The sequence below is a fragment of the Bradyrhizobium sp. 930_D9_N1_4 genome, assembly GCF_052076015.1.
In the GTDB taxonomy this organism is placed as follows: Bacteria; Pseudomonadota; Alphaproteobacteria; order Rhizobiales; family Xanthobacteraceae; genus Bradyrhizobium.
In genome coordinates, this window is record NZ_CP197236.1 from 4,656,957 (window position 1) to 4,712,013 (window position 55,057).

Consider the following 55,057-nt stretch of genomic DNA (forward strand, 5'->3'; position numbering starts at 1 on the left):
GACCAGCGTCTCGCCTGAGGCCGGCGACATCAGCAGCGCCAGCGCCAATCCAAACACAATCCTCATGAGAGCCCCCGCCCGGAATCGCGTCCAACACAACGATGCGCGGCATGAGATGTCGTCGCGCCATACAAAAAAGCGGCGCCCAGGGGCGCCGCTTTCTGAAATCTCGAGAACCGGTCGGCTTACGCCGCCTCGGCTTCCTTCTCCTGCACCGGGCCGGAATCCTGGCCCTTGGCGTCGACATCGCGATCGACGAACTCGATCACCGCCATCGCGGCGTTGTCGCCGTAACGGAAGCCCGCCTTGATGATCCGGGTATAGCCGCCCTGACGGTCCTTGTAGCGGGGCGCCAGGACGTCGAACAGCTTCCTGACCTGGTCCTTGTCGCGCATCTCGGAGATCGCCTGGCGGCGCATGGCCAGCCCGCCCTTCTTGCCGAGGGTAATGAGCTTCTCGACGATCGGACGGAGCTCCTTGGCCTTGGGCAGCGTGGTGACGATCTGCTCGTGCTTGATCAGCGCGGCGCACATGTTGGCGAACATCGCGCGGCGATGCTCGGCGGTGCGGTTGAGCTTACGATGAACCTTGCCGTGACGCATTGATCTATTCCTTGATTTATCTTCGTCGCGACGGTTCGTCGGACATGTTGCTCAGGTGGGCTTCCTGCGTTCGCCCGCCAAAGCGCGATGAATTCGCGCTTCGGCCTGTCGTCGTTCGGATCAGTAATGATCCTCGAAGCGCTTGGCGAGCTCGTCGATGTTCTCCGGCGGCCAGCCCGGCACTTCCATGCCGAGATGCAGACCCATCTGGGCCAGCACTTCCTTGATCTCGTTCAGCGACTTGCGGCCGAAGTTCGGAGTGCGGAGCATTTCCGCTTCGCTCTTCTGCACGAGGTCGCCGATGTAGACGATGTTGTCGTTCTTCAAGCAGTTGGCCGACCGCACCGACAGCTCGAGTTCGTCCACCTTCTTGAGGAAAGCCGGGTTGAAGGCGAGGTCCGGGATGATCTCCTGGGCGACTTCCTTGCGCGGCTCTTCGAAGTTGACGAACACGTTGAGCTGGTCCTGGAGGATGCGCGCGGCGTAGGCCACGGAATCATCCGGCGTCAGCGCGCCGTTGGTCTCGATCGTCATGGTCAGCTTGTCGTAGTCGAGGATCTGGCCCTCGCGGGTGTTCTCGACCTTGTAGGAGACCTTGCGGACCGGGGAGTACAGGCTGTCGACCGGAATCAGGCCGATCGGCGCGTCCTCGGGACGGTTGCGCTCGGCGGGCACGTAGCCCTTGCCGGTGGCGACCGTGAACTCCATGCGGATCTCGGCGCCCTCGTCGAGGGTGCAGATCTGGAGGTCCGGATTGAGCACCACCACGTCGCCCACGGTCTGGATGTCGCCGGCGGTGACGGTACCCGGGCCCTGCTTCTTCACGACCATGCGCTTGGGGCCTTCGCCCTGCATCTTGATCGCGATGTCCTTGATGTTGAGGACGATGTCGGTGACGTCCTCACGGACGCCGGCGATCGAGGAGAACTCGTGCAGCACGCCGTCGATGTGCACCGACTGCACCGCCGCGCCCTGGAGCGAGGACAGCAGGATGCGGCGCAGCGCGTTGCCGAGCGTCTGGCCGAAGCCGCGCTCGAGCGGCTCGGCGACGACGGTCGCAAAACGAGTCGAATCGCTACCAGCAATCACCTGGAGCTTGTTCGGCCGGATCAGTTCTTGCCAATTTTTCTGGATCGTCACTGTTTCACCCATACGGGCCAGTCGATTTTGCTGGTTCAAAATACTGGCGTTGGAGAACGCCGCAGATCGGTCTGCGGCTTTACAATTCCAAAAGTCATTGCGGGCGCCGATGCGCCCGCAACTCGATATCAAACGCGACGACGCTTGCGGGGACGGCAACCGTTGTGCGGGATCGTGGTCACGTCGCGGATCGAGGTGACGGTGAAGCCTGCGGCCTGGAGCGCGCGGAGCGCCGACTCACGGCCCGAACCGGGACCGGCGACTTCGACTTCCAGCGTGCGCATGCCGTGTTCCTGCGCCTTCTTCGACACGTCTTCGGCGGCAACCTGCGCGGCATACGGGGTCGACTTGCGCGAGCCCTTGAAGCCCATCGTGCCGGCGGAAGACCAGGCAATCGTGTTGCCCTGCGCGTCGGTGATGGTGATGGTCGTGTTGTTGAACGACGAGTTCACGTGCGCGACGCCGGAGGCGATGTTCTTGCGCTCACGACGACGAACGCGGGTGGCTTCCTTGCCCATAGATGACCTTTCCTGGAGATCTCAAACGCCGCCGTAATGCCAGCGGCTACACCTTGATGGAAACGAATAGCGAGTAGCGAACGGCGAACAGGGACACTCCCCTACCCGCCATTCGCCATTCCCGATTCGTCAGTTTTACTTCTTCTTGCCGGCGATGGCCTTGGCCGGGCCCTTGCGCGTACGCGCATTGGTGTGGGTACGCTGGCCGCGCACCGGCAGACCGCGACGATGACGCAGGCCGCGATAGCAGCCGAGGTCCATCAGACGCTTGATGTTGATACCGACCTCACGACGCAGGTCGCCCTCGACGAGATAGTCGCGGTCGATCACTTCGCGGATCTGGAGCACTTCGGCGTCGCTGAGCTGATTGACGCGACGATCCTCGGCGATCTTCACCTTCTCGATGATCTCGCCGGCGATCTTCTCGCCGATGCCATGGATATACTGAAGCGCGATGAGCACGCGCTTGTTGGTGGGGATGTTCACGCCGGCAATACGGGCCACGGCCTTCTCTCCTGTTGCCAATCCTCGTCAGGACCGGGCTTTGAGTGCTTATGTTCTCGGGCAGGTGTTCACAAACGCGAACACGACGCCCACCCCCGGTCTTCCTGGGGCCCGGCATCGTCTGAAACTATCCGACTTGGATGCGGGGCTTATTAGGGGATTCCAGGGGCTTTCGTCAACCGCTGCTAGCGTTTGGCTCGCTTTTTCGTGACCTTTTTTGCGGCCTTTTTGGTACCCTTTTTGACAGCCTTCTTGGCGGTCTTTTTAGCCGCCTTCTTGGACGTCTTCCTGGTGGCCGTCTTGGCACCCTTCACGGCCTTCTTGGCCGCCTTTTTGGCGGTTTTGGCCGATTTGGGAGCCTTTTTAGCCACTTTCGCCGGCTTTTTGGCCGATTTCTTCGCCGCCTTGGTCTTTTTAGCCGGCGCCGCCTTGGCCGCACTCTTGGCGGAAGCGGAAGCCTTGCCATGCGTCTTGGGCTCGACCGCCCCCAGCGCCAGGAGCTGGCGGTGGATGGCGCGGGTGACCTCGTCGATGGCCATCATGCCGTCGATGGTCGAGAGCTTGCGACGCTCGGAATAGTAGTGAATCAGCGGTTCCGTCTGGCTGCGATAGCTGGCCAAGCGCTTGGTCAGGACCTCCGGGGTGTCATCGACCCGGACCTCCTCGCCGCGCTCCCGCATCTGGGCGACGCGGGTTTCGACGCGACTCAAAAGCGCGCTCTCGTTGACGCGGAGCTCGATCACGGCGTCGAGCTTGAGGTGCTTGTGCTTGAGCAGCTCATCCAGCGCCTCGGCCTGCGGCACGGTGCGCGGGAAGCCATCGAGGATGAAACCGTTCCTGGCGTCCGGCTGGTCGATGCGGTCGGAGATGATTCCCACCACGACCTCGTCGGGCACGAGGCCGCCGCTGGCCATGATCTCCTTGGCCTTCAGCCCGACCGGCGTTCCCGCCGCGACGGCTGCGCGCAACATCTCACCGGTCGAGAGCTGGACGATGCCATAGCGCTGCACCAGCAGCTGCGCCTGGGTCCCCTTGCCCGACCCCGGCGGTCCCAGAAGTATAATTCTCATCGGCGTACGCCCCCCGGATTGGTGAGCGATAGGCCGCGCACCTGTGTTTTGATATCAAGAGCGGAGCAGACCACAACCAGCGTCGCACCACCATTGATGACCATACTATAAGGCAGACCGTTTCCGTAAAGCTCGAAGACCTCCGGAATCAACTGCACCACCGTCAGGTAGACGGCTCCGACGATGGTCGTCAATGACACGACGCGATCGAGATAGTCGGCCGTCGCCTCGCCCGGAGCAACGTCGCGAATTGTGCCACCGCGCTGCGCCAGGGACCTGGCCGAAGCTTCGGGGTCGACGACATAGGCGGTGTAGACAAAGGCGAGCACGAACACGGCCACCGACATGAGCATCATGTGCACCGGCTGGCCCAGCTGAAAATGCCGGTATGCCGCCGCGACCAGGGGATGATCGCCACCGAGGATAAAGCCGGCAAAGGCGAGCGGCAGAAAAAAGATCCACGGCGCCACGGTGACCGGAATCAGGAAGCCGGCGCTGTTGAGCTTGATCGGCAGCACGGCAGAGCGCGCCGGCAATTGCCGCGCGCCGGCATCGAGCGCGCCGAACTCGACGCGAATGTTTCGCCGCGCGCCCTCGACAAGCACCATCACGGCAACGGCCGCGATCCAGAACACGACATGGCCCAGCACGAGATTGCTCGATATCCCTCCTTGCTGCAGGAGCTCCATGATGCCGGCGATGTCTCGCGGAATGGAGACGAGAAAGCCGACGCTCAAGATCAGCGCCAGACCGTTGCCGATACCATGATGGGTGATCTGCTCGCTGAGCCAGATCAGGACGAATACGCCGCCGACGATCGAGGCCGTGGCCGCGAAAACCGGCCATGCGTCCGGATCAGGAACCAGCGCAGGAATTGTCTGGATCGCCGAGGCGTAGCCGTAGGCCTGGAAGGTGGAAAACACGAGCGTCAGGAGCAGCGTGTAGCGCGCAATGCTGCGCCGGCCATTTTCGCCTGATTTCTCGCGCGAGTTCAGACGCTGCCATACCAGCGAGAGGAGCCGAATGACGATCGCAGCGCTCAGATAGGGAAGGATACCGAGCGCGAAGATCGAAAGGCGGACCATCTCGTGGGCCGGGAACGACAGGCTCGGCGGCCCCATCCCGACAAACGGGATCTGCGTGCCGAGCCTGAAAAGGAGCAGCGCGCCAATCGTGAAACCGATCCGGCGCGCGAGCTCCCCGCTCATCTTATCTACGACGGCCGCGCAGCTTCGACTTCCGGATCAGGCCTTCGTACTGATGCGCCAGCAGATAGCCCTGCACCTGCGCCACCGTGTCCATGGTGACGCTGACGACGATCAGCAGCGAGGTGCCGCCGAAATAGAACGGTACCGAGGCATAGGAGATCAGGATTTCCGGGATCAAGCAGACGATCGCGAGATAAATCGCACCGAGCACGGTGACGCGCGACAGCACGTAGTCGATATATTCCGCGGTGCGCTCACCCGGGCGGATGCCCGGAATGAAGCCGCCATGCTTCTTCAGATTGTCCGCGGTCTCGGTCGGGTTGAACACGATCGCGGTGTAGAAGAACGCGAAGAACACGATCAGCGCGAGATACATGATCAGGAACAGCGGACGGCCGTGGCCGAGCTGGGTCGTGATCCACTGGAACCATTCCGGCCCGCTGCCCGCGTTGAAGTTCGCGACCGTGGTCGGCAGCAGCAGCAGCGACGACGCGAAGATCGGCGGGATCACGCCGGAGGTGTTGAGCTTGAGCGGCAGATGCGAGGACTGGCCCTCGAACATCTTGTTGCCGACCTGGCGCTTCGGATACTGGATCAGGAGCCGGCGCTGGGCGCGCTCCATGAACACGATGAAGGCGATCACGGCGACCGCCATGATGATGACGACCAGGATCAGGCCGGTCGACATCGCGCCCTGACGGCCGAGCTCGAGCATGTTGGCGAGTGCCGCGGGCAGCTCGGCGACGATGCCGGAGAGGATGATCAGCGAAATACCGTTGCCGATGCCGCGCGAGGTGATCTGTTCGCCCAGCCACATCAGGAACATGGTGCCGCCGGTCAGCGTGATCGCGGTGGACAGGCGGAAGAACAGGCCGGGGTCGCTGACGACGTTGCCGGCGCCCTCGAGGCCCACTGCGATGCCGTAGGACTGGAACGCGGCCAGGATCACCGTGAGATAGCGGGTGTACTGGTTCAGCAGCTTGCGGCCGGACTCACCTTCCTTCTTCAGCGCCTCGAGCTGCGGCGAGACGGTGGTGAGGAGCTGGATGATGATCGATGCCGAGATGTACGGCATGATGTTCAGCGCGAAGATCGCCATGCGGTGGATGCCGCCGCCGGCGAACATGTTGAACATGCCGAGGATGCCGCCCGCCTGGGAGCGGAACACCTGCTCCCAGATGTTGGGATCGATGCCCGGCAGCGGGATGTAGGTCCCGAGCCGATAAACGAGCAGCGCACCCAGGGTGAACCAGATGCGCTTCTTCAGTTCGTCGGCCTTGGCAAACGCGCCGAAATTGAGATTGGCTGCCAGTTGTTCCGCTGCAGAGGCCATCTTGGACTTTCTCCCGCCGCCTATTGCGCCGTCATGCCCGCGGCCGGGCTACTTTAGCGGACGCCGGACATTATCTGGGGCTACGGCTTCGATAAGTCCATTGTCCCACATACGTAAAGGCCCGCGAGCCGCGGGCCAATGACGCAGTTGTTACGCCGCCTCGCCTTCTTCCTTGGCAGGGGCGAGAATCTTCACCGAACCGCCGGCCTTCTCGACCGCGGCGATCGCGGTCTTGGTGGCGCCGTGCACTTCGATGTTGAGCTTGGACTTGAGCTCGCCGCGGCCGAGCAGCCGCAGACCGCCCTTGGCGCGGCGCAGCACGCCGCCCTTCACCAGGGCTTCCACATTCACGACGCTGCCGGCGTCAATCTTCTTGGCATCGATCGCGTCCTGGAGCCGGTCGAGATTGATCTCGGCGAGCTCGACGCGGAAGATGTTGGTGAAGCCACGCTTCGGCAGACGGCGATGCAGAGGCATCTGGCCGCCTTCGAAACCCTTGATGCGCACGCCCGAACGCGCGGTCTGGCCCTTGCCACCGCGGCCGGCCTGCTTGCCCTTGCCCGAACCGATGCCACGGCCGACGCGCATACGCTTCTTGCGCGAGCCGGCGTTGTCGGCGATATCGCTGAGCTTCATCGCCCTGCTCCTTGTTTCTTGCGCATGATCTTCGCCGAAAACGGATGTCCGCTGTTCGGGATCCTGCGCTTTTGCTTACTTCTCGTCGACGATGCGAACGAGATGGTGAACTTTCAAGATCATGCCGCGGACTGCCGGGGTGTCCTGCAGTTCGCTGGTACGACCGATCTTGTTGAGCTTGAGCCCAATCAGCGTCGAGCGCTGCGAATGATGGCGGCGGATCGCGCTGCCGATCTGCTCAAGCTTGATCGTCTTGCTGGCCTTGGCCATGGGAGTCTACTCCAAAGCTTCCGTTACTCGGCAACCGCTTCGGCATCGCCACCGATACGGCGCGACTGCAGAGTGGACACCTTGATGTTGCGGCGGGCTGCGACCGAACGCGGCGAATCCTGATGCTTCAGCGCGTCGAAGGTTGCGCGAACCATGTTGTAGGGGTTCGACGAGCCGATCGACTTGGCGACCACGTCCTGGACGCCGAGCGTCTCGAACACGGCGCGCATCGGGCCGCCGGCGATGATGCCGGTACCGGCCGGAGCTGCACGCAGATAGACACGGCCCGCGCCATGACGGCCGGCGATGTCGTGATGCAGCGTACGGCCCTCGCGCAGCGACACGCGGGTCAGATTGCGCTTGGCGGATTCGGTTGCCTTGCGGATCGCCTCGGGAACTTCGCGCGCCTTGCCGTGACCGAAACCGGCGCGGCCCTTCTGGTCGCCGATCACGACCAGCGCTGCGAAACCGAAGCGCTTGCCGCCCTTGACGACCTTCGCCACGCGGTTGATGTGGACCAGCTTGTCGACGAACTCGCTATCGCGCTCCTCGCGCTGCTGACGGTCACGTCCGCCGCCGCGTTGATCGCGTCCACCACGTTGTTCGCGTTCTGCCATTTTTCCAATCCTTCAGAGGCTTGCGCCTCAATCCTCAAATTCTGTTAGAAGCTCAGCCCGCTCTCACGCGCTGCGTCGGCAAGAGCCTTGACGCGCCCGTGGTAGAGGTAGCTGCCGCGATCGAACACGACTTCCTTGACGCCCTTCTCGGCGGCGCGCTCGGCCAGCAGCTTGCCGACCGCCTTCGCCGCATCGATGTCGGCGCCGGTCTTGCCGCCGTCGCGCATCGACTTCTCGAGCGACGAGGCAGAGGCCAGCGTCTCGCCCTTCAGGTCGTCGATGACCTGGGCGTAGATGTGCTTCGACGAGCGGAACACGGACAGGCGCGGACGGCCACCACCGGAGCGGCGCAGCTTCAGCCGCACACTCCGCTTGCGCCGGGCATTCGTAACCTTGGCTTTCGACATGACCGGCTCCGTTACTTCTTCTTGCCTTCCTTGCGGAAGATGAATTCGCCCACATACTTCACGCCCTTGCCCTTGTAGGGCTCCGGCGGACGATAGGAGCGAATCTCGGCGGCGACCTGGCCGACACGCTGGATGTCGCTGCCGGTCACCGTGATCTCGGTCGGCTTCGGCACGGTGATCGTGATCCCTTCCGGGATCGTGTAGACCACGTCGTGGCTGTAGCCGAGCGCGAGCTGCAGGTTCTTGCCCTGCATCGCGGCGCGGTAACCGACGCCGGTGATTTCGAGCTTCTTCTCGAAGCCCTTGGTGACGCCTTCGACCAGATTCGCGACCTGGGCGCGAGCGGTACCGTACAGGGCCCGCGCGCGATTGGTCTCGAGCCGCGGGTTCACCTTGACCTGGCCGTTCTCGAGCTTCACCTCGACGTCGTTATGGACGACGAACTGAAGCTGGCCCTTGGGCCCCTTCATCTTGACGGTCTGCCCATCGACGGTTGCGGTCACACCCGACGGAACCGCCACAGGCCTTTTGCCAACACGTGACATGGATCAAAAATCCTTCTCAGAACACGGTGAAGAGGACTTCGCCGCCCACATTCGCGTCGCGCGCGCTGTGGTCAGCCATGATCCCCTTCGGCGTCGACAACACCGAAATGCCGAGCCCGTTGTTGACCCGCGGCAGAGCCTTCACCGAGGCGTAGACACGACGCCCGGGCTTGGAGACTCGTTCGATCTCGCGGATGACGGGCTCGCCGTCGAAATACTTCAGCTCGATCTCGATCTCGCTGCGGCCCGAGGCGTGCTCGAGCGTGGCGTAACCGCGGATGTAGCCCTCGGTCTTCAGGACCTCGAGCACGTTCTCGCGCATCTTCGAACCAGGCGTGGAGACCTTGCTCTTGGAGCGCATCTGCGCGTTGCGGATACGGGTGATCAGATCGCTGATTGGATCGTGCGTAGACATCTAAACGACCCTCCTTACCAGCTGGACTTCACGAGGCCCGGGACCATGCCCTTGGAGCCAAGGTCGCGCATCGCGATGCGGGACAGTTTGGTCAAACGATAGTTCGAGCGCGAACGGCCCGACAGCTCGCAACGCAGACGGATGCGGGTGGTCGACGAATTGCGCGGCATTTCCGCAAGCTTCAGGGTCGCGGCAAACCGCTCCTCCATCGGCAGCGTCTTGTCGGCGATGATCGCCTTCAACCGCGCGCGCTTCGGGCCGGCGTTCTTCGCCATCCGCTTGCGCCGGTTGTTCTTCTCGACTGAACTCTTCTTTGCCATGCTTGGCTCCTGGGTATCCGCGTTTGAGAGGCTTTAGGTCAGCGTCTCACTGCCGGAACGGGAAATTGAAAGCGGTCAACAAGGCCCTCGCCTCGTCGTCGGTCTTGGCCGTGGTGCAGACGGTGATGTCCATACCGCGGGCTTCCGTGACCTTGTCGAAGTCGATCTCGGGGAAAATGATGTGTTCCTTGATGCCGAGCGAGTAGTTGCCGCGGCCGTCAAAGCTCTTAGGGTTCAGGCCGCGGAAGTCGCGGACGCGCGGCAGCGCAACCGTCACCAGGCGATCGATGAACTCGTACATGCGGGCCTTGCGCAGCGTGACCTTGCAGCCAATCGGCTGGTTCTCACGCAGCTTGAAGGTCGCGATCGCGATACGCGAATAGGTCACGATCGCCTTCTGGCCGGCGATCTGGGTCAACTCAGCAGCGGCGTTCTCAGCCTTCTTGCGGTCGTTGACGCTGTCACCAACGCCCATGTTCAGCACGATCTTGTCCAGGCGCGGAACCTGCATCACGTTCTCATAACCGAACTTCTCGGTCATTTCCGTGCGGATCTTCGCGTCGTATTCCGCGCGCAGGCGCGGCGTGTAAGCGGCCTCAGCCATCGATCTCAGCTCCCGAGCTCTTGGCGATGCGGACCTTCTTGCCGTCCGCCAGAATCTTGAATCCGACGCGGGTCGGCTTTCCGTCCTTGCCGACAAACGCGATGTTGGACAGTTGGATCGGCGACTCCTTCGAGATGATGCCGCCCTCCTGGGCCTGCGTCTGCTTCTGGTGACGCTTGACCATGTTGATGCCGCGCACCAGCGCGGTGCCGGCGTCGGGGCGAACCTCGAACACTTCGCCGGTGCGGCCCTTGTCGCGGCCGGTCAGCACGATGACCTTGTCGCCCTTGCGGATCTTGGCGGCCATTACAGCACCTCCGGCGCGAGCGAGATGATCTTCATGTGGTTCTTGCCACGCAGCTCGCGCGGCACGGGCCCGAAGATACGGGTACCGATCGGCTCGGACTGGTTGTTGATCAGAACGGCGGCGTTGCGGTCGAAACGGATGACCGAACCGTCGGCGCGGCGGATGTCCTTGCGGACGCGCACCACGACGGCCTTCATCACGTCGCCCTTCTTCACCTTGCCACGCGGAATCGCTTCCTTGATCGAGACGACGATGATGTCGCCGATCGTGGCGTAGCGGCGCTTGGAGCCCCCGAGCACCTTGATACACATGACACGGCGTGCGCCAGAATTATCGGCCACGTCGAGGTTGGTCTGCATCTGAATCATTGATGCACCTCGTCCTCTTCTCTCTTGCGCCAGCCCAGCCGGCGCTCAACATTTCCCTGAAGTCAGTCGGCTAAAGCCAACAGATCAGGCGCTTTTCTTGTGTTCGCCCCGGATCACGACCCAGCGCTTCAACTTCGAAATCGGCTTCGATTCCTCGATCCACACCATGTCGCCCGGCTTGAACTCGTTGCTCTCGTCGTGCGCGTGGTAGTTCTTCGAACGGCGGATCGTCTTCTTGTAGATCGGGTGTGTGAAGCGGCGATCAACGCGCACCACGATGGTCTTGGCTTGCTTGTCGCTGACGACCACGCCCTGCAAAGTACGTTTCGGCATCTTCGTAAGCCTCTTACTTCTTCTTCGCGCGCTTTTGCGCGGCGACGGTCTTGATCCGGGCGATGTCTCGGCGGGCCTCGCGCAGGCGCGAGGTGTTCTCGAGCTGCCCGGTGGCGCGCTGGAAGCGCAGGTTGAAGCGCTCCTTCTTCAGGTTCAGGATGGCGTCATCCTGCTGATCGGGGCTCAATGCGCGGATGTCTTCGATCTTCATCTGTGCCATGGCCATTACTCCGCAATGCGCTCGACGAAGCGCGTCTTGATCGGCAGCTTGGCGGCCGCCAGGGTCAGCGCTTCACGCGCCGTCTGGGTGTTGACGCCGTCGATCTCGAACAGCACCCGGCCCGGCTTGACGCGCGCGACCCACAATTCCGGCGCGCCCTTGCCGGAGCCCATTCGGACTTCGGCCGGCTTCTTCGACACCGGAACGTCGGGGAACACGCGGATCCAGACGCGGCCGGCACGCTTCATGTGGCGGGTCAGCGCGCGGCGAGCGGCTTCGATCTGGCGCGCGGTGACGCGCTCAGGCTCGGTCGCCTTCAGGCCGAACTGGCCGAAGGCCAACGTCGCACCCGAAGACGCAACGCCGTGGATACGGCCCTTATGCGCCTTCCGGAACTTCGTTTTCTTAGGTTGCATCATGGCTTCAAGCCCTCAAATTCTCTGTGCTGGCGTCAGGCCGCAGCGTTGTCACGGCGCCCACGGCCACCGCGATCACCACCACCGCCGCTGGTCTCGCCTTCGGCCATTCTCTTGTCCTGGGCCATCGGATCGTGCTCGAGGATCTCGCCCTTGAAGATCCAGACCTTGACGCCGCAGGTGCCGAAGGTCGTGAACGCGGTCGCAACGCCGTAGTCGATGTCCGCGCGCAGCGTGTGCAGCGGCACGCGACCTTCGCGATACCACTCCATGCGCGCGATTTCCGCACCGCCCAGACGACCCGAGCAGTTGATGCGGATGCCTTCCGCGCCGAGACGCATCGCCGACTGAACGGCGCGCTTCATGGCACGGCGGAATGCGACGCGGCGCTCGAGCTGCTGCGCGATCGACTCGGCCACCAGCGTCGCATCGAGCTCCGGCTTGCGGATTTCGACGATGTTGATGACGACGTCGGACGAAGTGATGTCCGCGACCTTCTTGCGCAGCTTGTCGATGTCGGCGCCCTTCTTGCCGATCACCACGCCCGGACGAGCCGAGTGGATGGTGACGCGGCACTTCTTGTGCGGACGCTCGATCACGATGCGGGCGACGGCCGCCTGCTTGAGCTCCTTGTGCAGGATCTCGCGGATCTTGACGTCCTCGTGCAACAGCTTGCCGTATTCCTGCTTGCCGGCGAACCAGCGGGAATCCCAAGTCCGGTTGATGCCAAGACGCAGACCGATCGGATTGATCTTTTGACCCATCGTGTGCTCCTGCGTCCCTTAAGCCGCTGCTTCGGCTTCGACCTGACGAACGATGATCGTCAGCTGCGAAAATGGTTTGTAGACACGGCCCGAGCGACCACGGCCGCGAGCGGCAAAGCGCTTCATCACGAGGCCGTTGCCGACGAAGGCCTGCGCCACGACGAGATCGTCGACGTCGAGGTCGTGGTTGTTCTCGGCGTTGGCGATAGCCGATTCCAGGCACTTCTTCACGTCAACCGCGATCCGCTTGCGCGAAAACTGCAGGTCGGCGAGCGCAGAGGCCGCCTTCCGGCCGCGAATGAGCTGGGCGACCAGGTTGAGCTTCTGCGGGCTCACCCGAAGCATCCGGGCGACCGCCTTGGCCTCGTTCTCGGCGAGGCTCCGTTCGCGCTTAGGTTTGCTCATCGTTTAATCCTCAGCCCTTCTTGGCTTTCTTGTCGCCGGAGTGGCCATGGAAGGTGCGGGTCGGCGAGAACTCGCCGAACTTGTGACCGACCATTTCCTCGTTGACGGCCACCGGCACGTGCTTCTGACCGTTGTAGACGCCGAAGGTCAGGCCGACGAACTGCGGCAGGATCGTCGAGCGACGGCTCCAGATCTTGATGACGTCGTGACGGCCGGACGAGCGGGCAGCATCTGCCTTCTTGAGCAGAGAACCCTCGACGAACGGGCCTTTCCAGACTGAACGAACCATGTCCGGCGTTCCTTACTTCTTCCGCTTGTGGCGGCTTAGGAGAATGAATTTGTTGGTCGACTTGTTGGTGCGGGTCTTCTTGCCCTTGGTCGGCTTGCCCCACGGGGTGACCGGGTGGCGACCGCCCGAGGTACGACCTTCACCACCGCCGTGCGGATGGTCGATCGGGTTCATCGAAACACCGCGGTTGTGCGGCTTGCGGCCCAGCCAGCGGTTGCGGCCGGCCTTGCCGATCGAGGTGTTCATGTGATCCGGGTTCGACACCGCGCCGATCGTGCCGCGGCAACGGCCGTGCACGAGGCGCTGCTCGCCCGAGTTCAGGCGAACAATCACGTAGTCCTGGTCGCGACCGACGAGCTGGGCGTAGGTGCCGGCGGAACGGGCGAGCTGGCCGCCCTTCCCGATCTTGAGCTCGATGTTGTGGATGATCGTGCCCACCGGCATGTTGCCGAGCGGCATGACATTGCCCGGCTTCACGTCGACATAGCTGCCGGCGATGATGGTGTCACCCACGGCCAGGCGCTGCGGCGCCAGGATGTAGGCCTGCTCGCCATCCTGATACTTGACCAGCGCGATGAACGCGGTGCGGTTCGGATCGTATTCCAGCCGCTCGACGGTCGCGGGAACGTCGACCTTCTCACGCTTGAAGTCGACGGTGCGCAGCGTCCGCTTGTGACCGCCGCCGCGGAAGCGCACGGTGATGCGACCGGTGTTGTTACGGCCGCCCGCAGAGTGCTTGCCTTCGGTGAGCGCCTTGACCGGCTTGCCCTTGTAGAGAGCCGAACGATCGACCATGACCAGCTGGCGCTGGCCCGGCGTCGTGGGATTGAATTTCTTCAGTGCCATCGTCGTACGACCTTACAGACCGGTGGTCACGTCGATCCGGTGACCCTCTTCGAGGGTCACGATCGCGCGCTTGCTGTTCGACTGCGAACCGAGATTGCCGCGGAAGACCTTGGTCTTACCCTTGCGGACCAGCGTGTTGACGCTCTTGACCTTGACGTCGAACAGCTTCTCGATCGCTTCCTTGATCTGCGGCTTGGTGGCTTTCGCGGCCACCTTGAACAGGACCTTGTTGTGCTCCGAGGCGATCGTGGCCTTTTCAGTCACGACCGGCGACAGGATCACGTCATAGTGGCGAGGCTCGATGTTCTTCGTCATTTGAAGCGCGCCTCCAGCGCATCGATGGCGGCCTTGGTCAGAACGAGCTTCTGACGGCGCAGGATGTCATAGACGTTGATGCCCTGGATCGGCAGCACGTCCATGTTCGGGATGTTGCGGGCCGCAGCGGCAAAGCCGTTGTTGAGCTCGGCACCGTCGATGATCAGCGCGTTGGTGAGCCCCAGACCCGAGAAATGACCGAGCAGCGCCTTGGTCTTTGCGGCTTCCAGCGCGGCCTTGTCGATCACGATCAGGTTGCCGTCCTTGGCCTTGGCCGAGAGCGCATGCTTGAGAGCGAGCGCACGGACCTTCTTCGGCAGGCCGGTTTCGTGCGAACGCACCACCGGACCGAAGGCACGACCGCCGCCACGGAACTGCGGCACGCGGGCCGAGCCGTGACGAGCACCGCCGGTGCCCTTCTGCTTGTACATCTTCTTGCCGGTGCGCCAGATCTCGGCGCGGCCCTTGGCCTTGTGGGTGCCGGCCTGACGCTTGTTGAGCTGCCACTGCACGCAACGTGCAATGATGTCCTGGCGCGGCTCGAGGCCGAAAATGGTGTCGGACAGCTGGACGGAGCCGGCTTCCTTACCTTCGAGGGTGGTGACCTTCAATTCCATCTCACGCCTCCTGCGCAGCCGGAGCAGCGTCCGCTTCGCCAGCAACCTTGAACTTGCCGGGCTTCGGAGCTTCCTTCGGCAGCGGCTTCTTGACGGCGTCGCGCACGCGAATCCAGCCGCCCTTGGAGCCGGGAACGGCACCTTCGACGAGGATCAGGCCGCGCTCGACATCGAGCTGAACGACGCGGAGGTTGAGCGTGGTGATGCGGTCGACACCCATGTGACCGGGCATCTTCTTGTTCTTCCAGGTCTTGCCGGGGTCCTGACGACCACCGGTCGAACCGATCGAACGGTGCGAGACCGACACGCCGTGGGTGGCGCGCAGACCGCCGAAGTTCCAGCGCTTCATACCGCCGGCAAAGCCCTTGCCGACCGAGGTGCCGGTGACGTCGACGAACTGGCCGACGACGAAGTGGTCGGCGAGAATCTCGGCGCCGACGGGGATCATGGCGTCCGCGGAGACGCGGAATTCCTCGACCTGCCGCTTCGGCTCGACCTTGGCGACCGCGAACTGGCCGCGTTCAGCCTTCGGCATGTAAACGGTCTTGCGGCTGCCAGAACCAAGCTGGAGCGCGACGTAACCGTTCTTCTCTTCAGTGCGGTGGCCCAAGACCTGGCAATTGCCGAGCTTCAGCACGGTCACGGGGATATGTTCGCCGGCCTCCGTAAAGACCCGCGTCATCCCGACCTTTTGTGCGATCACTCCGGAGCGCATCGGCGTGCTTCCTGTTCTTTCTGTCCGCTAGGTGCGAACGTGATCCAAAAATCTTAGAGCTTGATCTCGACGTCGACACCGGCGGCCAGGTCGAGCTTCATCAAAGCATCGACGGTCTGCGGGGTCGGATCGACGATGTCGAGCAGGCGCTTGTGAGTGCGCATCTCGAACTGCTCGCGGCTCTTCTTGTCCACGTGCGGCGAACGGTTGACGGTGAACTTCTCGATGCGGGTGGGCAGCGGAATGGGTCCGCGAACCTGCGCGCCGGTGCGCTTCGCCGTGTTCACGATCTCGCGGGTCGACGTATCGAGGATACGATGGTCGAACGCCTTGAGACGGATACGAATATTTTGGCCGTTCATTGCCGTGGTCTCTCTTCGTTGGGTGGCGAATAGCGAATAGCGAATGTCACCATCCGCTACTCGCCGATCCCTATTCGTAATTACTCGATGATCGAGGCGACGACGCCGGCGCCGACGGTACGGCCACCTTCGCGGATCGCGAAGCGGAGCTTTTCTTCCATCGCGATCGGCACGATCAGGTGCACTTCCATCGCGATGTTGTCGCCCGGCATCACCATCTCGGTGCCTTCCGGCAGATGCACGACACCGGTCACGTCGGTGGTGCGGAAGTAGAACTGCGGACGGTAGTTGGTGAAGAACGGGGTGTGGCGGCCGCCCTCTTCCTTGGTGAGGATGTAAGCCTCAGCCTTGAACTTGGTGTGCGGCTTGACCGAACCCGGCTTGCACAGCACCTGGCCGCGCTCGACGTCTTCACGCTTGGTGCCGCGGAGCAGCGCACCGATGTTGTCGCCTGCCTGGCCCTGATCGAGCAGCTTGCGGAACATTTCGACGCCGGTGACGGTCGTCTTCTGGGTGGCACGGAGACCGACGATCTCGATTTCCTCGCCGACCTTGACGATGCCGCGCTCGACACGGCCGGTCACGACGGTGCCGCGGCCGGAGATCGAGAACACGTCTTCAACCGGCATCAGGAACGGCAGGTCAACCGGACGCTCCGGCTGCGGAATGTACTCGTCGACGTTCTTCATCAGCTCGAGGATGGCTTCGTGGCCGAGCTTCTTGTCGGAATCTTCGAGGGCGGCGAGCGCCGAACCCTTGATGATCGGAATCTTGTCGCCCGGGAAGTCGTACTTCGAGAGCAGCTCGCGGACTTCGAGCTCGACGAGCTCAAGCAGCTCCGGATCGTCGACCATGTCGCACTTGTTGAGGAACACGACGAGCGCAGGCACGCCGACCTGGCGGGCGAGCAGGATGTGCTCGCGGGTCTGCGGCATCGGGCCGTCGGCAGCCGACACAACCAGGATCGCGCCGTCCATCTGGGCAGCGCCGGTGATCATGTTCTTGACGTAGTCGGCGTGGCCCGGGCAGTCGACGTGGGCGTAGTGGCGGTTCTTGGTCTCATACTCGACGTGCGCGGTCGAGATGGTGATGCCGCGCGCCTTCTCTTCCGGCGCCTTGTCGATCTGGTCGTACGCGGTGAACGTCGCACCGCCGGCTTCGGCGAGAACCTTGGTGATCGCCGCGGTCAGCGACGTCTTGCCATGGTCGACGTGACCGATGGTGCCGATGTTGCAGTGCGGCTTGTTACGTTCAAACTTTGCTTTGGCCATTTGACTCTCCGTTCAACCGTCAGTTCTCGACCGACGACAATCAGGCAAACTTCTTCTGGACTTCTGCCGACACATTGGCCGGCGCTTCTGCGTAGTGGTCGAACTGCATGGTGAAGGTTGCGCGACCCTGGCTCATCGAGCGCAGGTTATTCACGTAACCGAACATGTTCATGAGCGGCACCATCGCGTTGATGACGTTGGCGTTGCCGCGCATGTCCTGACCCTGGATCTGACCGCGCCGGGAATTCAGATCGCCGATAACCGAACCGGTATAGTCTTCCGGGGTCACCACTTCGACCTTCATGATCGGCTCGAGCAGGACGGACTTGCCCTTCTGCAGCGCTTCGCGGAATGCAGCACGCGAAGCGATTTCGAAGGCGAGCGCCGACGAGTCGACGTCGTGATACTTGCCGTCGACCAGCGAGACCTTGACGTCGACGACGGGGAAGCCCGCGACGACGCCGGCGCCCATGACGCTGTTGAGGCCCTTTTCCACGCCGGGGATGTATTCCTTCGGAACCGCACCACCGACGATCTTGGACTCGAACTCGTAGCCCTTGCCGGGCTCGTTCGGCTCGACCACGATCGACACTTCCGCGAACTGACCGGTACCGCCGGTCTGCTTCTTGTGGGTGTACTTGACCTCGGCCTTCTTGGTGACGCGCTCACGGAACGCAACCTGGGGCGCGCCGATGTTGGCGTCGACCTTGTAGGTGCGGCGGAGAATGTCGACCTTGATGTCGAGATGGAGTTCGCCCATGCCCTTGAGGATGGTCTGGCCGGACTCCTGGTCGGTCGACACGCGGAAGGACGGATCCTCCGCAGCGAGCTTCGCCAGCGCCACGCCCAGCTTTTCCTGGTCGGCCTTGGACTTCGGCTCGATCGCGATCTCGATGACCGGCTCGGGGAATTCCATCTTCTCCAGGATCACCTGCTTGTCGGGATCGCACAGCGTGTCGCCGGTTCGCGCTTCCTTCAGGCCGGCCAGCGCGACGATGTCGCCGGCATAGGCTTCCTTGATGTCTTCGCGGTTGTTCGCATGCATCAACAGCATGCGCCCGATGCGCTCTTTCTTCTCGCGCGTCGAGTTCACCACGCCGGTGCCGCTCTGGAGAACGCCCGAGTAGATGCGGCAGAAGGTGATGGTGCCGACGAACGGATCGTCCATGATCTTGAACGCGAGCAGAGCCAGCGGCTCCTTGTCGTCCGCCTTGCGTACGATCTCGTTGCCTTCATCGTCGGTGCCCTTGATCGCGGGCACGTCGACCGGCGACGGCAGATAGTCGACGACGGCGTCGAGCAGCGGCTGCACGCCCTTGTTCTTGAAGGCCGAGCCGCACAGCACGGGATAGAACGCGCCGGTCAGCACCGCCTTGCGGATCAGCCGCTTCAGCGTCTCTTCGTCCGGCTCGTTGCCGTCGAGGAAGGCGGCCAATGCGTCGTCGTCGAGCTCGACGGCCGCTTCCACCATCTTCTCGCGGTATTCCTTGGCCTGCTCGACCATATCTTCCGGGATGTCGACATAGTCGAACTTCGCGCCGAGCGATTCATCGTTCCAGATGATGCCCTGCATCTTCACGAGGTCGACGAGACCCTTGAAGTTGTTCTCGGCACCGATCGGAAGCTGGATCGCGATCGGCTTGGCGCCGAGGCGGTCGACGATGTCGGCCAGGCACTTGAAGAAGTCGGCACCGGTCTTGTCCATCTTGTTGGCGAAGACGATGCGCGGAACCTTGTACTTGTCGCCCTGGCGCCAGACGGTCTCGGTCTGGGGCTCGACGCCCTGGTTCGAGTCGAGCACGCAGACGGCGCCGTCGAGCACGCGCAGCGAACGCTCGACTTCGATGGTGAAGTCGACGTGGCCGGGGGTGTCGATGATGTTCAGGCGCTTGCCGGCCCAGAACGCGGTGGTGGCAGCCGAGGTGATCGTGATGCCACGCTCCTGCTCCTGCTCCATCCAGTCCATCGTCGCGGCACCTTCGTGCACTTCGCCGATCTTGTGGCTCTTGCCGGTGTAATAGAGGATGCGCTCGGTGGTCGTGGTCTTGCCGGCATCGATATGCGCCATGATACCGAAATTGCGGTAGTTCTCTATGGCATGAACGCGAGGCATGGGCTGTTCCTTAGATTCCGTGTGTCGCCGTTACCAGCGATAGTGCGAGAAGGCGCGGTTGGCTTCGGCCATCCGGTGCACATCTTCACGCTTCTTGACGGCGTTGCCGCGGTTGTTCGAGGCGTCCAGCAACTCGGCCGAGAGGCGCTCGGTCATCGTCTTCTCGTTGCGCTCGCGCGCAGCCGAGATCAGCCAGCGGATGCCCAGCGCCTGACGGCGCACCGAGCGAACTTCGACCGGAACCTGGTAGGTCGCACCACCGACGCGGCGGGAGCGCACTTCGATCGTCGGCATGACGTTCTCGAGCGCCTGCTCGAACACGCCGAGCGGGTTCTGCTTGGTCTTGGATTCGATGATGCCGAATGCACCGTAGACGATGCCTTCCGCGACCGACTTCTTGCCGGCGTACATCACCGAGTTCATGAACTTGGTGACGATGATGTTCCCGAACTTCGGATCGGGAAGAACTTCGCGCTTTTCCGCTGAGTGGCGACGAGACATGGAGCTGGTTCCCGCTTACTTCGGACGCTTCGCGCCGTACTTCGAACGACGCTGCTTACGGTTCTTGACGCCCTGGGTATCCAGAACGCCGCGGAGGATGTGGTAGCGCACGCCGGGCAAATCCTTGACGCGGCCGCCGCGGATCATGACCACCGAGTGCTCCTGAAGGTTATGGCCTTCACCCGGGATGTAGCCGATCACCTCGAAGCCGTTGGTCAGGCGCACCTTGGCAACCTTACGAAGCGCCGAGTTCGGCTTCTTCGGGGTCGTGGTGTAGACGCGGGTGCAAACACCACGCTTCTGCGGCGACTGCTGCAGCGCCGGCACCTTCTTGCGCGACTTCTGCACTTCACGCGGTTGAGCGATCAGCTGGTTGATCGTCGGCATCCTGGCCTTACCCTTTGTTCTGTCGCGAGCCCTTCCGGGTCCGCTGTCTTGCCGCGGACCGTTGCCGGAACCGCAATTCTTTCGAGCTACCCGCTCGACGGAGCGCCTCGCACGGAACAATCCGCACAAAGCGAAATTGCGCCAACCACTCCATCACTGAGCGGAAAGCGTTTCGACGCCACAGAGGACCGCAGTATTGAGGCCGATCAGCATAAAGCCGCGGCCCGCGCACTGAGGTCATGCATCCGAATTCGATCTCAAGAGAACAAGCTCAAGAGAACTAGAATCGCACTGGCATTGCCTAGCTATGATCGACAGCGTTTGAGCGGCATTCGTCGAGGTTGGTGCCCGCTTTAAACGACCCTTTGGAGATCAAACTCTTGGGGATCAGCGAGTGGCCCGTTCCGACGTTGGCGATGCTCACCGCCTGTCGTGTAAGTGAGGCGCTTTCTATAAGTGAGAATCGATCAAGTCAAGGCGAAACGACAGTCGGAAAACGCTTCTGGCGCCTGTCAAAATCGTCGTTTGCCCGCACTTGCTGCGCGTCCTGCATATGGCCACGAGACGCCTGTTCCGCCAGTAGGCAAACTATTTATAGCCGGGTAAAATATACTTTTATAACCCCTGCTAAGGCTTTTTTTCCTGTTGATGCGTCAAACTGCCGCCTTCGGCAGAGATTTGCGTCATGCGGTATACCGACATTGCCATTATCGGCGGAGGACTCTCGGGCTCGACCGCCGCCGCAATGCTCGGCCGTGCCGGCATTTCGGCGGTGCTGATCGACCCGCATGAGAGCTATCCGGCGGACTTTCGGGTCGAAAAACTCAGCGGCCACGTGCAGGTCGAGCGATTCCTGAGGACGGGAATCGGAGAATCGGTGCTGCGCCGCGCGACCTTTGCCGGCGAGAACTGGATCGCGCGCTTCGGCCACCTCCTCGACAAGGCACCAAGCCGGCAGTTCAACATCCTCTACGATTCGCTCGTTAACGCTGTCCGGGACGAAATCCCTGAAACCGTCGCGCGCATCTGCGCCAAGGCGATTTCGGTCGAGACCAGCCCGGACCGACAAAAGGTCACGCTCTCCAATGACGAGACGATCTCGGCCCGCCTGGTGGTGCTCGCCAACGGACTGAACGTCGGCCTGCGCCACCAGCTCGGCATCGCCCGGCGAATCGTCAGCGCCTGCCATTCGATCTCGGTCGGGTTCGACGTGGTGCCGGCGGGGCGGACTTCGTTCGATTTCCCGGCGCTGACCTATTTCTCGGAACGGCCGAGCGACCGGATCCCCTACATCACGCTGTTTCCGGTCGGCACGCGGATGCGCGCCAACCTGTTCGTCTATCGCGGCTTCGACGATCCATGGTTGCGCGAGCTGCGCCGCGCGCCGGCCGAGACGCTGAACGCCGCCCTGCCCCGGCTCAAGCGCATCACCGGCGCCTTCGACATTCCCGGCGAACTGAAGATTCGCCCGGTCGATCTCTATGTGAATGACGCAAGCGGCCAGCCCGGCCTGGTGCTGGTGGGCGATGCGTTTGCGACCTCCTGCCCTGCCGCCGGCACCGGCTGCGACAAGGTCTTCACCGACGTCGAGCGGCTCTGCAACCTCTACATCCCGCAATGGCTCGCTTCCGACGGGATGGATACGGGCAAGATCGCCGCGTTCTATGCCGATCCGGTCAAGCGGGACTGCGACGAATGGTCGGCAGCGAAGGCGTTCGACTTCCGCTCGGTCTCGATCAGCACGAGCCCCTACTGGACGGCACAGCGCTGGGCTCGCTTCGTCGCCTGGTCGGTTCAGGGGCTATTGCGGCCGCTTGGAGGGGCCGTCCATCTGGAGCCGAACTTCCTCGGTCACTCCTCCTCGTCTTCGTCCTCATCGTCCTCGTCGAGGTCGTCATCGTCGCTGTCGTCGTCAGCCTGAGCCACCGCACCGTGCGGCTGGTGGGTCTGATCGTTCCAGAGATTGCGGTAGGTGCCGTTCTTCGCCAGCAGCTGGGCATGCGAACCGCGCTCGATCGCCCTGCCCCCCGAAATCACGATGATTTCGTCCATCTCGACCACTGAGCTCAGACGATGGGTCGACCAGATCATGGTGCGGCCCTTGGCGACCTTGAGCAGCGTGCGGTTGATTGCGGCCTCCGTGGTCTGGTCGAGCGCCGAAGTCGCCTCGTCGAGCAGCAGCACGGACGGATTGCGGATGACAGCGCGTGCGATCGCGATGCGCTGGCGCTGGCCGCCCGACAAGGTATCGCCGCGCTCGCCGACCGGCGTGTCGTAGCGCTGCGGCAGGCTCATGATGTAGCGATGGATCTCGGCCTTTTTGGCGGCCTCCTCGACCTCCTCGTCGGTCGCGCCTTCCTTGCCGAGCCGGATGTTTTCGCGGATCGACATGTTGAACAGCATGTTCTCCTGGAACACGACCGCCATGCTCCGGCGCAGCGAATCCAGCGTCACCTTGCGCACGTCGACGCCGTCGATGGTGACGCGGCCATCGTCGGGCACGTAGAGCCGCAGGATCAGATTGAGCAGCGTGCTCTTGCCGGAGCCCGAGGGGCCGACGATGGCGATGCGCTTGCCGACATTGAGCTTGAGGCTGAGATTGTCCAGTACCGGCGTCTGGCTGCCTTCGTACTGGAAGGTGACGTGATCGAAGGTGATGTCGTTGGTGATGCGCGGAAGGTCGGGTGCGCCGGGACGATCAGCGCTGCGCGTCGGCTCGTCCAGCAGCTCCTGCATGTGACGGATCGCGGCGGCCGAGGAAATCGACACCGGAACGAAGTGCATCACATGGGCGATGTTGTAGGAGACCTCCCAGAACGCACTCTCGAAGGTGACGAAGGTGCCGATCGTGATCTGGCCCTTGGTCGCGAGATACGCGCCGATCGCGAGCACGACGAGGTGCAGCATCAGCACCGAGATGGTGACGGTCCGCTCCACCATGGTCGACAGGAACGTGGCCGAGGCGATCTTGTTGCGGGTCTCGTCGTTGCGGAACTTGAAAAAGCCGAACATCTTGCGCTGCAGGCTGAACGCCTTGATCACGGCCTGCGCCGCCACGTTCTCCTGCACCATTCCGAGCAGCGCGCTCTCGTTCTGCTTCTGCTCGTAATTGGCCTGCACCGCTTTCGGGGTCAGGATGCGCGGACCGATCAGCGTGATGGGGAACACGAGCAGCGCGACCGCCGCGAGCTGCCAGTTCAGGAACACCATCAGGATGATGCCGGCGATCAATTCGAGGAACGGCAGCGCCGCGCTGTTGGCGAAAGTTTTGACCGAGCCCTCGAAGGCAGCCTGGTCGACGGAGAAGCGCGACAGGATCTCACCACGCTTGGTGCGGCCGAAATAAGCCGCCGGCAGGTCCTGGACATGATCGAACAGGCGCTTGCGGACATCGGAGATAACGCAGGCCGCCAGCCGCGCGTCCCAGCGTTCGTACCAGACCGCGACGATCGAGGTGAAGATGCCGGCGACCGCGAGCACGCCGAGGATCTTGTACAGCGCCTGGAAATCCTCCTCGCCGAGCGCGTCGTCGATCAGGTATTTCAGGCTGAGCGGCATGATGACGTTGAACAGCGTCTCGACGAAGACGCCGAACGCCACGAATGACAGCATCCGCTTGTAGTTGACGAGGAAGGGTTTGACGAAACCCAGGATGGTCGCGAGCGCGCCCGCGGCCTCGCGCGCGGTAAAGACGACGAGGTCCTCGTCCTCATCGTCGTCGTCATCGAGCTCCAGCTCGTCATCCTCCTCGTCTTCGTCGTCCTCGTCGGCTTCGAGGTCCGGTTTGGCGGGGGCGAGCTTGTCGTCGAGCTCGGCCGCCTCTTCCGCGGCGAGCTTCTGTTTGTCGGGCGGAAGGGGCTTGGACGCCATGAAACCAACGGATGCTGACGGCCGGTATGACCGCAGAGAAAGCAGGGAATAGCGGCAACCGCTATCGCACCGATTCTATGCGATCAGAATGAATTCGGCAAAACAATTGGCTGTGCCGGCTCGCCCTGCGGCTAGTCCTCGTCCTCGTCCTCGACCTTGTCGAAGAACGAATAACGCAGGCTGTCGGCGTCCGCGTACCACTGGCCCGGGCCCTTGTTGGCGGCGAGCGTCGCCTCCCAGAGCGCATCGGTGCAGTCCTTGCGGTGCATCGACAGGTCGAAGCCGTTGCCGAAGAACAGCTCGGACCATTCCCACCAGGTGCCGAGCTTCCTGACCCCGCGCAACAGGTCGTAGCGGTCGATCACCGCTGAAGCCATGTCCGAGGTGATCGAGCCGAACACGAGGCCGGTCTTGACCACGCGGTTGAGCTCGCGGATGGCGCGGACCACCTGCTTCGGGGCAATGTGGCAGAGGCTGGTCTCGAACACGAAATCGAAGGCGCCGTCCTTGAACGGCATGTCGGTGATCGAACCGAGCTTGTTGTATTTCCTCAGCGCCTTCGGCGTTTTCGCGTGGATGGCGCGATTGTTCTCGATGCCCCAGGCATCGATGCCGCGATCGCGCAGCGCGCCGACCAGCTCGCCGCTGGCCGAGCCCGCGACCAGCAGCTTGGCACCCTTGGCCCTGCCCCAGACGATACCGATCAGCTTTGTCAGATAGTCGGGATCGGTGAAGTGCCGCCATGCCTCGCTATAGGGACCGAGGCCGCGATAATCCTCGAAATAGTCGCGGTCGATCTTGTCCGAGACCGGCTGCCCCTCCTCCTGCGCGCGCTCGCGGCGCAGGCGCATCATCTCGGTGAGGATGATATCGGTCGCGGCATCCGAAGAATCGAGCAGGCCGTTCAGCGTGGAGTCGAACAGATAGTCGCCGACCACCACGATGCCGGGATGCTCCTTCGGCTCGGGGCGATGGTTGGTCATGACGTCGCGCACCGGCAGGCCGCCCGGAATTGCGTTCACCGACGACAGCCAGCGATGGGTCTTGCCTTCCACGAAATGCGCACGGGCGTCGCCGAGCGAAGCCGGCAGCGATTTCAGCGCGGCGTCGAACAGTTCCTGGTCCGACAGATTGGCGAAGGCCAGCGCGTCGGAGCCCGGGATAAGCCAGTTCAGGACGCCGTGCTTGCCGACATCGTGGCGCGCGCCTTCGTTGTAGACGCAGCAGCCGCCGAAGGCCTCCGACATGAACCAGGCGCCGGGAATCTTTTCGCCCCAGAACGGGGAATCGAACAGGATCGAGACGCGCAGATAATGCGCGGGACGGTCGAAATACGAGACGTGCTTGACCATCGATTTGCGCAGCTGCTCGCCTTCCCAGCCGACGGTCGAGAGCCAGGAATGCGGCAGGCACATCAGCACGAGATCGAAGTCGCGCGTCTCCGGCCCCTTGCCGTTCATCATCTTGAGCTGATAGCGGCCGGTCGGCGCCTTGCCGACGGTGAGCACACGATGATTGAGCTGGATGTCGGCATTCACCTCCGACTGGAGGCACTCGATCAGCTGCTCGTTGCCGTTCTGGATGGAGTAGAGGCCGATATAGCCGTCGACATCCATCAGATAGTTCTTGAGCGCGTTGAGGCCATTGGTGTTGTGGCTCTCGGTCGCGAGGTCCGAGCGTGCCATGACCTTGAAGAAGCGCTTGGCGGTCTCGTCCTCGACCTCCTCGTCGAGCACCTGCTCGGCGGTCTTGTAGGCCCAGGGGTTCTCGTTGTCGTGGGCGCCGACGCCTTCGTAATATTCGATCGGCGACATCGCCTCGGCACAGCGTTTGCGGAACGCCTCGATCGCGGCTGCGGTCCTGGCGCCGTATTTGCGGCGCATGCCGGCGACGTCGTTGAGCAGCTCGCCGCCGAACTGCACCTGCTCGGCGTCCATCGGAATCGTCTGCAGGCCGAAATGCTGGATCAGCTCGCGCAGCGGATCGGGACCCGTCATCGAGTAATCGTAGATCTCGGCAACACCGGCCTCGTACATGGCGGGCGCGGAATCGAATTTGCGCGTGACGATCTTGCCGCCGAGCCGGTCGGACGCCTCGTAGATGGTGATGCGGCAGAGGTCGCCGAGTTTCTTCTTCAGATACCAGGCGCTCATCAGCCCGCCGGGGCCGCCGCCTACGATTGCGAGATCAAGCATGAGAGTTCCGTGGTCTCCGGCCCTGCCCCCGTCACGGGATCCACCGGTCTAAGCTCCCCTAGCAGAAGCGCTTTTACGGCTGAAGGGAAGATGAACAAAGGTTGATCCCGCACCGCAACAGGGAAACAAAGCAGCAAAAAGGCCGGCTTGCGCCGGCCTTTTCATTGTCCTCGGTATTCCTACGGATGAACGATCATTCCGCAGGCGGCAGCGCAGGAAGCTCCGCTTCCGGCGCGGGCGACACGACGGCCGCCTGCTTCTCGCGCTCGTCCAGGATCATCTTGTCGCGCTTCATCGCGACTTCGCGGATCTTGGCCATGGAGGCACCGGTGCCCGCCGGGATCAGCCGGCCGACGATGACGTTCTCCTTGAGGCCTTCGAGCGGATCGACCTTGCCGTTGACCGCCGCTTCCGTGAGGACGCGGGTGGTCTCCTGGAACGAGGCCGCCGAGAAGAAGGAGCGGGTCTGGAGGCTCGCCTTGGTGATGCCGAGCAGAACCGGCGTACCCGTGGCGATCTTCTTGCCCTCTTCCTTGGTCTTCTCGTTGATCGCGTCGAACTCGATCTTGTCGATCTGCTCGCCGGAGATCATGTCCGTGTCGCCCTGGTCGGTGACTTCCACCTTCTGGAGCATCTGACGGACAATCACCTCGATGTGCTTGTCGTTGATGAGCACGCCCTGGAGCCGGTAGACCTCCTGGATTTCGTTGACCAGATAGGCCGCGAGCTCCTCGATGCCCTTGACCGCAAGGATGTCATGCGGCGCCGGGTTGCCTTCCACGATGAAGTCGCCCTTTTCGACGACGTCGCCGTCCTGAAGGTGGATGTGCTTGCCCTTCGGGATCAGGTACTCGCGCGCCTCGTCGGTCTTGTCCATCGGCTCGATCGAGATGCGACGCTTGTTCTTGTAGTCGCGTCCGAACCGGATGGTGCCCGAGATTTCGGCGATGATCGCCGCATCCTTCGGGCGACGTGCCTCGAACAGTTCCGCCACCCGCGGCAGACCGCCGGTGATGTCACGCGTCTTGGCGCTTTCGGTCGAGACACGGGCGAGGATGTCACCCGCCTGGACCTTGGCTCCGATGTCGACCGACAGAATGCCGTCGACCGACAGCATGTAGCGAGCATCGCCGCCACGGGCGAGCTTGAGCACCTTGCCGTCCTTGCCCTTGACCACGATGGCGGGACGCAGGTCCCCGCCGCCGCGCGTCGAGCGCCAGTCGATGACCACGCGCTTGGCGATACCGGTGGCCTCGTCGAGCGTTTCAGTGATCGACAGGCCCTCGACCAGGTCCTCGAAGCCGATGGTGCCTTCCACTTCGGTGAGAAGCGGACGGGTATACGGGTCCCACTCGACGATGCGCTGGCCGCGCTTGACGGTGTCGCCCTCGTCGATGTGCAGACGCGAGCCGTACTGGACACGGTGCGTCGCACGCTCGGTGCCGTCGGCATCGACGATTGCCACCACCATGTTGCGGACCATTGCGACCAGGTGACCTTCGCTGTTGCGGGCGATGGCCTTGTTCCTGATCACGATCTTGCCGTCGAAATTGGCTTCGACGAACGACTGCTCGTTGAGCTGCGCCGCACCACCGATGTGGAAGGTGCGCATGGTGAGCTGGGTGCCCGGCTCGCCGATCGACTGCGCCGCGATGACGCCGACCGCTTCGCCGTGGTTGACCGGCGTGCCGCGGGCGAGGTCGCGGCCGTAGCACTTGCCGCAGATGCCGTTGACGAGTTCGCAGGTCAGTGCCGAGCGGATCTTCACCTCCTGCACGCCACCCTGCTGGATGGCGTCCAGATGGCTCTCTTCCATCAGCGTATCGCGCTTGATGATCACCTTGCCCGAGCTGTCGCGGATGTCGTCGCAGGCCGTGCGTCCGAGGATGCGCGAACCGAGCGAAGCAACCACGGTGCCGGCATCGACGATGGCGCGCATCTTGATGCCGAGCTTGGTGCCGCAGTCGGACTGCGTGATGATGCAGTCCTGCGCCACGTCGACGAGACGACGGGTCAGGTAGCCCGAGTTCGCGGTCTTCAACGCCGTGTCCGCGAGACCCTTGCGGGCGCCGTGGGTCGAGTTGAAGTACTCGAGAACCGAGAGGCCTTCCTTGAAGTTCGAGATGATCGGCGTCTCGATGATCTCACCCGACGGCTTGGCCATCAGGCCGCGCATGCCGGCAAGCTGGCGCATCTGGGCCGGCGAACCGCGGGCGCCGGAGTGAGCCATCATGTAGATCGAGTTGATGTCGGCATCCGCTCCACTCGCCGTCTTCTTGGTGGAGGAGATCTCCTTCATCATCGCCTTGGCGATTTCTTCAGTGGCCTTCGACCAGGCGTCGACGACCTTGTTGTACTTCTCGCCATGGGTGATCAGGCCGTCGTTGTACTGCTGCTCGAAATCCTTCGCCAGCGTACGGGTGGTGTCGACGATCTTCCACTTGGCGTGCGGCACGACCATGTCGTCCTTGCCGAACGAGATGCCGGCCTTGAACGCGTTGTAGAAGCCGAGCGCCATGATGCGGTCGCAGAAGATCACCGTCTCCTTCTGACCGCAGTGACGATAGACCTGGTCGATGACGCCCGAGATCTCGCGCTTGGTCATCAGCTTGTTGATGATCTCGTACGGGACCCGCTGGTTCTTCGGCAGCAGATTGCCCAGCATGACGCGGCCAGCGGTGGTCTCGATCCAGCGCTTGGTGATCTTGCCGGTCTCGTCGATGCCTTCCCAACGGTACTTGATCTTGGTGTGGAGGTGGATGACCTTCGCATGCAGGGCGTGCTCGAGCTCGGCCATCTCGCCAAACACCTTGCCCTCGCCGGGCAGGCCTTCGCGCATGATCGAGACGTAGTAGAGACCCAGCACGATGTCCTGCGACGGCACGATGATCGGCTGACCGTTCGCGGGATGCAGGATGTTGTTGGTCGACATCATCAGGACGCGCGCTTCCAGCTGCGCTTCGAGCGACAGCGGAACGTGCACGGCCATCTGGTCGCCGTCGAAGTCGGCGTTGAAAGCCGAGCAGACCAGCGGGTGAAGCTGGATCGCCTTGCCCTCGATCAGCACGGGCTCGAACGCCTGGATGCCGAGACGATGCAGCGTCGGTGCGCGGTTGAGCAGCACGGGATGCTCGCGGATGACCTCGTCCAGGATGTCCCAGACCTCGGGCCGCTCCTTCTCGACCAGCTTCTTGGCCTGCTTCACCGTGGTGGACAGACCCTTGGCGTCAAGCCGCGAATAGATGAACGGCTTGAACAGCTCGAGCGCCATCTTCTTCGGCAGGCCGCACTGATGCAGGCGCAGCTCGGGACCGACCACGATCACCGAACGGCCCGAATAGTCGACGCGCTTGCCGAGCAGGTTCTGACGGAAGCGGCCCTGCTTGCCCTTGAGCATGTCGGCGAGCGACTTCAGCGGGCGCTTGTTGGCACCCGTGATGACGCGGCCGCGGCGGCCGTTGTCGAACAGCGCATCCACCGCTTCTTGAAGCATGCGCTTCTCGTTGCGGATAATGATGTCAGGCGCGCGCAGCTCCATCAGCCGCTTCAAGCGGTTGTTGCGGTTGATGACGCGGCGGTAGAGGTCGTTGAGGTCCGAGGTCGCGAAGCGGCCGCCGTCGAGCGGCACCAGCGGACGCAGGTCCGGCGGGATCACCGGGACCACGGTCATGATCATCCATTCCGGCTTGTTGCCGGAGTGGCGGAACGCTTCCACGATCTTCAGGCGCTTGGCGAGCTTCTTGTGCTTGATGTCGGAGTCGGTCTCCTGCATCTCCAGGCGCAAGGTGGCTTCGAGCTTCTCGAGGTCCATGCCCTTGAGCAGCTCGCGGATCGCCTCGGCGCCGATCATGGCGGTGAAGGAATCCTGGCCGTACTCGTCCTGCGCCTTCAGGTACTCGTCTTCCGACAGCAGCTGACGGTCCTTGAGCGCGGTGAGACCCGGCTCGAGAACGACGTAATATTCGAAGTAGAGGATCCGCTCGAGATCCTTCAGCGTCATGTCCAGCAGAAGGCCGATGCGCGAGGGCAGCGACTTCAGGAACCAGATGTGGGCGACGGGGGCAGCGAGCTCGATATGGCCCATGCGCTCGCGCCGGACGCGCGACAGCGTGACCTCGACCGAGCACTTCTCGCAGATGATGCCCTTGTACTTCATGCGCTTGTACTTGCCGCACAAGCACTCGTAATCCTTGATCGGCCCGAAGATGCGGGCGCAGAACAGGCCGTCGCGCTCGGGCTTGAAGGTACGGTAGTTGATGGTCTCCGGCTTCTTGATCTCGCCGTAGGACCAGGACAGAATCTTCTCCGGGGACGCGATCGAAATCCGGATCTGGTCGAAGACCTGAGCCGGTGTCGTCGGGTTAAAGAGATTCATAATTTCTTGGTTCATCGTCTTCTCCTCGCAGACCGGTCGCCTCCGGCCGCAAATTCGAAAATCACTTTAGCGGGGCGCCCTGCCCTCAAGGCATCGGGAGGGGCGCCAATGCCCGGCCGTGAAGGCCGGGCATGAAAGGTCGTGTTACTCGGCCGCTTCCGACGTCGACGCCGGTCCGACCTTGGAGTTGTGCAGGTCGACGTTGAGGCCGAGCGAGCGCATTTCCTTGACCAGCACGTTGAACGATTCCGGGATACCGGCCTCGAACGTGTCGTCGCCGCGCACGATCGCCTCGTACACCTTGGTACGGCCGGCGACGTCGTCCGACTTCACCGTCAGCATTTCCTGGAGCGTGTACGCCGCGCCGTAAGCCTCGAGCGCCCACACCTCCATTTCGCCGAAACGCTGGCCGCCGAACTGCGCCTTGCCGCCCAGCGGTTGCTGGGTGACGAGCGAGTACGGACCGATCGAACGCGCGTGGATCTTGTCGTCGACGAGATGGTGCAGCTTGAGCATGTAGATGTAGCCCACCGTCACCTTCCGATCGAACGCATCGCCGGTACGGCCGTCATAGACGGTCGACTGGCCCGAAGCGTCCAGACCGGCAAGCTTCAGCATCTCCTCGATGTCGGCTTCCTTGGCGCCGTCGAACACCGGCGTCGCGATCGGCACGCCGCGGCTGAGGTTATGGCCGAGCTCGATCAACTCATTGTCGTTGAGCGACTTGATCGTCTCGTCCTCGCCGTAGACCTTCTTCAAGGTTTCCTTCAGCGGCCGGATGTCCTGCTTCGCCAAGTACGCGTCGACCGTCTGGCCGATACGCTTGCCGAGGCCGGCGCATGCCCAGCCGAGATGGGTCTCGAGGATCTGTCCGACGTTCATGCGCGAAGGCACGCCGAGCGGGTTGAGCACGATGTCGGCGTGCGTGCCGTCTTCGAGGAACGGCATGTCCTCGATCGGCACGATCTTCGACACCACGCCCTTGTTGCCGTGGCGGCCGGCCATCTTGTCGCCGGGCTGGATCTTGCGCTTCACCGCGACGAAGACCTTGACCATCTTCATCACGCCGGGCGGCAATTCGTCACCGCGCTGAAGCTTCTCGACCTTGTCGAGGAAGCGCTGTTCGAGGCCCTTCTTCGATTCGTCGTACTGCTTCCGCATGGCCTCGATTTCGGCCATCAGCTTGTCGTTCGGCGAGGCGAACAGCCACCACTGCGACTTCGGATACTCCTCGAGCACCGCACGGGTGATCTTGGTGTCCTTCTTGAAGCCCTTCGGACCGGCAATGCCCTGCCGCCCTTCGAGCAGCTCGGCAAGACGGTTGTAGACGTTGCGGTCCAGGATCGCCTGCTCGTCGTCGCGGTCCTTGGCCAGACGCTCGATCTCTTCCCGCTCGATCGCCAGTGCACGCTCGTCCTTGTCGACGCCGTGACGGTTGAACACGCGGACTTCCACGATCGTGCCCTGCACGCCCGGGGGCACGCGCAGCGAGGTATCGCGAACGTCGGAGGCCTTTTCGCCGAAGATGGCGCGCAGCAGCTTTTCTTCCGGCGTCATCGGGCTTTCGCCCTTCGGCGTGATCTTGCCGACCAGGATGTCGCCGGCGCGCACTTCCGCACCGATGTAGACGATACCGGCTTCGTCGAGGTTCTTCAGCGCTTCTTCCGACACGTTCGGAATGTCGCGGGTGATTTCCTCAGGCCCGAGCTTGGTGTCGCGGGCCATCACTTCGAACTCCTCGATGTGGATCGAGGTGAAGACGTCTTCCTTCACGATCCGCTCGGAGAGCAGGATCGAGTCTTCGAAGTTGTAGCCGTTCCACGGCATGAACGCGACGAGCACGTTGCGGCCGAGCGCGAGTTCGCCGAGATCGGTCGACGGACCGTCGGCGATGATGTCGCCCTTCTTGACGATGTCGCCGACCTTCACCAGCGGACGCTGGTTGATGCAGGTCGACTGGTTGGAGCGCTGGTACTTCATCAGGCGATAGATATCGACGCCCGACTTGGTCGGATCGAGATCTTCCGTGGCGCGGATGACGACGCGGGTCGCGTCGATCTGGTCGATCACGCCCGAGCGGCGCGCCGCGATGGCGGCACCCGAGTCACGCGCAACCACGCCTTCCATGCCGGTACCGACGAACGGCGCCTCGGCGCGAACCAGCGGCACCGCCTGGCGCTGCATGTTCGAGCCCATCAGCGCGCGGTTGGCGTCGTCGTTCTCGAGGAACGGGATCAGCGCCGCGGCCACCGAAACCAGCTGCTTCGGCGACACGTCCATGTAGTCGACCTTGTCAGGCGTCACCGGCAAGACTTCGCCGGCGTGACGGCAGACCACGAGGTCTTCGGTGAAGCGGCCCTTCGGGTCGAGCGGCACGTTGGCCTGCGCGACCGTGTAGCGGCCCTCTTCCATCGCCGAGAGGTACACGACCTCGTCGGTGACACGACCGTCCTTGACCTTGCGATAAGGCGTCTCGACGAAGCCGTACTTGTTCACGCGCGCGAAGGTCGCGAGCGAGTTGATCAGGCCGATGTTCGGACCTTCCGGCGTTTCGATCGGGCAGATACGGCCGTAGTGGGTCGGATGCACGTCGCGGACTTCGAAGCCGGCGCGCTCGCGGGTCAGACCGCCCGGTCCAAGCGCCGACAGGCGGCGCTTGTGGGTGATCTCGCTGAGCGGGTTGGTCTGGTCCATGAACTGCGAGAGCTGCGAGGAGCCGAAGAACTCGCGCACGGCGGCAGCCGCCGGCTTCGCGTTGATCAGGTCCTGCGGCATGACCGTGTCGATGTCGACCGAGGACATGCGCTCCTTGATCGCGCGCTCCATGCGCAGGAGGCCGATGCGGTACTGGTTCTCCATGAGCTCGCCGACCGAGCGCACACGGCGGTTGCCGAGATGGTCGATGTCGTCGATCTCGCCCTTGCCGTCACGCAGATCCACCAGCGTCTTGATGACGGAGAGGATGTCTTCCTTGCGCAGCGTGCGCTGGGTGTCGGGCGCATCGAGGTCGAGGCGCATGTTCATCTTGACGCGGCCGACCGCGGACAGGTCGTAACGCTCGGCGTCGAAGAACAGCGACTGGAACATCGCCTGCGCCGAATCCAGCGTCGGCGGCTCGCCCGGACGCATCACGCGGTAGATGTCGAACAGCGCGTCTTCACGCGTCATGTTCTTGTCGGCCGAGAGCGTGTTGCGGATGTAGGCGCCGACATTGACGTGGTCGATGTCGAGCAGCGGCAGGTCCTTGTAGCCCTGCTCGTTGAGGGCCTTCATGGACTTGTCGGTGATCTCTTCACCGGCTTCCGCGTGGATCTCGCCGGTCTTCGGATTGACGAGGTCCTCGGCGATGTAGTTGCCGACGAGTTCCGCATCCGACAGGCGCAGCGCCTTCAGGCCCTTCTCCTGCATCTGACGCGCACCGCGAACGGTGAGCTTCTTGCCGGCCTCGAGCACGACCTTGCCGGTGTCGGCGTCGATCAGGTCGTTGATGGTCGAGTAGCCGCGGAAACGGTTGGCGTCGAACGGAACGCGCCAGCCTTCCTTGGTCCGCTTGTACTGGATCTTCTTGTAGAACGTGGACAGGATCGCCTCGCCGTCGAGGCCGAGGGCGAACATCAGCGACGTCACCGGCAGCTTGCGGCGACGGTCGATACGCGCATAGACGATGTCCTTGGCGTCGAACTCGATGTCGAGCCAGGAGCCGCGATACGGAATCACGCGGGCAGCGAACAGCAGCTTGCCCGACGAATGGGTCTTGCCCTTGTCGTGGTCGAAGAACACGCCGGGCGAACGGTGCATCTGCGAGACGATGACGCGCTCGGTGCCGTTGACGATGAAGGTGCCGTTCATCGTCATGAGCGGGATGTCGCCCATGTAGACGTCCTGCTCCTTGATGTCCTTCACCGACTTCGCGCCGGTTTCCTCGTCGATATCGAACACGATGAGGCGCAGCGTCACCTTGAGGGGAGCCGCGAAGGTCATGCCGCGCTGGCGGCACTCGTCGACGTCGTATTTCGGCTGCTCGAACTCGTAGCGGACGAATTCCAGCATCGAGGTGCCCGAGAAGTCCGAGATCGGGAACACCGAGCGGAACACAGCCTGGAGGCCCTCGTCGAGACGCCCGCCGACGGGTTCGTCGACCATCAGGAACTGGTCATAGGACGCCTTCTGAACCTCGATGAGGTTCGGCATCTCGGCGACTTCCTTGATGTGTCCGAAGAACTTGCGAACGCGTTTGCGACCGGTGAATGTCTGCTGCGCCATCGTGGCCTCTCACTTTCGTCGCCCGCTCTGGGCGCGCCGTCCGGAGCGCGGCTGCCGCCGCTCCCCGGGTTGAATTTTTCGAACCCGCTTTGGGGGCCGGAGACTCAGTTCAGGTGGGATGTCCTGAATCTGTTCTTCAGACCTTCAAAACGCAAAACGACGCGCGGGGCGCATAGGCACGCCCGCCCGTCACAACGATCGTTTTCACGGACTGCAAAAGCCCGAAATAGCTTGCTCTCCCAACGGCTTACAGGAAAAGTCGAGATCCCTGCCCACCGCGCTTTCGTGCTGCCGAACCGATATGGGGCGACAATAGTGCAGATTCGAGGGGTAAACCCTCCAATCCCCACACTTTTTCGTGTTCGGCCTGCGTCGGGACGTTCCGTCGCACGCCTTTTGCATCCGGCCCATCCCTTCAAGGGATGGACCAGGATCCCGGGCCTCGCGCGAGGCGCGCCCGGGATCCGGCCAGTAAGCGTTGCTTACTTGAGCTCGACCTTGGCGCCAGCCTTCTCGAGCTGGACCTTGAGCTTCTCGGCTTCGTCCTTGTTCACGCCTTCCTTGACAGGCTTCGGCGCGCCCTCGACGAGGTCCTTTGCTTCCTTCAGGCCCAGGCCGGTGATGGCGCGGACTTCCTTGATGACCTCGATCTTCTTGTCGCCGGCGGCGGCCAGAACGACCGTGAACTCGGTCTTCTCTTCCGCCGGAGCGGCGGCAGCGCCACCACCAGCCGGGCCGGCCACGGCGACAGCCGCGGCAGCCGAAACGCCCCACTTCTCTTCGAGGAGCTTCGCGAGTTCGGCAGCTTCGAGCACGGTGAGGCTCGAGAGGTCGTCAACGATCTTCTGCAAGTCAGCCATTGTTCAGTTTCCTTGAGTGTAAGTCTGGTTCGGGTTTGAGTTTTGCGAAGGGCGTCAGGCCGCTTCGCCCTTTGAGGCATGAGCCTGGATGACGCGCGCGAGCTTGCCCGCGGGCGCATTGGCGAGCTGAGCGAGCTTGGTCGCCGGGGCCACAAGAAGGCCGACGATCTTGGCACGCAGTTCGTCAAGCGACGGCAATGAGGCAAGCGCCTTCACGCTGTCGACATTCAGGACGGTCTTTCCCATCGAGCCGCCAATGATGACGAACTTTTCGTTCGCCTTGGCGAATTCGACGGCGACCTTTGGCGCCGCTACCGGATCGTCCGAAGTGGCGATCACGGTCGGTCCCTTCAGCATGGGGCCGATGGCAACGACGTCAGTGCCTTCAAGAGCAATTTTGGCGAGACGGTTCTTCGAGACCTTCACCGAGGCACCAGCCTGCTTCATCTGCATGCGCAGCTTCTGCATCTGGGCAACGGTCAGGCCGGAATATTGGGCAACGACCGCGACGCTCGTGGTCTTGAAGACCCCATTGAGCTGTTCGACCGCTTCCTTTTTTGCCGCTCGTTCCACAGCAAGCTCTTTCCGGTTGGCGGTCATCGCAAGAAGCGGGACCGCCGGGTTGCACCCATCGTCCCACCCAAAACCTGAACCTCAGGGTCAAAACCCATCGGACACGCGCCGGGCGAGACGACAATTCAAAGCCTGCCCTCCGGGAGCCCGCTAAGGCCCACGGCGTGTCGAGGTCCGAACCAGACCCGTTTCGCAACCACCCTTAAGGTGGAAGGCGAAGTGAAATCCGGTCTTCACCCGTCTATGCAGGCCATGCGATTAAGCCGTTGAGAAATCGAAATTTCCCGCAGGCGCCTGCAGTCTTGGACAGGACAAGGTCAGCCGGCGAACCGCCCGACCCCTGCCCGCACTCCACCAACCGACGGTTTTTCCTTCCTTTTCGGGCAAATCCTCACGGACGTCCTGAAAAGGAATGATCTCCTGTCTGTCGGGTTTTCGGAATGCGTGCACGAACGCGCCAGCCAAGGCCGGTACGTCCGGAGGCGGTTCTTTAACCGCTCTCTGCCTGCTTGCCAAGAGCAAAATTCACACCAGTTCCAATCCGTTGCCGGCGGAGCCTGAGGCGGGCCGACAAGGGCCGATTCAGGCCGATTTGACGGCGTAAGGCAGCGGCTTGCCCTCGAAGAAGGCGGTCAGGTTCGCCAGCACGCAGTTCTGCATGGCAACGTGCGATTCGAGAGTGTGGCCGCCGATATGGGGGGCGAACACGACGTTGGGCAGCGCGGTCAGGGCGTCGGGGGCGTGCGGTTCCTTCTCAAACACGTCGAGACCGGCGCCCGCGATGGTCTTGTCGGTCAAGGCCGCAACCAGGGCCTTCTCGTCGATCACCGAGCCCCGCGAAATGTTGACGACATAGCCGTCTGCCCCGAGGCGCTTGAGGATATCGGCATTCACGACGTGTTGGGTCTCGGCCCCGGCCCGGACCGCGATCATCAACACGCTGCACCAGTCGGCCAGCGCCTCCAGCGTCGGGAAGTATTGATAGGGGGAATCGTATTTGGTCCGGCTGAAATAGCCGATTTCGCTCTCGAAGGCGGCGCAGCGTGCCGCGATCTTGCGGCCGATCTCGCCCATGCCGTAGACGCCGATGCGGCGGCTGGGCATGCCGGCCTGCGGCCGCATCATCGGCGACTGCTTCGATCCCGCCCAATCGCCGCTGCGGACATATTGGTCGGCGACCAGCAGCCGGCGGGTCGTCGCCAGCATCAGGGTCATCGCGATGTCGGCGACCGAGGCCGCGTTGGCGCCGGGGCTGTGGGCAACCGCAATGTTGCGGCTGGCTGCCGCCTTCAGGTCGACGCCGTCATAGCCGGTGCCGTAGCAGACGATCGCACCGAGTTTTGGAAACAGGTCCATCGCCTCCGCGCCCAGCGGCGAGCCGCCGGCGGTGAGCATGGCGCGGATGCCGCTGAGCTCTTCGACCGGAAACACCTCACGCGGCGGCTTGCCGCCGGTGTCGAGCAGCTCGAACCGCTCGGCGAAGTGCGCCATCATCGTCTTGGGAAAGCGCGAATAGATCAGGACCTTGTCAGCCATTGTTGTTGTTTCCGATAAGCGCAGCCACAAACGACGAGGGGCGGAATCGGTTGCCCAATTCCGCCCCTCGCCTCATGCAATTTCCAGACTTAGCCGAGAATTGTGCCCGGCTCGACCTTGACGCCGGGGCCCATCGACGAGGACACTGCAACGCGCTGGATGTAAGTGCCCTTGGAACCAGCCGGCTTCGCCTTCGAGACAGCATCCGCGAGAGCCTTGATGTTCTCGACCAGCTTCTCCTCGGAGAACGAGGCCTTGCCGACGCCGGCCTGCAGGATGCCGGCCTTCTCGACACGGAACTCGACCGAGCCGCCCTTGGCACCCTTCACCGCACCGGTGACGTCCATGGTCACGGTGCCGATCTTCGGGTTCGGCATCAGGCCGCGCGGGCCCAGCACCTTACCGAGACGGCCGACCAGCGGCATCATGTCGGGAGTCGCGATACAACGGTCGAAATCGATCGTACCGTTCTGCACCTTTTCGACCAGGTCTTCGGCGCCGACGACGTCGGCACCCGCGGCCTTGGCTTCGTCAGCCTTGGCGCCACGGGCGAACACGCCGACGCGGAGCGTACGGCCGGTGCCGTTCGGCAGGGTCACGACGCCGCGGACCATCTGGTCGGCGTGACGCGGATCGACGCCGAGATTGATCGCGACCTCGATGGTCTCGTCGAACTTCGCTTTCGCGCGTTCCTTGACCATCTTGATGGCGTCCGCGAGCGGGTAAAGCTTTTCGCGGTCAACACCTTCGCGGGCTTTGTTCAAACGCTTTCCGATTGCCATGAGTCGTTACCCCGCCACTTCCAGACCCATCGAACGGGCAGAGCCCTCGACCATCTTCATGGCCGATTCGATGGAATCGCAATTGAGATCCTTCATCTTCTTCTCGGCGATCTCGCGCACCTGCGCTTTGGTCACCGCGCCGGCCTTGTCGCGGCCCGGAGCTTTCGAACCGGACTGGATCTTGGCAGCCTGCTTGAGGAAGAAGGACATCGGGGGGGTCTTCATCTCGAACGTGAACGAACGATCAGCATAGATCGTGATCACGACGGGAATCGGGGTGTTCTTCTCTTCCTTCTGGGTCTGGGCGTTGAACGCCTTGCAGAACTCCATGATGTTGAGACCGCGCTGACCGAGCGCGGGACCGATCGGGGGCGAAGGATTCGCCGCACCGGCCGGGACCTGAAGCTTCAGGTATCCGGTCACTTTCTTTGCCATGTATCACTCCTGTTGTGCCGGCGAAGGCCGGCGGTTTCAGGTTCGTGGTCTGGGTCGGATGCGGCTGGCAACCGCCCTCTCCCTCCCACGGCCTCTTCCAGCGTGAGACCGAAGCCTCACGCGTTACCCGATCAGACCTTCTCGACCTGACCGAATTCCAGTTCCACCGGCGTGGCGCGGCCGAAGATCGACACCGCGACCTTCACGCGCGAGCGCGCCTCGTCGATTTCCTCGACCACACCCGAGAACGACGCGAACGGGCCATCGGCCACGCGCACGTTCTCGCCGATCTCGAACGACACCGACGCCTTCGGCCGTTCCACGCCTTCCTGCACCTGGTGCAGGATGCGCATGGCCTCGGATTCCGAGATCGGCATCGGCTTGTTTTCGGCGCCGAGGAAGCCCGTGACCTTCGGCGTGTTCTTGATCAGATGAAACGCCTCGTCGGTCAGCTTCATCTTCACCAGCACGTAACCCGGGAAGAACTTTCGCTCGGCGTCGATCTTGCGGCCGCGGCGCACTTCCGTGACCTTCTCGGTCGGAACCAGCACCAGCTCGAACAGCTCCTCGAGCCCGCGCTGCTTGGCCTGCTCGCGGATCGATTCGGCGACCTTCTTCTCGAAGTTCGAATAGGCGTGGACGATATACCAGCGCTTGTCCGACAATTGAGCCGTTGCTGTAGCCATCAGTGAATGCCCAAAAGGAAGGTGATGAGGACGCGAATGACCTGGTCGGCGGCGAAGAAGAAGATCGAGGCCACGGCGACCATCACGAACACCATGATGGTGGTGATCGTGGTCTCACGACGGGTCGGCCAGGTGACCTTGGCGGTCTCCGAGCGCACTTCCTGCAAGAACTTGAACGGGCTGACTGCCATCGTTTGATGTCCAACGTCCGTTGACAGACGCGAATGAATTTCAGGGATCCGAACAGCCGCCGTTGGCCCAGCCCTCTGTCTCGAAGGATGAGCCGGAAACCGGGCTCGATTGTTCGGGGATTTCAAAGCCGCGCCGGATATCCGCGTTTAACGGGCCGGCAGCGAGTGGGCGGTATCTACTGCGGATAGGGCCAAAGGTCAAGGTGGGGACCGCCCGGCATACACGCGGCCGGCTGCCGCGGACCTGATCCGGATCAAGGGCTTACCTGACCCTCATGACCCACGGTTAGAGCTTTCGCTCGCCGCTGTCCTGCCTGTTGATCCTGATCGTCGGGGATTAGCTGGCAGGAGTGGCAGGGCTCGAACCTGCGACCCCCGGTTTTGGAGACCGGTGCTCTACCAATTGAGCTACACTCCTACGGACCCTGCGTCGCCGCGGATCAGGGGCGCTTTCAAGCACAGGGGGCGCCCGGAATGCAAGGGTGAAGCGCGCTGGCTTCGCTTGTTTGTGCCGCGCCTTCTGGGCCACTCTCCGCTCCGAAAATCAAGAACAACCGGGAGTGCCCATGACGACCGCAGCCGCCGCCCGCCCCTCGACCGCGCCGAAAACCCCATCCCTGCCCGAGGCCAAGCCGGAAACGCTGGGCCTGTCGCGGCCCCGCCTCCAGGCGATGTCGGACGCGTTCAAGCGCGAGATCGACAAGGGAACCGTCCCCGGGGTGACGGTGCTGGTGGCCCGGCGCGGCCAGGTCGGCTGGTTCGAGGCGCTCGGCAAACAGAGCCCGTCGGGCCCGGCGATGGCGCTTGATTCGATGTTCCGGATCTTCTCGATGACCAAGCCGATCGTGTCGGTCGGCATCATGGCGCTGGTCGAGGACGGTCATCTCATCCTCGCCGACCCCGTCGCCAAATTCATTCCGGAATTCGCCAACCAGAAGGTCGGATTGGTCAGCGGCGGCAAGCTGGAACTGGTTGCATCGAGGCGGCCGATGACGGTGCAGGACCTGCTCCGCCACACCTCGGGGCTGACCTACGAGCACCAGGGCGACGGCCCCGTGCACAAACTCTACCAGGAGTCCCGCGTCCGCAGCCGCAAGATCACCAACGCCGAGCACGCCGCACTGGTGGCGAGCTTCCCGCTGGTCTGTCATCCCGGCGACGAGTTCAACTACAGCCGCTCCACCGACATTCTCGGCCGCATCATCGAGGTCGCCAGCGGCAAATCACTCGGCGCATTCCTGACAGAGCGCATCCTCGCACCGCTGCAGATGACCGAGACCGCTTTCTCGACCTCCGAGGCCAACGCCGGCCGCCTGGCTCAGCCGTTCGACGCCGATCCCTGGACCGGCGACAAGGTCGCGCTGTTCAACATGCTGGAGCAGCCGATCATGGAATCCGGCGGCGGCGGCCTGGTCTCGACCACGACGGACTACGCCCGCTTCGCACTGATGCTGCGCAACGGCGGCACGCTCGACGGCAACAGGATCATCGGCCGCAAGACGCTGGAGCTGATGGCGTCGGATCATCTCGGACCTCACGTCGTCACCAACGGCACGCTGCTGTCGCCCGGCCACGGTTTCGGTCTCGGCTTCGCCGTCCGCCGCGAGGCCGGCATCGCGCCCTTCCCCGGCAGCGTCGGCAACTATTTCTGGAGCGGCATCGCGGGGACGTTCTTCTGGATCGATCCGAAGGAGGATCTGTTCACGGTGTTCATGAGCCAGGGCCCCGGACAGCGCGATTTTACAAGGACGCTGGTGCGGGATCTGGTTTACGCGGCGGTGGATTAGCTTTTCAGGCACGCGCCATCAGGACAGGCTCCGCGAGAGACGACGCGGAGCCATCGTGGCCTTGCGCCATGGAGACGACGATTTGGGCCGCTTCTCGTAGCGAGGTGGCAAACAGGTCGGCCTTCGCGGTCTCCCGCAGTTCGTCGATGTTGACGACACCCTCCGCCCAGCATCCAACCATGATGGATGCCTGTGGCAGCTTGCGACGAAGCCGGCGCACCGCATAGCGCAGATGTGCGGGGCTTGTGACGCCGATATAGCTCAGGCAGACCAACGCCACGCCTGACGTATCAAGTCGGAAGATATTGGCCGTCGACAACGCTTCCGGGCCTTCGACACGGCTGCCCACGCCATGCGCACGGCACAGCTGCGAGAGCATGATCGCACCGGCCTCGTCGAGCATGGTTCGGCCTCCAATGCAGAGCACGGCATTTTCGCCGCGAAATTGTTCCACGAGAGCCGCTGCATCGAGCACGGGGATATCCGGCCGGTCATTGGCCGGCGCGACGGTTTCGACGGCATCGACCGCTTCGGCATCCACGGTCCGCTCATTTCCGACAGGACGGCCATCGTCCTGTTCCGAGAGATCGTCGACGAATTCGACCACCGTATCGCGGATACGCGCGAGCCGCGTCTGGTCCAGGGCAGCGCGGTCCAAATCCGACTGGGCCAGTTGCATGCCCTTGATCGCGACTTCGTCGTAATAGGCCGCGAGCGACCTCTCCTTGAGAAACTGCTCGGCCTTCTCGGCGGCTTCGGTCGGGTCCCCAGCCAGCATGCGCTGATAGAATATCTCCGGAGGCGACAGCGCCGGGCGGTCGCCGAACATGACGTCCAGAAACGACAGCCTTTCGACGTGCCGGCCCAGCACGACCAGACAGACGGTGAGCGGCGTCGCGAGCACCAGCCCGATCGGTCCCCACAGCGCCGTCCAGAACGTCGCCGAGACGACGACAGCCACGGGCGATAGGCCGGTCGTGCGGCCGTACAATAGCGGTTCGACGACCTGCCCGACCAGCGGTTCGATGACGAAGAAAAGCGCGGCAGTCCAGGCCAGCATCCACCAGCCCGGATCGACCGCTACCGCGAGCGCGAGCGGAAACGCTGCGGCTATGATCGAGCCGATGTAAGGCACAAAGCGCAGCACGGCCGCGAGAATCCCCCAAAGCGCTGCGCTGGGAATCCCGATCAGCCACAGGCCCGTACCAATCAGCACGCCGAAGCCTGTGTTGAGCATGAGCTGATTGAGGAAGAGCCGGCTCAAGCGCGCCGCGGCGTCGTCGAGTGCCGCAGTCGTGCGTTGCAGATCGTGGGAGCCCGCCAGCCTGATCAGGCGGTTTCGAAGATCCTCGCGCTGAATCAGGATGAAGATCACGAAGATGACGATGATCCCCGTCGTTGCCAGCGGCGACACAAGCGGAGCGATCAGCGAACGCAGGCTCTCCAGCGCGCCGGGATCCGGCTGCAAAACCTCGACCGGGACCGGCTTGACGCCGGGGTGGGCCGGCGTGCCGGACGTCAGCGGATTGGCGGGCGCGACCGACTTGGGCTTGTCCAGCTCCTTGCCGAGGTCCTGAAGCATCTCGGCGGCACGCTCGAGCGTGGAACTACCGCCAGTGACGCCGCGCACCGATTGGATCTTGGATAAGATCGTGGTCTGGTACTTCGGCAGATCGCCAGCCAGGCCGTTGAGCTGCGTTGCGATCACGCTTCCCAGGGCGAAGATGATGGCGAAGGCGAACAGCACGACGCCGACCACGGCCAGCGCGCGGGGAGCGCGAAGACGCTGCATCAACCTGACGGGCGCTGCGAGGACGAAACTGAGCAGGATGGCGAGCGAGACGGGAACGAAGATTTCCCGCCCCAGATAGAGCGCCGCGACGATGATGATGCTCAGGATCGCCGCGCCGACTGTGACAACCATCGCGGAGACGTCGTCGGGAGATTGCGGCTTGATCACCGTGGGGATCATCTGTCTCGCTTTTCGCCCTCGCCCATCCTGCCGGTTGAGGATGAATGCGCGGGCTAACGAGCCGGAAAGTGGTTGGTTCCTCGCCGAACCGGCGCAGCCAACCACCATCCCTGTACGTGCGCGCGTGCCTCAGCTGATCGTCGCGCCGCCGTCGATCACCATGGTCTGGCCGGTCATGAAGTCGCCGGCCGCAGATCCCAGGAACACCGCCGCGCCCGCGATCTCGTCGGGGATGCCGATGCGCAGCAGCGGCGAGCGCGAGGTCGAGGCCTTCAAATTCTCCGGATTGTCCCACAAGGCCTTGGCGAAATCGGTCTTGATCAGGCCGGGCGCGATGCAGTTCACGCGGATGTTGTGCGGGCCGTATTCGCAGGCGAGGTTGCGCGCGAGCTGCATGTCGGCGGCCTTCGAGATCGCGTAGGCGCCGAGGATGGTCGAACCCTTGAGGCCACCGATCGAGGAGACGATGATGATCGAACCGTCCTTGCGCTCGATCATCTGCGGCACCACCATCGAGATCAGCCAGTTGTTGGCGACGATGTTGTTGTCGAGAATTTTGCGGAACTGATCGTCGGAGATGCCGGCGAGCGGCCCGTAATACGGGTTCGACGCGGCGTTACACACCAGCACGTCGATCTTGCCGAAGGCGCGATTGCTCTCGTCGATCAGGTTTTGCAGATTTTCCTTCGACGAGATGTTGGCGGCGATCGCGACCGCGGTGCCCTTGCCGTACTTGTCGTTGATGCCCTTGGCGACCTGGTCGCAGACGTCGGCCTTGCGCGAGGAGATCACGACCTTGGCGCCGTGCTCGGCCATGCGCTCGGCGATCGCAAGCCCGATGCCGCGCGTCGATCCCGTGATGACGGCGACTTTCCCCTTCATGTCGAACAAGGTCATGTTTCTCTCCCAGAGGTACGATTTGATTTGGTTGAAGCTTACGTCGCGTGCGCGTGCGCGGACAACAGCGTCAAGCGAGATTCTTGACTTCCGGTCCGGCCGGCTGATGCATCTCCGCATGCGCATCATCGGCGATCCACGGCTGCTGGTTCACCATCGGCAACCGCCAGACGCTGCGCTCGGGGCTTGCGAAATAATCGAGCCGCGTGATCGAGCAATTGTCGATGTCGAACGCCAGCGCCCGCTCCACCTGACCGTCGAGCGCGAGCCCTAGCGCGGCCTTGATCGTGCCGCCATGCGCAACCGCGATGATGTCCTGGCCCGCTGCCTCACCATTGATCCGCTCGATGGTGCGCCGCGTTCGGTTGTAGAGATCCATGAAACTTTCGCCGCCGGGCGCGGGCTCGTTGATGTCGGCGAACCAGCTCGAACCCACGGGACGGCTCGCGATGAATTCGGCGCGATTCATGCCCTGCCATTGCCCGAGATTTTGCTCGGCGAGGTCCGCTTCCCACGGCATCGAGGCCGGCTTCGGATAGCCGGCCGCCCAGATCGCATCCGCGGTCTGATGTGTGCGCATCAGATTGCTCGAATACCAGACCGCCTTGCGTGGCAACACCTTGGCAACAGCATTGAAGACGTAAGTGTCGCTGGTGTCGCAGGCGAGATCGCTCTGGCCGTAGATGTTGCCGCCGTCATTGCGCACCGGCGCGTGACGGACCCACCACCAGCGTGTCGTGACCACTTTCGGCTTGTCTGCGGTTGCCATGAGCCTCTTCCATCCCGTGTGATGTCGCTGTACGTGAGTAGTGAACGTGTCTCAAGACACTTTACCGTTTGAAATCTTGTTTGAAATTCCGTTGCGCGGCAAGTGCCGCGCGACACACCAGAGGGAGAAACGCATGGGCCGTCTGCAAGGCAAATCCGTCATCATCACCGGCGCCGGCAGCGGCATCGGTCGTGCGGCTGCACTACTGTTCACCAGGGAAGGCGCAAAGCTCATTGCCGTCGACCGCACCGAGGCCGTGAAGGAGACCGTTGACGAGGTGAAGAAAGCCGGCGGCGTCGCCGAAGCCATGATGGCGGACGCGGGCTCCGAGAGCGACGTCATCGCCGTGATCGACAAGGCGGTGAAGACGCACGGCCGGCTCGACGTGATCTGGGCCAATGCCGGCGTCTCCGGCGGGATCGTTCCGCTCGGCGAGCAGACGGTGGAACAGTGGCAGGAGGTGCTGCGCATCAACCTGATCGGACCGTTCCTCGCGGTGAAGCATGCGATGCCGCAGATGGTCAAACAACAATCCGGCGCGATCGTGCTGACGGCATCCGTCGCGGGCCTCAAGGCTGGCGCCAGCGGGCATCCTTATGCCGCAAGCAAGGCCGGCGTGATCAGCCTGGTGCAGACCACGGCGTATTCGCTCACCGGCACCGGCGTGCGCATCAACGCGGTCTGTCCCGGCCTGATCGAGACCGGCATGACCAAACCGATCTTCGATCGTGCGAAAGAGCGCGGCACCCAGGACAAGATCGGCCAGCTCAATCCCTTGAAGCGCCCCGGCCAGCCACACGAGCTCGCGGCGATGGGACTGTTCCTGGCGAGCGACGAAGCGTCGTATGTCAACGGCCAGGCGTTCCCGGTGGACGGCGGCCTCACGGCGTCGATGCCGTATACGGGCAAGCCGGTTTAGCAAGGGCAGTCTCGTGTCCCGGACGCGCTGCAACGCGCAAGCGTTGCTGCGCTGAGCCGGGACCCAGCGGGCCACGCGCTCGCCGCAACATGGACCCCGGCTCTGCAGCGCATCACACCGGACGATGCTTCGCATCGCCGGGAGTGCTGCGCAGCGTCCGGGGCACGAGAGCGTTGTTGTTGAATGACTGACATGGGACCGCGTCCTCGTGGCTTGTTCGCCCGAGTTTTGCTTCGTTTCCTCACCCCCATTGAAAGAGGGCGCAGGGAAGACCGGGTGCCGGCCGGGCACCCACGGTCCACTGTGCGAAGGTGGCAACAAGAATTTGCACAGCGGCATACAGGTGTGGCCTCAACAACCGGCCTTCCCTGCGCAGTGGTTGGAACGGCGTATGTCGTGCTCTCCCCGGGGAGCGATGCACTATTGCCCCCGTCGCCTTGCAGATAACTGACGCGAAGACCCGGTTGGGCCAGACACATCACCGCAAGACTTGGCGCACAGACCCCGGGCGCCAGGACGACACGATTTGGCCGTACGCGGATCACACCGGTCGTGCGTGCGACGCCATCGCTCACGGTTGCCCGCCCTGCGATCACCTTCGCACCAGTGTAACTCACGTCCACCGCCGCCCGGCCCGCGTTCGTGACGATCGCGATACGCCCCTCTTCCTTGGGCCGGGTTGCCGCGACGGATACGCCATTTCCGAATTTCGGTAAAGTGGAATATTTTTCGCGGCGCGGGTTGACCGGCAGCCTGGGTGTTTTGCCCGGCGGGCAACGCAAGGGATTGATGCGTAAGGTGGATTAGCCGAAGGCGTAATCCACCACTTCTGGTTCCGCGGAGAGAGACAGTGGTGGGTTACGCCTTCCGACTGCGCGTCGCGCAGCCGCAAGGCTAACCCACCCTACAAAACGATGTTAATTTGCTCATCTGCGCGCCCCGTTGGTATGGTTCGTGCAGGCGCCTCAGCCACCGTCCTCCGACAAGAAATGACAATGCCCAACCCGATCTTTCCGAGCTCCCGAGCCGATCGCATCCGCCACCTCCTCGCCGACCTCGTCGGTTTCGACACGATCAGCGATCGCACCAATTTGCCCCTGATCGCCCACATCGAGAGCTATCTCGCTTTCCTCGGCATCAAGGGTGAGCGCATCACCGACGACACCGGGCAGAAGGCTTCGCTCTGGGTCACGATCGGGCCGGAAGATCGCCCCGGCCTCGTGCTGTCGGGCCACACCGACGTGGTGCCGGTGGTGGGCCAGGACTGGAGCCACGATCCGTTCAAGCTGGTCGAGCGCGACGGCAAGCTCTACGGCCGCGGCACCACCGACATGAAGGGCTTCGTCGCGGTGTGCCTCGCCATGGTGCCGGAGATGCTGGAAGCGAAACTCGCGACGCCGATTCATCTGGCGATTTCCTATGACGAGGAGATCGGCTGTGTCGGCGTGCGGCCGATGCTGCGCGAGGTCGCGAAGAAGCGGATCAAACCGCTCGGCGCCTTCATCGGCGAGCCCACCGAGATGAAGGTCATCATCGGCCACAAGGGCAAGCATGGCGTGCGCGCGACCTTCCGCGGCCTCGCCCGCCATTCCTCGATCGCGCCCGACGGCGTCAACGCGATCGAATATGCCGCTGAGCTGATCGTCGAGATCCGCCGCCGCGCCGTCGCGCTCGCAGCCGTGCGCGCGACCGACAGCCTCTACGACGTCCCGCATTCGACGCTGCTCACCAGCATCGTGCATGGCGGCGCGGCGCTGAACATCGTGCCCGACACCTGCACGGTGGATTTCGAATGCCGCGGCATCGGCATCACCGAGTCCCGCGAGGTGACGGATGCGATCGTCGCCTGGGCCAAGGCCGAGCTCGAGCCCGCGATGAAGGTGCGGAGTCCTGAGTGCGGCATCGATTTCGAGGAGATCCTCGACTACCCCGCCCTCGACACGACCGCTGATGCCGCGATCGTCACGCTCGCCAAAAGCCTCGCGGGGCGCAACGACCACGCCAAGGTCGCGTTCGGCACCGAAGCGAGTTTGTTCGCCAGCATGGCCGACGTGCCGTCAGTCGTGATCGGCCCGGGCTCGATCGCGCAGGCGCACACGCCGGACGAGTTCGTGGAGATGGCCGAGCTGGAGAAGTGCGCGGGGTTCATCGAGAAGCTGATCGCGCATTGTGCGAAGGGGTAGCCGCAGGCACCGCTGCCGTAGGGTGGGCAAAGCGAAGCGTGCCCACCACTGCTGCGATCGTCACGAAGAGACCGTGGGCACAGCGCTACGCGCTTTTGCCCACCCTACGAGAGCACGCTGTTAGGGACGACTCCGAACTCCATCCTCGTCATTGCGAGGAGCGCTTGCGACGAAGCAATCCAGAGTGCCGCCCCGCAAAGATTCTGAATTGCTTCGCTGCGCTCGCAATGACGGAAGATGTGGGAATTCCGGTAGCCTGCATTCGCACAGCGGCCTGCAAGCCATGATCGCAACGCGCGAGCATCGCTACAGGCGAACATTTAACTCTTCTCCAACACAGCGCGAGCACGCCCTATGCAATCTATAGTAGCGATGCTATTCTCTTGGCCGAAATGGAGCTGACGTTGACATGAGCCTTGCTGAAGGCCGCCTGGAGCGGCCCTATCCAAAGTTGCCGTTTTGGGACACCGTCAGCCTCTCCTATTCAACCTATTTCCGCAATTTCATCGACGCCCTGCGGACGACCTGGCTCTGGCTGATCGCGGCTGCCGTCCTGACGAGCGCGGCGAGCTGGTCGCAATGGTCTCGGATGGCTGAGATGACGGCGAACATGAAAGCCGGCTTCAGACCAGAGCTGGCAAGCCCCATCGAGCTGATCATTCTCGTAGGCCTCGACAACGTCGTTTTCCTGCTGGCCGGCATTAGCATCGCCGTCGCATGGCACCGGCTGTTGATCATGGGCGAGCACCCCCGCCTCAGTGGCGTCAACATCGCGAGCCGAACGCTCTGGAACTACATCTTGACTGCGATTACGCTCGCCTTGATGGCATTCCTGCCGATGGCAGCCATCATCCTGCTTCCGGGCGCCTTGCTGATCTTTTGCTGCAATGCAGGCCAAATCGGCATTCTTCCTAATCATCCCGGTTGTGTTAGCTGCCTATGCAGTTGCGCTCTTCATTGCGATGCGCCTGACCCTGCTCTTGCCTGCGCGCGCGGTCGGCAATACCCGCCTGACCTTCAAGCAGGCCTGGAATCGCACTCAAGGGAATGTCTGGCGACTGCTCGGTGGGATCTTTGCGACTACGATTCCACCGATCCTGATCATCCAGATCGCATTCCTGTTGAGGTTCGGGCTTCCCCACCCTGCGCTGCAAAGGGGCCCCGAACTTGCCGCCGAAATGACGGCCGTCAACACGGTGGTCGCTGTCTATTATCTGCTTATACTTCCGATCGGCGTCGGCTTTCTGTCTCACGCCTACCGCCACTTCTTCGAGGCGCCGCTGGAGCTGCCGGAGTAGCCCTGCACCGACGCCCACGTTTGCAAGGACAGCATTGAAGCTGGATCAGCGCAACAAGCCGACCGACGGAGTATAATCCACCGGCGCAAGCAGGCGGTCCTCGATCTGGCCGACCATCGCGCCATGCTCGGCACTCGTCACGCGCTTGATCTCGGCCCACTCGGCATCGGCCATGAAGGCCATCCATGCCGAAATCTTGGCCGCCTCGTCAGGCCATTCCAGGAGATATACGAACTCGGTGCGTTCGCCGAATTTGGTTTCCCACATCGCCAAGATCTGAAAACCGTATCGGGTTCGCATGATGCGGGCCGCGTGATCGCGGAACCGGGCGTGGAATGCGGCCTTGTTCTTCTCGAAGATTTCGTAGATGCGCAGTTGCTGGATCATGATCGTCCCCTTGCGGAGCAGATATGGTCACGCCTGGTGGCGGGACAAGCTAGGCTTGGCGCAACGTGCGCGGCGAAGATGTCCCGGATTGCGCTGCGCTCCATCCGGCTTACGGGCTGGGTCCCGGCTCTGCGCAGCAGCGTTACATGCAGCAGCGCGTCCGGGACACGAGAGCGGCAGGACCGCGCAAAAGTGCGCCAAAAGCAAAAGGCGCGGCCACCGCCGCGCCTTCGTTCCTACACCGCGCCCGCCTTCTGCGCGTACTCCCACGACGCTTTCGACAGCGGCACGGTGCGCTTGGCTGACTCCAGCGCCTTGGCATTCGCGGCGGTGCCGTCGCGGACGCGGCCGGCGATGCCTTGGGTGATGCCGGCGAGGCGGAACAAATTGTAGGAGAAGTACCAGTTGAGATCAGGCACCGTCATCTTGGTGACGTTGCAATAGATCTGGGCTGCCTCTTCCACGCTCGGAATGTTGAGCGCCTTGAGGTCGGCGCCGTCGAGGCCCGGCATGACCCACTGCATCAGCAGATAAGTGAAATCGGCCATGGGATCGCCGAGCGTCGACAGCTCCCAGTCGAGCACGGCCTGCACGTGCGGTTCCGTCGCGTGGAAAATCATGTTGTCGAGGCGATAGTCGCCATGGACGATCGAGACCCGCGCCTGTTCCGGCACGGTCTTCGGCAGCCATTCGGCGACCTTCTCGAACTCCGGAATGTGCTGCGTCTCGGACGCACGATACTGCTTGGTCCAGCGATCGATCTGCCGCGCGAAATAATTGCCGGGCTTGCCGAAATCGCCGAGGCCGATCGCGGTGGGATCGAACATGTGCAGCTTCGCCAGCGTCTCGATCTTGCTGGTGAAGATTTTGCGGCGATCCTCCGGCGTCTGGCTCGGCAGCGTCGGATCCCAGAACACCCGGCCGTCTTCCATCGACATGATGTAGAAGGCCGAACCGATGATGCTGTCGTCCTGGCACAGCGCATAGGCGCGCGCGACCGGGAAACCCTGCTTTCCAAGGGCCGCGATGACGCGATATTCGCGATCGACCGCATGCGCGGACGGCAGCAATTTGCCGAACGGCTTTCTGCGCATCACGTAGGAGCGGTTCGGCGTGTTCAGCCGGTAGGTCGGATTGGACTGCCCGCCCTTGAACTGAAGGACGACCAGCGGCCCCTCGTAGCCTTCGACGTTGTCGCGCAGCCAGGCTTCGAGCCGCATCTCGTCGATGCGATGACGCTCCTCAACCGGCTTGGTGCCCGAGAACTCTTCGTCTTTCCTGACGCCGTCAGCCACGGTGACGCTCCCTCTTCAGTCCTGACCTTTTAAGGCCGCGCATGATCCTAATCGGTAACCGCTCTTGCACTTGCGTCAAGCGGTCATCCGATCACGGATCATGCCCTGTCGTTTCTTCAGATCGGGAGCGCCAGCATGCTCTCCCGCTTAATGCTTGGGAGAATTGGCATACTTCCGAACCTCGAGCCTTGCAATGGCGCGATTGTGCACCTCGTCCGGACCGTCGGCGAGACGCAGCGTGCGGATGTGGGCGTAATCCTTGGCAAGGCCCGCCTCATCCGAGACGCCGGCGCCACCGAACGACTGGATCGCCTCGTCGATGATCTTCAGCGCCATGTTGGGCGCTGCGACCTTGATCATGGCGATCTCGGCCTGCGCGGTCTTGTTGCCGACCTTGTCCATCATGTCGGCGGCCTTGAGACACAGCAGGCGGGTCATCTCGATGTTGGTGCGGGCATCGCCGATGCGCTGCTCCCACACCGAGTGCTCGACGATCTTCTTGCCGAAGGCGGTGCGCGAGGTGAGCCGCTTCACCATCTTCTCCAGCGCCTCCTCGGCCTTGCCGATGGTGCGCATGCAGTGATGGATACGGCCGGGGCCGAGACGGCCCTGCGCGATCTCGAAGCCGCGGCCCTCGCCGAGCAGGATGTTCTCCTTCGGCACGCGCACGTTCTCGAGCAGCACCTGGGCATGGCCGTGCGGCGCGTCGTCGAAGCCGAACACGGGCAGCATTTTCTCCACCTTGATGCCGGGGGTGTCGAGCGGAACCAGGATCTGCGATTGCTGCTGATGCTTGGCCGCGTTGAAATCGGTCTTGCCCATCAGGATCGCGATCTTGCAGCGGGGATCGCCGACGCCGGACGACCACCACTTGCGGCCGTTGATGACGTAATGATCGCCATCCTTCTTGATGCTGGTCTCGATGTTGGTGGCGTCGGACGAGGCCACCGCCGGTTCCGTCATCAGGAAGGCCGAGCGGATCTCACCATCCATCAGGGGACGCAGCCATTTGCGCTTTTGCTCCTTGGAGCCGTAGCGCATGAACACTTCCATGTTGCCGGTGTCGGGCGCGGAACAGTTGAACACTTCCGAAGCCCAGGTGATGCGGCCCATCTCTTCCGACAGCAGCGCGTATTCGAGATTGCTCAATCCCGCTCCGCGGAATTCGTCGTCCTCATGCTCGTTCGGCGGCATGAACATGTTCCAAAGGCCTTCGGCCTTCGCAATCTTCTTGAGGTCTTCCAGAACCGGAATGACCTTCCAGCGCTCGCCGCTGTGATCCTGCTCGTTATAGATCGGCACAGCAGGGCGCACGTGCTTGACCATGAAGGACTGCACGCGGTCGAGCCATTCCTTCTGCTTGCGGGACAGATCGAAATCCATGGGACGCTCCTCGGTCTCTCTTTGAAATCTCGTTTTGCGCCGGACTGTCCTCCCGCGATACGCGGCCCGCAAGCGCCATTCCGGCTGCTGGCAGATACCCGATGGAACCCGTGCCGCTTTGATGCGGCTCAATTCCATCATGCGGATTGACATTCTCCGGCCTTCAAACGATAGTTTCATACAAGTGTTTGAATTGCAACTCCCCTCCCTGAGGGCATCCATGGCCAGCGATCATACGAGGTCTGCCATTCTCGCCGCCGCCGAACGGCTCTATGCCGATCGCGGCTTCGGCGACGTGACGCTGCGCGACATCGTCGCGGAGGCGAATGTCAATCTGGCTGCGGTGAACTATCATTTCGGCTCGAAGGACGAGCTGATCGCGGAATTATTCGTGACGCGCTCGATCGCCACCAACCGCGAACGCTTGCGCGAGTTGAAGGCTGCGGAGGAACAAGGCGGCGGCCGCGCGCCGATCGAGGTGATTCTGCACGCGCTGGTCGGGCCGACCCTGCGCGGCTGCCTCGGCCCCGAGAACCAGCGCTCCACCGCGGCGCGCTTCATGATCCGCGCCTCGATCGAATCCGTACCGCCGATCCGCCGCATCAAGAACCGCGAGATCGACCATTTGCGCAAGTTCGCCGGCGCAATGCGGCGTGCCCTGCCCGACCGCAGCGACGTCGATATTTACTGGGGTTTGAATTTCGCGCTCGCGATGGCGCATCACACCATCCGCGAGAGCGAGCGGCTGACGAAACTGTCGGAAGGCAAATGCGATCTCGACGACGTCGAGGACGTGGTCGCCCGCGTGGTCAGTGTAGCGACGATGGCGCTGACGGCTGGCCGGAGCGAGATGAAGGCGCCGTCGAAGGTGGCGGCGCGTTAGTCGGCGTGTCGTGGTTTTGCGTGAGGCCGGATGGCGGTTCACCTCTCCCCGCTTGCGGGGAGAGGTCGGAATTCGCGCGCAGCGCGGATTCCGGGTGAGGGGGACTCTCCGCAAGTCTCGCTGTCACCTCCCTCGCGGAGAGCCCCCCTCACCCCAACCCTCTCCCCGCAAGCGGGGCGAGGGAGCACACCGCCCGCGCCGCCACAGCACCTCATACCATCGCGATGCAGTCGATCTCGACGTCGAAGGGGCCGAACCATTCCGGCGTGCAGACAAAAATGCGCGCCGGCGGATCGAGCGGGAAGTAGCGGGCATAGACCGCATTGAACGCGGCGAAATGTTTCGTCGAGGTGCAGTAGACGTTGCACTTCATGACGTTGTCCAGCGAAGCGCCTGATGTCTCCAGGCACAGCTTCATCTGCTCCATGACGAGTTCGCTCTGCCGCTCGATCGGCACCTCCGCGATCCCGCCCGTCTCCGGGTCGAACGGCGGCAGGCCTGAAACGAAGATCATGTTGCCGGCGCGCGTGACCGGCGAAGCCGGCGCCTTCACGCGATCGAGAAAGGTCGAGATCGGTTCGACGCGGAGCGCTTCGCGTTTCATGGGCGGCCACCTTCGGTTCAAGCGGGAGTGACGCCTTGCTACATTAGTCTGCAGCCGGCATGCTTCGCCTCTGATCGAAGTGTGATCGCGGGGGCGGGGTTACACCCGCTGCGGCATTTCCTCGGCCTCTTCCTTGGCGAGCAGCAGCAGCATCTCGATGCCCATCTCACCTTCCTGCGGCGAGCGGATGAACTTGATTTCGTCGGCGCTTCGCCGCAGCGCAGCAATGATGGCGACAGCCTGATTGGCGGTGGCCGCTTCAGTCGCCAGAATTGCTTTCTGGTCCTTGGCCTGAAACCCGATCGTGTACGACATTCACTTCCCTCCCGAAGTCAGTGGAGAGATCGAATCTGACTCGCGCGCGAAGCGGAAGCCTGTATCTGTACGGACCGGGTTTACCTGGGGATTGCGCGCAAGCTTCGCATAAGGCCGCGCGAGCGTCACACGACCGCCACCAAACTATTGCGCCAATCCCAGCATCGCGCGGGCGTCGGCG

Annotated in this window: 60 protein-coding genes and 1 tRNA gene (2 of these 61 only partly in view); 6 read left to right on the plus strand and 55 right to left on the minus strand. The window is 63.0% G+C overall.

Features of this window, described 5'->3' with window-relative positions:
* The 33 genes from AB7532_RS22090 to rpsL form a co-directional block, all read right to left on the minus strand.
* On the minus strand, positions 1-66 hold the start of the coding sequence (locus AB7532_RS22090; protein ID WP_441236835.1) for a c-type cytochrome. The gene continues 774 nt to the left of window position 1, outside the view; the window shows 66 of its 840 coding nt (coding positions 1-66); the start codon lies at positions 64-66; the stop codon falls past the left edge of the window.
* A 119-nt stretch (positions 67-185) separates the two neighbouring features.
* Positions 186-602 (minus strand): 50S ribosomal protein L17, encoded by a 417-nt coding sequence (gene rplQ, locus AB7532_RS22095; protein ID WP_129268086.1) that lies wholly within the window; start codon positions 600-602, stop codon positions 186-188.
* A gap of 120 nt (positions 603-722) precedes the next feature.
* Positions 723-1,754 (minus strand): DNA-directed RNA polymerase subunit alpha, encoded by a 1,032-nt coding sequence (locus AB7532_RS22100; RefSeq protein WP_441236836.1) that lies wholly within the window; start codon positions 1,752-1,754, stop codon positions 723-725.
* Between the two features lie 116 nt (positions 1,755-1,870).
* A complete protein-coding gene (gene rpsK, locus AB7532_RS22105) occupies positions 1,871-2,260 on the minus strand; it encodes a 30S ribosomal protein S11 (RefSeq protein WP_007603045.1) in 390 nt (129 codons plus the stop codon).
* Between the two features lie 135 nt (positions 2,261-2,395).
* Positions 2,396-2,764: a 30S ribosomal protein S13 gene (gene rpsM, locus AB7532_RS22110; RefSeq protein WP_441236837.1), complete on the minus strand. Its 369-nt coding sequence runs from the start codon at positions 2,762-2,764 to the stop codon at positions 2,396-2,398.
* A 185-nt stretch (positions 2,765-2,949) separates the two neighbouring features.
* Positions 2,950-3,834 carry an adenylate kinase gene (locus tag AB7532_RS22115; RefSeq protein ID WP_441236838.1) on the minus strand — a complete coding sequence of 295 codons (885 nt, stop codon included), beginning with the start codon at positions 3,832-3,834 and terminating at the stop codon, positions 2,950-2,952.
* A complete protein-coding gene (locus AB7532_RS22120) occupies positions 3,831-5,042 on the minus strand; it encodes a preprotein translocase subunit SecY (protein ID WP_441236839.1) in 1,212 nt (403 codons plus the stop codon). Before AB7532_RS22120 ends, AB7532_RS22115 begins: the two co-directional genes overlap by 4 nt.
* Position 5,043: 1 nt before the next feature.
* Positions 5,044-6,375, minus strand: coding sequence for a preprotein translocase subunit SecY (gene secY / locus AB7532_RS22125; RefSeq protein WP_441236840.1), 1,332 nt, complete (start codon positions 6,373-6,375; stop codon positions 5,044-5,046).
* Positions 6,376-6,525: 150 nt separating this feature from the next.
* The gene (gene rplO, locus AB7532_RS22130; protein ID WP_441236841.1) at positions 6,526-7,011 is read right to left on the minus strand and encodes a 50S ribosomal protein L15; all 486 of its coding nucleotides are present in this window, start codon (positions 7,009-7,011) and stop codon (positions 6,526-6,528) included.
* A gap of 75 nt (positions 7,012-7,086) precedes the next feature.
* Complete coding sequence (gene rpmD / locus AB7532_RS22135) at positions 7,087-7,281, minus strand: 50S ribosomal protein L30 (protein ID WP_438737547.1); 195 nt, start codon at positions 7,279-7,281, stop codon at positions 7,087-7,089.
* A gap of 23 nt (positions 7,282-7,304) precedes the next feature.
* On the minus strand, positions 7,305-7,898 hold the full coding sequence (gene rpsE / locus AB7532_RS22140) for a 30S ribosomal protein S5 (protein ID WP_441236842.1): 594 nt from the start codon (positions 7,896-7,898) through the stop codon (positions 7,305-7,307).
* A gap of 44 nt (positions 7,899-7,942) precedes the next feature.
* Positions 7,943-8,305, minus strand: a complete 363-nt coding sequence (gene rplR / locus AB7532_RS22145) for a 50S ribosomal protein L18 (RefSeq protein WP_007603036.1) — start codon at positions 8,303-8,305, stop codon at positions 7,943-7,945.
* Positions 8,306-8,316: 11 nt separating this feature from the next.
* Entirely contained in the window at positions 8,317-8,850 is a 534-nt protein-coding gene (gene rplF / locus AB7532_RS22150; RefSeq protein WP_441236843.1) for a 50S ribosomal protein L6, read from the minus strand.
* A 16-nt stretch (positions 8,851-8,866) separates the two neighbouring features.
* The gene (gene rpsH / locus AB7532_RS22155) at positions 8,867-9,265 is read right to left on the minus strand and encodes a 30S ribosomal protein S8 (protein WP_441236844.1); all 399 of its coding nucleotides are present in this window, start codon (positions 9,263-9,265) and stop codon (positions 8,867-8,869) included.
* A 14-nt stretch (positions 9,266-9,279) separates the two neighbouring features.
* Positions 9,280-9,585: a 30S ribosomal protein S14 gene (gene rpsN / locus AB7532_RS22160; RefSeq protein WP_441236845.1), complete on the minus strand. Its 306-nt coding sequence runs from the start codon at positions 9,583-9,585 to the stop codon at positions 9,280-9,282.
* 46 nt (positions 9,586-9,631) lie between these two features.
* Positions 9,632-10,189 carry a 50S ribosomal protein L5 gene (gene rplE / locus AB7532_RS22165; protein ID WP_441236846.1) on the minus strand — a complete coding sequence of 186 codons (558 nt, stop codon included), beginning with the start codon at positions 10,187-10,189 and terminating at the stop codon, positions 9,632-9,634.
* Positions 10,182-10,496: a 50S ribosomal protein L24 gene (gene rplX, locus AB7532_RS22170; RefSeq protein ID WP_129268067.1), complete on the minus strand. Its 315-nt coding sequence runs from the start codon at positions 10,494-10,496 to the stop codon at positions 10,182-10,184. Before rplX ends, rplE begins: the two co-directional genes overlap by 8 nt.
* A complete protein-coding gene (gene rplN, locus AB7532_RS22175) occupies positions 10,496-10,864 on the minus strand; it encodes a 50S ribosomal protein L14 (RefSeq protein WP_027535299.1) in 369 nt (122 codons plus the stop codon). Before rplN ends, rplX begins: the two co-directional genes overlap by 1 nt.
* Positions 10,865-10,948: 84 nt before the next feature.
* Positions 10,949-11,197, minus strand: coding sequence for a 30S ribosomal protein S17 (rpsQ, locus tag AB7532_RS22180; protein ID WP_007603028.1), 249 nt, complete (start codon positions 11,195-11,197; stop codon positions 10,949-10,951).
* A gap of 13 nt (positions 11,198-11,210) precedes the next feature.
* Positions 11,211-11,417, minus strand: coding sequence for a 50S ribosomal protein L29 (gene rpmC, locus AB7532_RS22185; RefSeq protein ID WP_441236847.1), 207 nt, complete (start codon positions 11,415-11,417; stop codon positions 11,211-11,213).
* Between the two features lie 5 nt (positions 11,418-11,422).
* Positions 11,423-11,836: a 50S ribosomal protein L16 gene (gene rplP / locus AB7532_RS22190; protein WP_063982581.1), complete on the minus strand. Its 414-nt coding sequence runs from the start codon at positions 11,834-11,836 to the stop codon at positions 11,423-11,425.
* Between the two features lie 32 nt (positions 11,837-11,868).
* Entirely contained in the window at positions 11,869-12,597 is a 729-nt protein-coding gene (rpsC, locus tag AB7532_RS22195) for a 30S ribosomal protein S3 (protein ID WP_441236848.1), read from the minus strand.
* 18 nt (positions 12,598-12,615) lie between these two features.
* Positions 12,616-13,002 carry a 50S ribosomal protein L22 gene (gene rplV, locus AB7532_RS22200; protein WP_092034894.1) on the minus strand — a complete coding sequence of 129 codons (387 nt, stop codon included), beginning with the start codon at positions 13,000-13,002 and terminating at the stop codon, positions 12,616-12,618.
* Between the two features lie 10 nt (positions 13,003-13,012).
* Positions 13,013-13,291: a 30S ribosomal protein S19 gene (gene rpsS / locus AB7532_RS22205; RefSeq protein ID WP_441236849.1), complete on the minus strand. Its 279-nt coding sequence runs from the start codon at positions 13,289-13,291 to the stop codon at positions 13,013-13,015.
* A gap of 12 nt (positions 13,292-13,303) precedes the next feature.
* Positions 13,304-14,137: a 50S ribosomal protein L2 gene (gene rplB / locus AB7532_RS22210; protein ID WP_441236850.1), complete on the minus strand. Its 834-nt coding sequence runs from the start codon at positions 14,135-14,137 to the stop codon at positions 13,304-13,306.
* A 12-nt stretch (positions 14,138-14,149) separates the two neighbouring features.
* A complete protein-coding gene (locus AB7532_RS22215) occupies positions 14,150-14,452 on the minus strand; it encodes a 50S ribosomal protein L23 (protein ID WP_008136362.1) in 303 nt (100 codons plus the stop codon).
* Positions 14,449-15,069: a 50S ribosomal protein L4 gene (rplD, locus tag AB7532_RS22220; protein ID WP_441236851.1), complete on the minus strand. Its 621-nt coding sequence runs from the start codon at positions 15,067-15,069 to the stop codon at positions 14,449-14,451. Before rplD ends, AB7532_RS22215 begins: the two co-directional genes overlap by 4 nt.
* 1 nt (position 15,070) lies before the next feature.
* On the minus strand, positions 15,071-15,784 hold the full coding sequence (gene rplC, locus AB7532_RS22225) for a 50S ribosomal protein L3 (RefSeq protein WP_247503499.1): 714 nt from the start codon (positions 15,782-15,784) through the stop codon (positions 15,071-15,073).
* A gap of 53 nt (positions 15,785-15,837) precedes the next feature.
* Positions 15,838-16,146: a 30S ribosomal protein S10 gene (gene rpsJ / locus AB7532_RS22230; RefSeq protein ID WP_002712302.1), complete on the minus strand. Its 309-nt coding sequence runs from the start codon at positions 16,144-16,146 to the stop codon at positions 15,838-15,840.
* Positions 16,147-16,226: 80 nt separating this feature from the next.
* Positions 16,227-17,417 carry an elongation factor Tu gene (tuf, locus tag AB7532_RS22235; protein ID WP_441236852.1) on the minus strand — a complete coding sequence of 397 codons (1,191 nt, stop codon included), beginning with the start codon at positions 17,415-17,417 and terminating at the stop codon, positions 16,227-16,229.
* A 40-nt stretch (positions 17,418-17,457) separates the two neighbouring features.
* Positions 17,458-19,530 carry an elongation factor G gene (gene fusA, locus AB7532_RS22240; protein ID WP_441236853.1) on the minus strand — a complete coding sequence of 691 codons (2,073 nt, stop codon included), beginning with the start codon at positions 19,528-19,530 and terminating at the stop codon, positions 17,458-17,460.
* Between the two features lie 30 nt (positions 19,531-19,560).
* Positions 19,561-20,031 carry a 30S ribosomal protein S7 gene (gene rpsG, locus AB7532_RS22245; protein ID WP_212235938.1) on the minus strand — a complete coding sequence of 157 codons (471 nt, stop codon included), beginning with the start codon at positions 20,029-20,031 and terminating at the stop codon, positions 19,561-19,563.
* 15 nt (positions 20,032-20,046) lie between these two features.
* The gene (gene rpsL / locus AB7532_RS22250) at positions 20,047-20,418 is read right to left on the minus strand and encodes a 30S ribosomal protein S12 (RefSeq protein ID WP_007603006.1); all 372 of its coding nucleotides are present in this window, start codon (positions 20,416-20,418) and stop codon (positions 20,047-20,049) included.
* Positions 20,419-21,103: 685 nt separating this feature from the next.
* Here rpsL and AB7532_RS22255 point away from each other — a divergent pair.
* Entirely contained in the window at positions 21,104-22,339 is a 1,236-nt protein-coding gene (locus AB7532_RS22255) for an FAD-dependent oxidoreductase (RefSeq protein ID WP_441236854.1), read from the plus strand.
* Here AB7532_RS22255 and AB7532_RS22260 read toward each other — a convergent pair.
* From AB7532_RS22260 to AB7532_RS22315, 12 genes are all read right to left on the minus strand, one after another.
* Positions 22,270-24,288 (minus strand): ABC transporter ATP-binding protein, encoded by a 2,019-nt coding sequence (locus tag AB7532_RS22260; RefSeq protein WP_441236855.1) that lies wholly within the window; start codon positions 24,286-24,288, stop codon positions 22,270-22,272. The genes AB7532_RS22255 and AB7532_RS22260 overlap by 70 nt on opposite strands.
* A gap of 131 nt (positions 24,289-24,419) precedes the next feature.
* Positions 24,420-26,483 (minus strand): FAD-dependent oxidoreductase, encoded by a 2,064-nt coding sequence (locus AB7532_RS22265; protein ID WP_441236856.1) that lies wholly within the window; start codon positions 26,481-26,483, stop codon positions 24,420-24,422.
* Between the two features lie 193 nt (positions 26,484-26,676).
* A complete protein-coding gene (gene rpoC / locus AB7532_RS22270; protein ID WP_441236857.1) occupies positions 26,677-30,873 on the minus strand; it encodes a DNA-directed RNA polymerase subunit beta' in 4,197 nt (1,398 codons plus the stop codon).
* Positions 30,874-31,002: 129 nt separating this feature from the next.
* Complete coding sequence (gene rpoB, locus AB7532_RS22275) at positions 31,003-35,121, minus strand: DNA-directed RNA polymerase subunit beta (protein ID WP_441236858.1); 4,119 nt, start codon at positions 35,119-35,121, stop codon at positions 31,003-31,005.
* Between the two features lie 482 nt (positions 35,122-35,603).
* On the minus strand, positions 35,604-35,981 hold the full coding sequence (rplL, locus tag AB7532_RS22280) for a 50S ribosomal protein L7/L12 (RefSeq protein WP_094895389.1): 378 nt from the start codon (positions 35,979-35,981) through the stop codon (positions 35,604-35,606).
* A gap of 54 nt (positions 35,982-36,035) precedes the next feature.
* Complete coding sequence (gene rplJ / locus AB7532_RS22285) at positions 36,036-36,554, minus strand: 50S ribosomal protein L10 (RefSeq protein ID WP_441236859.1); 519 nt, start codon at positions 36,552-36,554, stop codon at positions 36,036-36,038.
* A 582-nt stretch (positions 36,555-37,136) separates the two neighbouring features.
* Complete coding sequence (locus tag AB7532_RS22290; protein WP_441236860.1) at positions 37,137-38,090, minus strand: 2-hydroxyacid dehydrogenase; 954 nt, start codon at positions 38,088-38,090, stop codon at positions 37,137-37,139.
* Between the two features lie 89 nt (positions 38,091-38,179).
* On the minus strand, positions 38,180-38,872 hold the full coding sequence (rplA, locus tag AB7532_RS22295; protein WP_092034881.1) for a 50S ribosomal protein L1: 693 nt from the start codon (positions 38,870-38,872) through the stop codon (positions 38,180-38,182).
* 6 nt (positions 38,873-38,878) lie between these two features.
* The gene (gene rplK, locus AB7532_RS22300; protein WP_007602986.1) at positions 38,879-39,307 is read right to left on the minus strand and encodes a 50S ribosomal protein L11; all 429 of its coding nucleotides are present in this window, start codon (positions 39,305-39,307) and stop codon (positions 38,879-38,881) included.
* Between the two features lie 131 nt (positions 39,308-39,438).
* The gene (nusG, locus tag AB7532_RS22305; protein ID WP_008136441.1) at positions 39,439-39,993 is read right to left on the minus strand and encodes a transcription termination/antitermination protein NusG; all 555 of its coding nucleotides are present in this window, start codon (positions 39,991-39,993) and stop codon (positions 39,439-39,441) included.
* Entirely contained in the window at positions 39,993-40,184 is a 192-nt protein-coding gene (gene secE, locus AB7532_RS22310; RefSeq protein ID WP_135166019.1) for a preprotein translocase subunit SecE, read from the minus strand. The genes nusG and secE overlap by 1 nt, the downstream gene beginning before the upstream one ends.
* A gap of 342 nt (positions 40,185-40,526) precedes the next feature.
* Positions 40,527-40,602, minus strand: a tRNA-Trp gene (locus AB7532_RS22315).
* A gap of 148 nt (positions 40,603-40,750) precedes the next feature.
* Here AB7532_RS22315 and AB7532_RS22320 point away from each other — a divergent pair.
* Positions 40,751-41,971, plus strand: a complete 1,221-nt coding sequence (locus AB7532_RS22320; protein WP_441236861.1) for a serine hydrolase domain-containing protein — start codon at positions 40,751-40,753, stop codon at positions 41,969-41,971.
* Positions 41,972-41,975: 4 nt separating this feature from the next.
* On the opposite strand, the gene AB7532_RS22325 is transcribed toward AB7532_RS22320, so the two are convergent.
* The 3 genes from AB7532_RS22325 to AB7532_RS22335 all read right to left on the minus strand — a co-directional run bounded on the left by AB7532_RS22325 (position 41,976) and on the right by AB7532_RS22335 (position 45,609).
* Positions 41,976-43,943, minus strand: a complete 1,968-nt coding sequence (locus tag AB7532_RS22325; RefSeq protein WP_441239334.1) for an AI-2E family transporter — start codon at positions 43,941-43,943, stop codon at positions 41,976-41,978.
* Positions 43,944-44,072: 129 nt separating this feature from the next.
* On the minus strand, positions 44,073-44,840 hold the full coding sequence (locus AB7532_RS22330) for an SDR family NAD(P)-dependent oxidoreductase (RefSeq protein WP_441236862.1): 768 nt from the start codon (positions 44,838-44,840) through the stop codon (positions 44,073-44,075).
* A 70-nt stretch (positions 44,841-44,910) separates the two neighbouring features.
* Positions 44,911-45,609: a histidine phosphatase family protein gene (locus AB7532_RS22335; protein ID WP_441236863.1), complete on the minus strand. Its 699-nt coding sequence runs from the start codon at positions 45,607-45,609 to the stop codon at positions 44,911-44,913.
* A gap of 133 nt (positions 45,610-45,742) precedes the next feature.
* Here AB7532_RS22335 and AB7532_RS22340 point away from each other — a divergent pair, with 133 nt between their 5' ends.
* Together AB7532_RS22340 and argE are read left to right on the plus strand one after the other, a co-directional pair.
* On the plus strand, positions 45,743-46,528 hold the full coding sequence (locus tag AB7532_RS22340; protein ID WP_441236864.1) for an SDR family NAD(P)-dependent oxidoreductase: 786 nt from the start codon (positions 45,743-45,745) through the stop codon (positions 46,526-46,528).
* A 995-nt stretch (positions 46,529-47,523) separates the two neighbouring features.
* Positions 47,524-48,711 (plus strand): acetylornithine deacetylase, encoded by a 1,188-nt coding sequence (argE, locus tag AB7532_RS22345; protein ID WP_441236865.1) that lies wholly within the window; start codon positions 47,524-47,526, stop codon positions 48,709-48,711.
* A gap of 484 nt (positions 48,712-49,195) precedes the next feature.
* Here the strand turns inward: argE and AB7532_RS22350 are convergent, their stop codons facing one another.
* On the minus strand, positions 49,196-49,609 hold the full coding sequence (locus AB7532_RS22350) for a hypothetical protein (protein WP_441236866.1): 414 nt from the start codon (positions 49,607-49,609) through the stop codon (positions 49,196-49,198).
* Here AB7532_RS22350 and AB7532_RS22355 point away from each other — a divergent pair.
* Positions 49,599-50,009 carry a hypothetical protein gene (locus AB7532_RS22355; protein WP_441236867.1) on the plus strand — a complete coding sequence of 137 codons (411 nt, stop codon included), beginning with the start codon at positions 49,599-49,601 and terminating at the stop codon, positions 50,007-50,009. The two genes, AB7532_RS22350 and AB7532_RS22355, sit on opposite strands and share 11 nt — an antisense overlap.
* A 45-nt stretch (positions 50,010-50,054) precedes the next feature.
* Here AB7532_RS22355 and AB7532_RS22360 read toward each other — a convergent pair whose 3' ends face one another.
* The 3 genes from AB7532_RS22360 to AB7532_RS22370 all read right to left on the minus strand — a co-directional run bounded on the left by AB7532_RS22360 (position 50,055) and on the right by AB7532_RS22370 (position 53,074).
* A complete protein-coding gene (locus AB7532_RS22360) occupies positions 50,055-50,396 on the minus strand; it encodes an NIPSNAP family protein (protein WP_441236868.1) in 342 nt (113 codons plus the stop codon).
* Between the two features lie 236 nt (positions 50,397-50,632).
* On the minus strand, positions 50,633-51,691 hold the full coding sequence (locus AB7532_RS22365) for a phosphotransferase family protein (protein WP_441236869.1): 1,059 nt from the start codon (positions 51,689-51,691) through the stop codon (positions 50,633-50,635).
* A 147-nt stretch (positions 51,692-51,838) separates the two neighbouring features.
* Complete coding sequence (locus AB7532_RS22370) at positions 51,839-53,074, minus strand: acyl-CoA dehydrogenase family protein (protein WP_441236870.1); 1,236 nt, start codon at positions 53,072-53,074, stop codon at positions 51,839-51,841.
* 220 nt (positions 53,075-53,294) lie between these two features.
* Here AB7532_RS22370 and AB7532_RS22375 point away from each other — a divergent pair, with 220 nt between their 5' ends.
* Positions 53,295-53,957: a TetR/AcrR family transcriptional regulator gene (locus tag AB7532_RS22375; protein ID WP_441236871.1), complete on the plus strand. Its 663-nt coding sequence runs from the start codon at positions 53,295-53,297 to the stop codon at positions 53,955-53,957.
* Positions 53,958-54,168: 211 nt separating this feature from the next.
* Here the strand turns inward: AB7532_RS22375 and AB7532_RS22380 are convergent, their stop codons facing one another.
* The 3 genes from AB7532_RS22380 to AB7532_RS22390 form a co-directional block, all read right to left on the minus strand.
* Positions 54,169-54,561 (minus strand): RidA family protein, encoded by a 393-nt coding sequence (locus AB7532_RS22380; RefSeq protein ID WP_441236872.1) that lies wholly within the window; start codon positions 54,559-54,561, stop codon positions 54,169-54,171.
* A 99-nt stretch (positions 54,562-54,660) separates the two neighbouring features.
* Positions 54,661-54,876: a hypothetical protein gene (locus tag AB7532_RS22385; protein WP_441236873.1), complete on the minus strand. Its 216-nt coding sequence runs from the start codon at positions 54,874-54,876 to the stop codon at positions 54,661-54,663.
* A 144-nt stretch (positions 54,877-55,020) separates the two neighbouring features.
* A protein-coding gene (locus tag AB7532_RS22390) for a 3-keto-5-aminohexanoate cleavage protein (RefSeq protein ID WP_441236874.1) crosses the window boundary here: on the minus strand, positions 55,021-55,057 show its end. Its footprint extends 842 nt past the window's final position; 37 of the gene's 879 nt are visible here — the last part of the coding sequence; its start codon lies off the right edge, out of view; the stop codon is at positions 55,021-55,023.

What these genes read in the sequence shown, in the direction of transcription:
- rpoB (WP_441236858.1), bottom strand. Translation starts at nt 35,121, where the DNA reads ATGGCGCAGCAGACATTCACCGGTCGCAAACGCGTTCGCAAGTTCTTC.
- rpsJ (WP_002712302.1), bottom strand. Translation starts at nt 16,146, where the DNA reads ATGAACGGCCAAAATATTCGTATCCGTCTCAAGGCGTTCGACCATCGT.
- AB7532_RS22120 (WP_441236839.1), bottom strand. Translation starts at nt 5,042, where the DNA reads ATGAGCGGGGAGCTCGCGCGCCGGATCGGTTTCACGATTGGCGCGCTG.
- rplF (WP_441236843.1), bottom strand. Translation starts at nt 8,850, where the DNA reads ATGTCACGTGTTGGCAAAAGGCCTGTGGCGGTTCCGTCGGGTGTGACC.
- AB7532_RS22255 (WP_441236854.1), top strand. Translation starts at nt 21,104, where the DNA reads ATGCGGTATACCGACATTGCCATTATCGGCGGAGGACTCTCGGGCTCG.
- AB7532_RS22100 (WP_441236836.1), bottom strand. Translation starts at nt 1,754, where the DNA reads ATGGGTGAAACAGTGACGATCCAGAAAAATTGGCAAGAACTGATCCGG.
- rpoC (WP_441236857.1), bottom strand. Translation starts at nt 30,873, where the DNA reads ATGAACCAAGAAATTATGAATCTCTTTAACCCGACGACACCGGCTCAG.
- AB7532_RS22260 (WP_441236855.1), bottom strand. Translation starts at nt 24,288, where the DNA reads ATGGCGTCCAAGCCCCTTCCGCCCGACAAACAGAAGCTCGCCGCGGAA.
- rpsH (WP_441236844.1), bottom strand. Translation starts at nt 9,265, where the DNA reads ATGTCTACGCACGATCCAATCAGCGATCTGATCACCCGTATCCGCAAC.
- rpsG (WP_212235938.1), bottom strand. Translation starts at nt 20,031, where the DNA reads ATGTCTCGTCGCCACTCAGCGGAAAAGCGCGAAGTTCTTCCCGATCCG.
- rplE (WP_441236846.1), bottom strand. Translation starts at nt 10,189, where the DNA reads ATGGCTGAGGCCGCTTACACGCCGCGCCTGCGCGCGGAATACGACGCG.
- nusG (WP_008136441.1), bottom strand. Translation starts at nt 39,993, where the DNA reads ATGGCTACAGCAACGGCTCAATTGTCGGACAAGCGCTGGTATATCGTC.
- tuf (WP_441236852.1), bottom strand. Translation starts at nt 17,417, where the DNA reads ATGGCCAAAGCAAAGTTTGAACGTAACAAGCCGCACTGCAACATCGGC.
- argE (WP_441236865.1), top strand. Translation starts at nt 47,524, where the DNA reads ATGCCCAACCCGATCTTTCCGAGCTCCCGAGCCGATCGCATCCGCCAC.
- AB7532_RS22360 (WP_441236868.1), bottom strand. Translation starts at nt 50,396, where the DNA reads ATGATCCAGCAACTGCGCATCTACGAAATCTTCGAGAAGAACAAGGCC.
- rplV (WP_092034894.1), bottom strand. Translation starts at nt 13,002, where the DNA reads ATGAGCAAACCTAAGCGCGAACGGAGCCTCGCCGAGAACGAGGCCAAG.
- AB7532_RS22290 (WP_441236860.1), bottom strand. Translation starts at nt 38,090, where the DNA reads ATGGCTGACAAGGTCCTGATCTATTCGCGCTTTCCCAAGACGATGATG.
- AB7532_RS22370 (WP_441236870.1), bottom strand. Translation starts at nt 53,074, where the DNA reads ATGGATTTCGATCTGTCCCGCAAGCAGAAGGAATGGCTCGACCGCGTG.
- rplR (WP_007603036.1), bottom strand. Translation starts at nt 8,305, where the DNA reads ATGTCGAAAGCCAAGGTTACGAATGCCCGGCGCAAGCGGAGTGTGCGG.
- rpmD (WP_438737547.1), bottom strand. Translation starts at nt 7,281, where the DNA reads ATGGCCAAGGCCAGCAAGACGATCAAGCTTGAGCAGATCGGCAGCGCG.
- rpsQ (WP_007603028.1), bottom strand. Translation starts at nt 11,197, where the DNA reads ATGCCGAAACGTACTTTGCAGGGCGTGGTCGTCAGCGACAAGCAAGCC.
- rplK (WP_007602986.1), bottom strand. Translation starts at nt 39,307, where the DNA reads ATGGCAAAGAAAGTGACCGGATACCTGAAGCTTCAGGTCCCGGCCGGT.
- rplX (WP_129268067.1), bottom strand. Translation starts at nt 10,496, where the DNA reads ATGGCCGCCAAGATCCGCAAGGGCGACAAGGTCATCGTGCTGACCGGC.
- rplB (WP_441236850.1), bottom strand. Translation starts at nt 14,137, where the DNA reads ATGGCACTGAAGAAATTCAATCCCACGACGCCGGGCCAGCGCCAGCTG.
- secE (WP_135166019.1), bottom strand. Translation starts at nt 40,184, where the DNA reads ATGGCAGTCAGCCCGTTCAAGTTCTTGCAGGAAGTGCGCTCGGAGACC.
- AB7532_RS22325 (WP_441239334.1), bottom strand. Translation starts at nt 43,943, where the DNA reads ATGATCCCCACGGTGATCAAGCCGCAATCTCCCGACGACGTCTCCGCG.
- rplL (WP_094895389.1), bottom strand. Translation starts at nt 35,981, where the DNA reads ATGGCTGACTTGCAGAAGATCGTTGACGACCTCTCGAGCCTCACCGTG.
- AB7532_RS22340 (WP_441236864.1), top strand. Translation starts at nt 45,743, where the DNA reads ATGGGCCGTCTGCAAGGCAAATCCGTCATCATCACCGGCGCCGGCAGC.
- AB7532_RS22385 (WP_441236873.1), bottom strand. Translation starts at nt 54,876, where the DNA reads ATGTCGTACACGATCGGGTTTCAGGCCAAGGACCAGAAAGCAATTCTG.
- rpsL (WP_007603006.1), bottom strand. Translation starts at nt 20,418, where the DNA reads ATGCCGACGATCAACCAGCTGATCGCTCAACCGCGTGAAGTGCAGAAG.
- rpsC (WP_441236848.1), bottom strand. Translation starts at nt 12,597, where the DNA reads ATGGGTCAAAAGATCAATCCGATCGGTCTGCGTCTTGGCATCAACCGG.
- rplN (WP_027535299.1), bottom strand. Translation starts at nt 10,864, where the DNA reads ATGATTCAGATGCAGACCAACCTCGACGTGGCCGATAATTCTGGCGCA.
- AB7532_RS22115 (WP_441236838.1), bottom strand. Translation starts at nt 3,834, where the DNA reads ATGAGAATTATACTTCTGGGACCGCCGGGGTCGGGCAAGGGGACCCAG.
- AB7532_RS22330 (WP_441236862.1), bottom strand. Translation starts at nt 44,840, where the DNA reads ATGACCTTGTTCGACATGAAGGGGAAAGTCGCCGTCATCACGGGATCG.
- AB7532_RS22355 (WP_441236867.1), top strand. Translation starts at nt 49,599, where the DNA reads ATGCAGGCCAAATCGGCATTCTTCCTAATCATCCCGGTTGTGTTAGCT.
- rpsN (WP_441236845.1), bottom strand. Translation starts at nt 9,585, where the DNA reads ATGGCAAAGAAGAGTTCAGTCGAGAAGAACAACCGGCGCAAGCGGATG.
- rplC (WP_247503499.1), bottom strand. Translation starts at nt 15,784, where the DNA reads ATGCGCTCCGGAGTGATCGCACAAAAGGTCGGGATGACGCGGGTCTTT.
- rpsS (WP_441236849.1), bottom strand. Translation starts at nt 13,291, where the DNA reads ATGGTTCGTTCAGTCTGGAAAGGCCCGTTCGTCGAGGGTTCTCTGCTC.
- rpmC (WP_441236847.1), bottom strand. Translation starts at nt 11,417, where the DNA reads ATGGCACAGATGAAGATCGAAGACATCCGCGCATTGAGCCCCGATCAG.
- fusA (WP_441236853.1), bottom strand. Translation starts at nt 19,530, where the DNA reads ATGCCTCGCGTTCATGCCATAGAGAACTACCGCAATTTCGGTATCATG.
- rplA (WP_092034881.1), bottom strand. Translation starts at nt 38,872, where the DNA reads ATGGCAATCGGAAAGCGTTTGAACAAAGCCCGCGAAGGTGTTGACCGC.
- rplQ (WP_129268086.1), bottom strand. Translation starts at nt 602, where the DNA reads ATGCGTCACGGCAAGGTTCATCGTAAGCTCAACCGCACCGCCGAGCAT.
- AB7532_RS22320 (WP_441236861.1), top strand. Translation starts at nt 40,751, where the DNA reads ATGACGACCGCAGCCGCCGCCCGCCCCTCGACCGCGCCGAAAACCCCA.
- AB7532_RS22265 (WP_441236856.1), bottom strand. Translation starts at nt 26,483, where the DNA reads ATGCTTGATCTCGCAATCGTAGGCGGCGGCCCCGGCGGGCTGATGAGC.
- AB7532_RS22375 (WP_441236871.1), top strand. Translation starts at nt 53,295, where the DNA reads ATGGCCAGCGATCATACGAGGTCTGCCATTCTCGCCGCCGCCGAACGG.
- rpsE (WP_441236842.1), bottom strand. Translation starts at nt 7,898, where the DNA reads ATGGCAGAACGCGAACAACGTGGTGGACGCGATCAACGCGGCGGCGGA.
- AB7532_RS22215 (WP_008136362.1), bottom strand. Translation starts at nt 14,452, where the DNA reads ATGACGAAGAACATCGAGCCTCGCCACTATGACGTGATCCTGTCGCCG.
- AB7532_RS22335 (WP_441236863.1), bottom strand. Translation starts at nt 45,609, where the DNA reads ATGGCAACCGCAGACAAGCCGAAAGTGGTCACGACACGCTGGTGGTGG.
- rpsK (WP_007603045.1), bottom strand. Translation starts at nt 2,260, where the DNA reads ATGGGCAAGGAAGCCACCCGCGTTCGTCGTCGTGAGCGCAAGAACATC.
- rplP (WP_063982581.1), bottom strand. Translation starts at nt 11,836, where the DNA reads ATGATGCAACCTAAGAAAACGAAGTTCCGGAAGGCGCATAAGGGCCGT.
- AB7532_RS22380 (WP_441236872.1), bottom strand. Translation starts at nt 54,561, where the DNA reads ATGAAACGCGAAGCGCTCCGCGTCGAACCGATCTCGACCTTTCTCGAT.
- secY (WP_441236840.1), bottom strand. Translation starts at nt 6,375, where the DNA reads ATGGCCTCTGCAGCGGAACAACTGGCAGCCAATCTCAATTTCGGCGCG.
- rplO (WP_441236841.1), bottom strand. Translation starts at nt 7,011, where the DNA reads ATGAAGCTCAGCGATATCGCCGACAACGCCGGCTCGCGCAAGAAGCGT.
- rplD (WP_441236851.1), bottom strand. Translation starts at nt 15,069, where the DNA reads ATGGAATTGAAGGTCACCACCCTCGAAGGTAAGGAAGCCGGCTCCGTC.